The following is a 55,696-nucleotide window of genomic DNA, read 5'->3' on the forward strand; positions in this document are numbered from 1 at the left end:
ATGGAAGAGGGCGAAGTTCCGCGACCACCGCCCAAGCCATCCCCCACGCCGGACGAACAGAGCGTCGCCAAGGCCAATGAGGCCATCGCGATCCGCCCCAAACGGGGTCGCCTGACACTGCTTTCCAGGCGCATCTACAACGCGCTGCTCTATCACTCGCAGCGCCAGGGCGTCGACGAACCGGTCTACAAGCTGGCCCTGAGCGAGCTGATCGGCGATGCCCGTTTCAACTCCAACAACACCGAACTGCTCAAGTCTCACCTGCGAGACATGCAGGCCACCACCATCGAATGGTCGACCAGCGGCACCGGCCTCAAGCGCTGGGTGTCGTCGCAGCTGCTCGGTACGGTCACCATCGAGGAACAGGGCCGGGGCCGGCCCTGCACCATCACCTGGCGCTATCCGGAAGAGATCCGCGAGCGGCTGGTCAGGCCCCATCAGTACACGCGCGTCCTGCTGGAGATCAGCGGCCAGATGCGAAGCTACCCCGCGGCCGTGCTCTATGAGATCGGCGCGCGCTATCTCACGTCGCCGAGCCGTCTGTCGATGCGCGAGGACGTGCTGTGGTGGGCGGCAGTGCTCACCGGGCGCAGCGACATCACCGAGGTCGACTATCGCTTCCTCAAGCGCGACGTGATCAGCAAGGCGCTGGCCGAGATCGAGGCACTGTGCGAGGACTTCAGCCTCGAGCTCATCGAGCACAAGCGAGGACGCCGCATCGAGGAAATCCAGTTCAGGGTGGTGCCCAAGCTGCAGCAGCGCCTGGGCGCCGCCGACGATCCCGCGCGCAATGTCTTCGACCTGGAGCTGGTTGGCAAGCTGATCGCGCTGGGCCTCAAGCAGGACGAGGCCCAGGACCTGTATGCGACCACCGACGAGGGGCAACTGCGCGGCGCGATCGAGCATGTCGAGCAGCGACTGCGCAGCCAGACGCTGCCGGCACTCAAGTCGGCCGCGGCCTATTTCAAGGATGCGCTGAAGAAGGGCTACGCCGGCGTGAAGGAGGAAGAAACCGCCGTGCCCCCGTCGTTGCCTTCGCCGTCCCGGGCAAAGCAGGCCGCCGCACCCGCCGGCGAGGACCGCATGCACCGCATACGCGAGCTGTGGGAAAACGACCGCATGCAGAAAGCCAAGTCCCTTTACCTGGAAATGCCCGAGGCGATGCAGGCCGAGATGCGCTCACGCTTCGAGTCCGAGCGGCTCGCGCAGATCGCCGCCCCGATCGCCCGCGCATGGCGCCGTGACGGCCCCGCCAGCCGCATCGCGGCCACCACCTTCCATCGCTGGCTGGCACAGGTCACCTGGCCCGAGGCGCCTTCTGACCGGGTGCTGCTCGATTTCGCGCTGGCTCAGGGCGTTGCGGGCATGTAGGCGTTTCGGCCCGGACGCCCATGTTCGCGCCGCGCAAGATTGGAAATTGTCCGACACGCCATGAACGGGCGAGATCTTAGATTTGCTCGCCCGCATCGCACGGTGCGGGCCTTGCTGTAAACCTCAACCCGGCCCGCAAGGCCGGGTCTTTTTTGCCACCAGCGGACGTTGCATCTTTTCCTCTTGAAATTTGCGACGCAGGGTCCTATGTTGGCTGTCGTCAAAAGATTGGTCGACCGAAAAGGAGGTACTGAAATGACCATGAACTTGCTCAGGCAGATTGCCGGCTCCCGTTTGCCGATCTCGTTCTATCGAGCCGAAGACATCGACCGGGTCAAGGTGCTCCGAGCCGCCGGGCTCGTCGTTGCACTGGTTCCATCGCCCGCGAATCCCCTGGCCCTGTCGGGCGCCGCCGCTGCAGCCCAGGTGCTGGCTGTGACGCAGAAGGGGCGGGAAGAACTCGCGAGGTTCAACTATCCGGAATCGCGCCCGCCGCGCTGGCGAATGCGCATGCCGAGAATCAAGACGGCCACGCCTGTGCATTCGGGCGGATCTGCGCCAGTCCACCGAGAGCCCGCGCGGCCGCAATAGCAAGCCCGCGAGCCAGACGCAGAAGCCGTCTGACTTCATTTTTTGTTCGCCATTTCTCCGACCGAGTCCCGCGGCGCATGCCCGGCGCTCCGGTCGGCCTTGCAAGGAGGTTTTGCCATGTATCGATCCCTGTTTCCTCGCGACATCTTCGCGGAGATGGATCGCCTGCAGCGCGATGTGCAGCAGGCCTTCGACCTGTCTCCCACCATCCGCGGCGTCGCGCGCAACGGATTTCCCGCACTCAACGTCGGAAGCACGCCGCAGGCGCTGGAGATCTTTGCCTTCGCGCCGGGTGTGGATCCCTCGACCCTCGAGGTGAATCTGGAGCGCGGCCTGCTGACGATCTCGGGCGAGCGCAAGAACGCGCTGCCGGGTGCGCTGGACAAGTCCGCGACCGTGCACATCAACGAGCGCTTCGAAGGGACGTTCCGCCGGGCGATGACCCTGCCCGACGACGCGGACCCCGACGCGGTCGAAGCCAGGCTTCGCAACGGGGTGTTGCACATCAGCGTGAAGCGCCGCGCATCCGCCCAGCCGCGCCGAATCGAAATCCAGTGACAAAGGAGCACACCATGAGCAACAGCATCCAGGCCCCCGCGAACGCTGCCGCCGGCGAGCACGCGCAGAGGGAGCATTCCAGCTACAGCGATGCAGCCCTCACACCGCCCGTCGACGTGGTGGAGGACGCCAACGGCATCACGCTCTACGCCGACCTTCCCGGGGTCAGCCGCGACAAGCTGAACCTCCATGTCGAGGCGTCGACGCTGACCATCGACGCCGAGTCCGATCTGAAGGTGCCGCAAGACCTGCAGACCAGCCACACGGAGGTCGGCCTCGGCCGCTTCCGGCGTGTGTTCACCTTGAGCAAGGAGCTGGACACGCAAGGTGTCACAGCAGAGCTTGCGCAAGGCGTTCTGAAACTGCGCATTCCCAAGGCCGCCCATGCACAGCCGCGCCGCGTGCAGGTCCAGGTGAAATAGAACCTGCGGAAGGTGCCTGCCGCCGGGCGGCGGCGGCAGGCGCCCGGGCGTTCCGGCGCACAGTCTTGAAGTACGATGCTCCTCCACGCGAATGCATGGCGGCGGCTTGTTCCAGCGCCTCGGCGCGCCATGTCGAGCACCCCGGACATTCCTGTTCTTCGCCGCTGAGTTCTCTTGGACATTCCTCTGACGTCGCCTTCGCAGCCTGATCCCGCATCCCCGGGATCCGACGGGGATCAACCCGATCACGACTCCCGCTTGTTCATCGGCTCGATGGCAAAGGGCATGCGCGTGCTCGAGCTCTTCAACGAGCACGTCACGCCACTGTCGATCGGCGACATTGCCGACCATACCCAGATGGGCCGCAGCGCCGCCCAACGCTACGTCTACACACTGCACCAACTCGGCTACCTCAACAAGGACACCGAGTCGAAGCGGTACTTTCCCGCGTTGAAGTTGCTCAGCCTGGTGCGCGGCATGCAGCGCCACCATTCGCAGCGCGAGCTTGCATATCCTTTGCTGCAGCGCCTGGCCGCGCAAACCCTGGAAACCGTGTCGTGGGTCGAACTCGACGGCGATGATGTCGTGGTGCTGCAGAACATTCCCGGTGCGCACATCACGGCCATCAATCTGCCGGTCGGCAGCCGCTTTCCTGCGCTCACTTCGTCGTCCGGGCAGGTGCTGCTGTCGCACGCGCCGCAGGCGCAACTGGCCGTCATGCTCGACGCACTGGCGCCGGCGGTGCGTTCGCGCTTCGGCACGCGCAGCAACGCCGAGGTGCTGGCGATCTTCCACGAGGCGGCCGAGAACGGGTACTCCTTCACCGAGAAGAATTTTTCGGAAGACGGCGTGTCGGTGTCCGTCCCCGTGACCGACGCGGGCCGCATCGTCGCGGCCATCAATGTGTCGACCGTGCACACGCGCTTCGATCTCGCGAAGGCGCGCGAAGTGATCCTGCCCCAGCTCCAGCAGACGGCGCGCGAAGCGTCGATCTGACGTTCCCCTTCCTTCTTCTTGCCGCCTGGCGCGGCGACGCGCGCCAGCCTGCCGGACGCGTGGCTGCGCACAGTCGTGCTCAGGATTTTTCTTGACAAGTGCGTGACAAAGCCAGATCCTTATGTAATCGCAAAGCGATTTATATAATCGAATTGCAATTAAATTGATCTTCGGCTGCGGCCATGGATACCAGGATGTCTGCGCAAAACGAACTTCTTCCGCATGTGGCGATGAGCGAGGTCTGCGACGAAACCATCGGCGCGCTGCTGGCGCGGCGCGCGCGCAACCATCCGGACGAGATCTATTGCACCTTCGAGGACGAGCAGATCAGCTTTCGCGAGCTCGACCGGCGCGTCAACCAGGTTGCGGCCATGCTCAGGCGCAGGGGCCTGGCATGTGGCGACCGGGTGGCGGTCATGCTCGCGAGTCATCCAGACCACCTCTGCCTGATCTTTGCGCTGGCCCGCCTGGGCATGGTGCGGGTGCCGATCAACATCCATCTGATCGGCGCGCCGCTGGAGCACCTGCTCACGGAGCTCGACCCTCGCGCCCTGGTGGTCGACACGGCCTGCGAGGCCGCGCTGCGGGGCATTGCCGCACCGCTGCCGCAGCTGATCTGGCGCAACGGCGTGGACCGCGAGTTCGACGAGTACGCCACCCTGGCCGAAGACGACGCGGCACCGGCCGTTGCGGCCGACGACGTCATCGCGCTGAGCCCGAGCTCGGGCACCACGGGCGCGCCCAAGGGCGTGCTGAAAACCGACCGCCACCTGCGCGCCGGGCCGATGGCGGTGCTTCGCCTGACCGAAGCCGGTCCCGGCGATGTCTTCCTGTTCTGGGAGGCCTTGCACCACGGCGCCGGCGTGGCCGTCGCCATCGCGGCCCTGATCGGGCGCTTCCAGCTGGCGATGCTGGAGCGGTTCAGCGCATCGCGCTTCTGGGACGACGCGCGGCGGCACGGGGCCACGCACATCCACTACCTGGGCAGCGTGCTGCCCATGTTGATGAAGCAGCCCGCGCGCGCCGACGACCGGCAGCACGGCGTTCGCATCGCCTGGGGCGGGGGCTGTCCCGCCCACGTCTGGGCCGAATTTGCGGAGCGCTTCGGCGTCACGATGCGCGAGGGCTACGGCCTGTCCGAGATGATCACCTTCGTGACGGCGAACCTGGACGGCACGCCGGGCTCGATCGGCAAGCCGCTCTCGTACTACGACATCTTGCTGCTCGACGACGACGCAGCGCCGGTGCCGCCCGGCGAAAAGGGCGAAGTCGCGGTGCGCGCACGGGATGCGCGGCTGGGCTTTCTCGGCTACTTCAGGAACCCCGAGGCGGACGCCGCGGCGCGCCGCGGCGATCTCTTCATGACCGGCGACCTCGCGCACGCGGACGCCAACGGCAACCTCTTCTACGCCGGGCGCAAGAAGGACATGCTGCGCAGGCGAGGCATCAACATTTCCGCCTGGGACGTGGAGCGCGTCTTCGCGCAGCACGAAGCCGTCGCCGAAGTGGCGCTGGTGGGCGTGCCCAGCGACCTGGGCGAGGACGAGCTCAAGCTCTTCGTGCGGCTGCGCGATGGCGTGCGCATCGCGCCGCTGGAGCTGATCCGCTGGTCGAGCCTGCGCCTGCCGTACTTCCAGGTGCCACGCTACATCGAGTTCATCGACGCCTTTCCCAAGACGCCCACGCAGCGCATCCAGAAGAAGGATCTCTCGCGCCAGGTGGCGGGCGTGTGGGATGTCGCCGCCACCGACTTTCGCATTGCCAAACACTGAAGCCCTTGCGTTGCATCGGCCGCCGAGTCTCCATCGCCTTGCCCTTTTTCATTCGAGAGGAAGAACATGATTCGCGCAGATCTGAGTTCCTGGTGCAGAGCCGTTGCGGCGGGCACGGCCTTGCTGCTGGGCGCCGGCGCCCAGGCGGGATTTCCCGAGAAGCCGCTGACCCTGGTCGTGGGTTTTTCGGCGGGCGGCGGCGTCGATGTGGTCGGGCGCACCATCGCGCAGGGCCTGTCGCTCCAACTGAAGCAATCGGTGCTCGTCGACAACAAGACCGGCGCCTCCGGTGCGATCGCCGCGCAGTTCGTCAAGCGCGCCGCGCCCGACGGCTACACGCTGCTCATGGCGCCCACGACCTCGTATGTCATGTCGGAGAAGATGGTGGGTGCCGAAGCCACGGGGTACGAGATCGCCAAGGACTTCAAGCCGGTGGCCACCGTCGGCGAACTGCCGCTGGTGATGCTGGTGTCCAAACAGAGCGGCATCACCACGTACGCCGAACTGGCCGCGCAGGCACGCAAGGCGCCCGGAAAGCTCGCCTACGGCTCGTCGGGCAACGGCTCGACCGAACATATCGTCACCGAGTGGTTCAGGCAGCAGGCCGGCATCGACCTGCTGCACGTGCCGTATCGGGGCTCCGCGCCCGCGATGGCCGACCTGTTCGCCGGCGAGATCCAGATCATGCTGACCACCTCGCCGACGGCGCTGACCAACCTCGCCACCGGGCGTGTGGCGGCCGTGGGCGTCGCCAGCGCCAAGCGGCTGGCCGTGATGCCCGACGTGCCGACGTTCGCCGAACAGGGACTGCCTCAGTTCCTGGCCGCGTCGGTGTACGCCGTGCTGGCGCCCAAGGGCACGCCCGACGATGTGGTCGCGGCGCTGAACACCGCACTCAACCAGGTGCTGAACGACGACGCGACGCAGCGCCGCTTCGCGCAGCTGGGCGTGCAGGTGGTGCACAGCACGCCGGCGCAGGCACGCGAACTGTTGCAGCAGGAGTCGACCAAGTGGGAGCGCGTGGTGCAGCCCATCCGCGCGGCTTCACGCTGAGCCCGAGACAACAACGAGACAACCCATGACCGACACTGTTTCCGCACCGCCCTGCGTCACGCTCGCCATCGACAACGCGACGGCGACGATCACGCTCGACCGGCCGCAGGCGATGAACGCGTTCAATCGCGAACAGCGCGAACGCTTTCGCGCCGCGCTCGTGGCGGCAGATGCCGACGAGGCCGTGCGGGCAATCGTCGTCACCGGCCGCGGCAAGGCCTTCTGCGCGGGCCAGGACCAATACGAAAGCGCCGCCATGGACGCGGCAGGATCCGCGGCGCGCATCGACAGCTATCTCGAGCTGTACGAGATCTTCCGTGCGTTGAGAAAACCCGTGATCGCGCGCATCAACGGCGTGGCAGCCGGCGCGGGCCTGCAGATCGCGCTCATGTCCGACCTGCGCATCGCATCGACGCAGGCGCGCTTCGGCATGACCGAGTTCAAGGTGGGCTCGGCGGCGATCGTGGGCAGCGCGCTGCTGTGGCCGGTCATCGGCGAGGCGGCGATGAAGCGGCTGGTGCTGCTGGCCGAAATCGTGCCGGCGCAGCAGTCGCTGGCGCTCGGCCTGGTCCACGAGGTGGTCGAGGACGAAGGGCTGGACGCGCGCGTCCAGGAGATCTGCGCACTGGTCGCGACCTGGTCACCCACCTCGGTGGCCATCACCAAGTCATGGTGGAAGGAGATGAGCGACGAACTGTTCGCCAAGGCGTGCGAGGCGGCCCGGCGCGGGCACGCCACCAACTTCGCCTCCGGTGCGTACTCCGAGGGGGCCAGGAAGTTCACTGCACGCTCGCGTTCCTAGAAGGCCAGGGGCGGTCGAGCGCGCCGAAGGGCTAGGATGCGGACTGATCTGCGAGACCATCATGCACGCCCGTGTCGACGAAGAAATCACTTTCCGCAAGCTTGAGACGCTGATCGCGTTCATGGAAACCGGCAATCTCGCGCGCGCGGCCGAGCGGCTCGAGGTCAGCACGGTGAGCGTGCACCGCGCCTTGCACTCTCTGGAAGTCGGCGTGCGCTGCGCGCTGTTTCGCCATGAGGGCCGCAACCTCCATCCCACCGAGGCCGCGCACGCGCTGGCCGAAGTGGCGCGCGAGGTGCTGCACACCATGTCCGCGGGCATCCGTTCCACGCGCGAGGTCGCCGGCTACTCGGCCGACCGCATCCGGATCGGGTCGCTCTACTCGCTGACAATCCGCACCGTGCCCGCCGTGCTCGTGCACATGAAGGTGCGCAAGCCCAGCCTCGAGACCGAGCTCGTGCTGGGCTCCAACGCGGATCTGCTGCAGAAAATCAGGGACGGCGCCGTCGATGCGGCGCTGATGGCCGTCCCGGAAGGGGCCGCCGACATCGTTTCGGAGCCTCTGTTCGAAGACGACATCTACTTCGCGGCACCCGCGGGCTCGCGCTACGCGGCACTCGACCGCGTCGACCTGAGCGCGTGCTCGGACGAGAACTTCGTGAGCCTCAAGGAAGGCTTCGCCACCTACAACGGCTTCGTCGAAGCCTTTCGCGTGGCGAACTTCACGCCCAACGTCGTGATGAAGACCGGCGACATCTTCTCGCTGATGAACCTGGTGAGCGGCGGCATCGGCTGCACGCTGCTGCCCGGTCGCGTGCGCGACGTGTTCTCGCAGAAGGTCCAGCTGATTCCGCTGGCGCCCAGGTACCTGATGCGCCAGACCCTGGGGCTGAGCTTCCTGCGCACGCGCGAGCGCGACCCGAACCTGCTGGCATTGCTCGCGGTGTGCAGGTCCGCCAAGGCCGAGCTGGCCTGAGCGCGCGTCGGCACCCCTGATCGTTTCGCTGAGGGTAACTGTCGCCGACTGCCGTTAATTGATCGCGGATGGGCGAGCCGATACCGTACGTCTCCAGGAACAGCGCCCTTCGCGCGCCGTCATTGCGGAGACAAGACCATGATCATCTACGGCACCGCGCTGCTGGCCTTGTGCCATCTGCTGGGCATTTTCCTGGGCGACCTGCTGGGGCAGGCGCTGGGCGTGAAGACCAACGTCGGGGGCGTGGGCATCGCCATGCTGCTGCTCATCACGGCGCGCATCTACATGCACAAGAAGGGCATCCTGCCCAAGCTGACCGAACTCGGCGTGGAGTACTGGGGCGCCATGTACATCCCGGTGGTGGTGGCGATGGCCGCGCAGCAGGACATGGTCTCCGCGCTGCGCGGCGGCCCCGTCGCGCTGCTGTCGGCGCTGGCGGCGGTGGCGGTCTGCGCGGTGGTGATCTCGCTGATCAATCGCACGGAGCGTCCGGCCCCCGGCGCGCTGGCCGAGCCGGTGCGCAACGACAACCCGCTTCTCAACGAGACGGAATGACCGCCATGCTGGAAATCCTCGAGAGAGCCGCCCTGCAGAACGGGCTGGTCAGTGCCTTCATGGTGGTGGGGTTGATCGTGCTGCTCTCGGGCCAGATCTCGCGCCGCCTGACCTTCGGACGCGTGCACGGATCGGCCATCGCCATCGTGATCGGCCTGGTCCTGGCCTATTGGGGCGGCACGCGCACCGGAGGCCACAAGGGCCTGGCCGACATGTCGCTGTTCGGCGGCATCGGCCTGATGGGCGGGGCCATGCTGCGCGATTTCGCGATCGTCGCCACGGCCTTCGAAGTGCAGGTCACCGAAGCGCGCCAGGCCGGACTCATCGGCGTGGTCTCGCTGCTGCTCGGAACGCTCCTTCCCTTCGTGGTGGGCGCGGCGATCGCCTGGAGCTTCGGCTACTCCGACGCGGTCAGCATGACGACGATCGGCGCCGGCGCGGTCACCTACATCGTGGGCCCGGTCACGGGGGCGGCCATCGGCGCCAGCCCCGACGTGATGGCGTTGAGCATCGCGACCGGCCTGGTCAAGGCCATCCTCGTGATGGTCGGCACGCCGATGGCCGCGCGCTTCCTGCGCCTGAAGACACCGCGCTCGGCGATGGTCTTCGGCGGCCTGGCGGGCACCGTGAGCGGCGTGTCGGCCGGCCTCGCGGCCACCGACCGCAAGCTGGTGCCCTATGGCGCGCTGGTCGCCACTTTCCATACCGGACTGGGCTGCCTCCTGGGCCCGTCCGTGCTGTTTTTCGCCGTCAAGGCGGTGGTGGGTTGAGGAATGGACGAATGGATCGCATGAACTGGAACACCCGTACCGAAAACCGCGCGGATCGGCTGGCCCGCGCCGCGCAGGCGCTGGGCTCGCAATGCCGGGGCAAGGTGGTGGCCACCGAAGCCGTCGGCACGCTGCTGGAAGCCGTGCTGGAGCCCGGCGACCGCGTCTGCCTGGAAGGCAACAACCAGAAGCAGGCCGACTTCCTGGCCAGGGCGCTGGTGCAGGTCGACACGGCGCGGGTGCACAGCCTGCACATGGTGCAGTCGGTGCTCGCGCTGCCCGAGCACCTGGACCTGTTCGAAAACGGCGTGGCGAGCCGGCTGGACTTCAGCTTCTCGGGTCCTCAGGGCGCGCGGCTGGCCAAGCTGGTGTCGGCCGGGCGCATCGAGATCGGCGCGATCCACACCTACCTGGAACTGTTCGCACGCTACTTCGTCGACCTCACGCCGCGCGTGGCGCTGGTGGCGGCCCATGCCGCGGACGCCCAGGGCAACCTCTACACCGGCCCCAACACCGAAGACACGCCCGCCATCGTCGAGGCGACGGCGTTCTCCGGCGGCATCGTGATCGCGCAGTTCAATGAACTGGTGGACGGGCGCACCACCACGCTGCCGCGCATCGACATTCCGTCGGACTGGGTGAGCTTCGTGGTGAAGGCGCCGCGGCCCAATTTCATCGAGCCCCTGTTCACGCGCGACCCCGCGCAGATCAGCGAGATCCAGGTGCTGATGGCCATGATGGCGATCAAGGGCATCTACGCCGAATACGGCGTGCAGCGCCTGAACCACGGCATCGGCTTCGACACCGCGGCCATCGAACTGCTGCTGCCGACCTACGCCGAGTCGCTCGGCCTCAAGGGCAAGATCTGCAGGCACTGGGCGCTCAACCCGCATCCGGCGCTGATCCCGGCCATCGAGGCGGGTTGGGTCGAGTCGGTGCATTCCTTCGGGTCCGAGCTGGGCATGGAGGACTACATCCGCGCGCGCTCCGACGTGTTCTTCACCGGCCCCGACGGGTCGCTGCGCAGCAACCGCGCGTTCTGCCAGGCGGCAGGGCACTACGCCTGCGATCTCTTCATCGGGTCGACGCTGCAGATCGACCTGGACGGCAACAGTTCAACGGCGACACTGGGACGCATCGCGGGCTTCGGCGGTGCGCCCAACATGGGCGCCGATGCGCGCGGCCGGCGCCACACCAGTCCTGCCTGGCTCAAGGCCGGGCAGCAGGCGCGCGAGGGCCGCGGCGGCGCGGCCGGCACGCCGCGCGGCCAGAAGCTCGTCGTGCAGATGGTCGAGACCTTCCGGGAGCACATGCAGCCCGCCTTCGTCGACAGGCTGGACGCATGGCAGCTGGCGGAGCAGTCGGGCATGGAGCTGCCGCCGATCATGATCTATGGCGACGACGTGAGCCACATCCTCACCGAGGAAGGCATCGCCAACCTGCTGCTGTGCCGCAACGATGCCGAGCGCGAACAGGCAATCCGCGGCGTGGCGGGCTACACCGCGGTCGGGCTCGGGCGCGACAGGCGCGCGGTGGAGAACCTGCGCGACCGCGGCGTGATTCAACGCCCGCAGGACCTGGGCATCGACCCGCGCGACGCGACGCGCAACCTGCTGGCCGCGCGCAGCATGCGCGACATCGTGCGCGCCTCGGGCGGCCTGTACCAGCCGCCCGGACGATTCAGGAACTGGTAGGAAACAACGACCATGAGCAATTCCGCGGGACTCGAAATCCTGGACTTCTCCTTCCCCGGCCGGCGCATCGCCGACGCCTTCCCGCCCGTGCTGGTCGGCGTGGTCGGCTCGGGCAACCTCGAGGTGATGCTCGAGAGCGCTGCCGGCGATGACTGCACCGTGCGCATCGAGACCTCGGCGCGCGGCTTCGGGCCCATCTGGCGGGCCGTGCTGGCGGACTTCCACGAGCGGCATCCGTTCGGCGGCATCCGCATCTCGATCAACGACATGGGCGCGACCCCCGCGGTGGTGAGCCTGCGGCTCGGCCAGGCCGTGGCCGAACTGCCGGGAGCATCGTCATGAACCTCAGCTATGCCGAATGCACGGCGCGCGAGCGCCTGGCCCACCTGCTGGACGCCGGCAGCTTCCACGAATGGCTGCCGCCGGCCGAGCGGGTGACCAGCCCGCACCTGGCCCAGCTCGGCGTGCCCAGCGCCTTCGACGATGGCGTCGCGATCGGCCGCGCCACCCTGGCGGGCCGCACGGTCTTCGTTGCCGCGCAGGAAGGCGCCTTCATGGGCGGTGGCGTCGGCGAAGTGCATGGCGCCAAGCTCGTGGGCCTGCTGCAGCGCGCGCTGCGCGACCGGCCGGCGGCGGTGCTGCTGCTGGCGGAGTCGGGCGGGGTGCGGCTGCATGAAGCCAACGCCGGACTGATTGCCGTGTCGGAAGTGATGCGCGCCGTGCTCGACGTGCGCGCGGCAGGCATTCCCGTGATCACCCTGATCGGCGGTGCCAACGGCTGTTTCGGCGGCATGGGAATCGTCGCGCGCTGCACCGACCACATCGTGATGAGCGACAGCGGCCGGCTGGCCATGTCCGGCCCCGAGGTGATCGAGGCTTCCTTCGGCGTGGAGGAATTCGATTCGCGCGACCGCGCGCTCGTGTGGCGCACCACGGGCGGAAAGCACCGCTGGCTGACCGGCGACTGCGATGCGCTCGTGGAAGACGACGTGCAGGCGTTCCGCGCCGCAGCCATTGCCGCGCTCGGGGCCGCAAATCCGGTCACGCCGGCATTGCTGGAGGCCGAACACGCGCTGCTGAGTGCGCGCCTGCGCGACATGCCGCCGCCGAGCGACGATTCGGATGACGCGACGGCGCTCTGGCAGCGCCTGGGCATCGCCGATGCGCAGCGCATCCCCGACATGGACGTGGCCGCCGTGCATGCGCTGCGCGCGGCTGCAGAGGTACCGAGATGAAATGGAACACATTGGTGACGCAGCTTTTCGGCCCCTACCACGGCATGCGGGAGGCCGACGATTTCCTCCAGGGCGAGGTGGTGTTCGACGGCCGGCCGCTCACCGTGATCGGGACGGCGAACCATGCACCGATCGGCGTGCGGCTCGCGCTGGCGCAAGCCCGCGTGGTCCTGGACACCATCGCGCAGCAGCCGGGCCGGCCCATCCTGCTGCTCATCGACACCCAGGGCCAGCAACTGCGCCGGCGAGACGAGCTGCTCGGCATCAATCGCGCGATGGCACACCTGGGCATGAGCATCGACCTCGCCCGGCGAAGCGGGCATCGGGTGATCGGGCTGGTGTACGACCAGGCGTTGTCGGGCGGCTTCATCACCTCGGGCCTGATCGCCGATGCGTGCGACGCACTGCCCGAAGCGGAAATCCGTGTCATGCGCATCCCGGCGATGGCGCGCGTGACCAAGCTGCCGGAGGCCATGCTGACTGAGCTGTCCGAGTCGAATCCCGTGTTTGCACCCGGTGTCGGCAACTATGTGGCCATGGGCGGCGTGCGCGCCCTCTGGGAGGGCGACCTGCAGGCCGCATTGCGTGCCGCGCTGTCCCAGCCGGCAGGCGAAGACCGGCGCGCCCGCAATGGCGCCTTGCGCGGCGGACGCAAGCTCGCCGCCGATGTGGCGCAACGCGTGCTCGATGCCGCCTGAGGTGCCGGCATGATGCTGCTGCGCCGCCACCGGCTCGCCTACCTTTGCGCGCAGGGCTGGTCCCAGGTGCTGGACCACCCGTGGGACGACGAGGGCAGGGCGTGCATCGCCCACTGGGCCGGCGAAGGCCTTCCGCTCGTCGTGACGCGCCAGCCCGCATCCACGGCCACGCAAGGGGAGGGTGTCTCTCTCGGCCTGCCCGCGCCGGCCCGATGGGGTCGCCGTCGGCTCGCCTTGCAGGTGCCGCGCGCGGCCATCCTGTGCTTCGATGAGTTTCCGCGTGCGACCGAGGTGCTGCATCTGCTGCCGCGCGATGCGCGCGCGGCCTGGCGCCGGCTGATGAACGCATTGGAAATCGAGCGCGTGCAGGCGCGTGTCTATGGCAGCTACGGCTGGCAACAGATCACCGGCCTGAAGTACGTGCACCCGGGCTCCGACCTGGACCTGTGGATGGCTGTGGACGACGCGCGCCACGCGGACGCCGTGGCTACCTGCCTGCAGGCGCTGATCGTCGGGCGGTCGCGGCTCGACGGCGAGCTTGTCTTTCCCGATGGCAGCGCGGTCAACTGGCGCGAGTGGAGCGCCTGGCGGGCCGGGCATGCGCGCAGCGTGCTCGTCAAGCATGTGCGGGGCGCCCGGCTCGAGAGCAGGGCCTTCGTGCCCGAAGACGCTCAAGGCATGGGGTTGGCCGCGTGAGCACCGCATGGCCTATTGGTCAAGTTGCCGCGGCGCTCCCTTCGCTGCCCCCGGCACATGCCATCGGGCGTGCCGCCACGCTGGCGCTGTACGACGAACTGGCGTTGGCACCGAAGCCGGGACTGGTGTCCTTCGCCGACAGCGGCAGCCATGACGACATGGACGCCCACACCTTCATGCGAAGCCTCCTTGCGCTGCGCCACTACTTCGTGCAGATCGCGCTGCTGGGGGAGGCGCATGCGCCGTTCGACGCGCTGCAGGCATGCGGCATCGCCGCGGAAGCCCGGATGTTGAAGGCCACGGGTGGCGTGAACACGCACCGCGGCGCTGTCTTCACCCTGGGCCTGCTGTGTGCCGCGGCCGGCGCGGCGCGGCGCGATGGCGAGCCGGCGTGTCCGGCCGCACTGCAAAGCACGCTGCGCAGGCATTGGGGCGATGCGCTGCAGGCACGCAGTGGCCGCATTTCGCCGCTGCCGGGAGGCATCGCGGCCCACCGGCATGGATTGCGCAGCGCATCGCAAGAGGCGGCGCTCGGATTTCCGGTGCTGTTCGAGACGGCCGTGCCGGCGCTTTTTGATGCCCTGCGGCGCGGCCTGGGGCCGCAGCCGGCGAGGGTCGACACCCTGTTCGCCGTGATGGCCGTGCTGGACGACAGCAACCTGGCGCACCGCGGCGGCCTCGAGGGCCTGCGCCACGCACAGCAGGCAGCGCGCGGCTTTCTGGCGCAGGGCGGGGCCGCAAGGCCCGCAGGCCTGGACGCCGCGCAGGCGATTCACCGCGACTTCGTCGCGCGTCGTCTCTCGCCCGGCGGCGCTGCCGACATGCTGGCCGCGGCCTGCTGGATGCAGCGCATCTGCGGTGTGGCGGCATGAGTTTCGCCATCGTCGTGTCGGGCCAGGGCATGCAGCATGCCGAGATGCTGCCTTGGCTCGCGGAGGACGACATCGTGCGCGCCATGCAACGGATGCTCGGCATTGACGACTGGCGAGCGTGCGCAAGAGACCCTGTCTGGGCCGGGCGAAATGCGAATGCCCAGGTTCTGCTGACGGGCCTGGCGCTGGCCGCATGGGCACAGCTTGCGCCGCATCTTCCGGCCCCTGCCGCGGTGGCCGGCTACAGCGTCGGCGAGCTTGCGGCGTTCGCGGTGGCCGGCGTTTTCGATGCGGACACCGCCCTCGGATTGGCACGCCACCGCGCGGCGCTGATGGACCGTGCTGCCGGAGCGAATGCCACCGGCCTGATGGGCGTGAGCGGGGTGAGCCAATCCCTGCTCGAACGCATGTGCGAAGAATTCGGCCTCGTCGTCGCCATACGCAATGGCATCGACAGCGTGGTGCTCGGAGGGCTGCAGGCGATGCTGCCTCGCGCGGTCGAGGCAGCGGAACGTCAGGGCGCGCACGCCGTGCTTCTCAATGTGCAGGTGGCCTCCCATACCCCATGGATGGCGGAAGCGGCGCGCGGCTTTGCGGCCCATGTTGAGCCGCTGTCGTTTCGTGCGGCAGGCATGCCTTTGTTCAGCGATGCGGAGGGCCGCGTCGTGCAGCCGCCGCAACTCAAGCATGCGCTGGCCATGCAGATCGATCATCCGGTGCGGTGGGACGAATGCATGGAAGGCATCGCCGGTCGCCGGGTGGCCTGCGTGCTCGAGATCGGTCCGGGGCAGGCACTGGCGCGCCTGTGGAACAGCCGGTATGCCGACACGCCGGCGCGCTCCGTGGACGAGTTTCGCAGCGCGGAAGCCATCGTGCGGCATGTCAGGAAACTTCTGCCGACCGGGCCGTGAGCTGAAGGTGCCGGAGACGTTCGGCGCAGCCGCTTCGCGCAGGGGCCGGCCCTACCAAGCCGGCGCGCGGCGGCCTTCTTCGGCCAGGAATTCCACCAGCGTCGGCAGCGAGGTGCCCGTCGGCCGGTTGGCCTGGATCCGCATCACATAGCCCCATGAGCCCGGCATGCGCAGGCCCGGCGTCAGCGCCACCAGGCGGCCGCGGGCCAGTTCCTCGTCGATCAGCGGTGCCCGGCCCAGCGCGATACCCACGCCCGCGGCGGCCGCTGCCACCACGGTGCTCAGGCCGCTGAGCACCAGCGGGTCCTGGCCGGCGCTCTCCGGCAGCCCCAGCCGCGGGCGCCAGGTGCGCCAGTCTGTCTCCGGGCTGGCGATGTGCTTTTCCTCCAGCCAGCGGTGGCGCGTGAACACGAGCGGGTCGTCGCGCTCGTGCGGGGGGACCAATGCCGGGCTGCAGACCGGCACCACGGTCTCGGTCATCAGCGGGATGTCGCCGGGCGCGGCCGGGTGCGGCCCCAGGGCGCGCACGTGCAGGAAGGCCAGGTCGATGTCCTGCGCCTTCCATGCGGGGTCCTGGCTGGCGTGAAGGAACACCTGGATGTCGATGTCGGGATGCAACTCGACGAAGCGCCCGATCCGCGGCGCCAGCCACAGGGCGGCCAGCGATGGGTTGGCCGACACGTTCAGGTTGTTGCGCCGCTTGCCCAGGGCGCCGGCCCGTGCGTTGCGGCAGGCCGTCTCGAGCAGGGTCAACGCCTGTTGCACCGACACCAGCAGCGCCGCGCCGGCCTCGGTGGTCTGCGCCCGGCGCACCGTGCCGCCCCGGCGCAGCAGACTCACACCCAGGTCGGCCTCCAGCGCGCGCAACTGGTGGCTGACGGCGCTCTTGGTGACGTGGAGTTCGGACGCGGCGCGGCTCAGGCTGCCCAGGCGGGCAACAGCTTCGAACGCGCGCAAGGTGGCCAGGGGTGGCATAGGCACGGGCAGGTGGGCGAACAGACCGGCAAAGGGTGCAATTTATCTCAACCCAGGAGTGAATAACTATCGCTTTCGCCCGGATGCCTGATACGTGACCATGGCGGCTTCTCAAAAGGCATCCATATGTATTTCGACAGCAGGCTATGGCAGCTGACCGCAGGGCTGCGCATGCGCATGGCGGGGGGCATTTTTCTGGGGCTGCTGGCGCTGGCGGCCGGCATCGCCCGTTATGTGTTCCTCGGACAGTTGCTGGCGCGCGTGTTCGACGGCGCCCCCGCCGCAGAATGGATCGCGCCGGCCGCCTGTGCCGGCGCCATGGTGCTGCTGCGCGCCCTGTTCGATCACTTGCGCACCGTGCAGGCCAACCGTTCGTCGGCCGACGTGCAGCAGGCGCTGCGCGCCCGGCTGTACGACCGCATCGTCGCGCTGGGACCGGCCTGGTTCGCCAACCAGCGCACCGGCGGCGTGATGCTGACGGTGGTGGACGGCGTGGAGCAGCTGCAGACCTTTTTCGGCCAGTACCTGCCGCAGGTCGTCATCGCGGCGGCGGCGCCCTTCGCCATCTTCGCGGTCATCGCCTTCTGGGACGTGCCGACCGCGCTGGTGTTCCTGGTTGCGGCGCTGTTCGCGCTGTTCGGCCCGATGGCCGTGCACATGCTGGACCGTCGCGCCAGCCTGGCGCGTACCCGGTCGCTGAATGAGTTCGGCGAGGAATTCCTCGACGCGGTGCAGGGCCTGCCGACCCTGAAGTCCTACGGCCAGGGCAAGGCCTGGGGCGAGCGCCTGGCCGCCCGCGCGCGCAAGCTGTCCGACAACACATTCTGGGTGCTGTCGGTCAGCCTGCTGACGCGCGGCATCAGCGACCTGGGCGTGGCGCTGGGTGCCGCGCTGGCGCTCGCGGTGGGCGCCTGGCGCGTGAGCGCCGGCGACATGAGCGTGGAAGCCCTGCTGATCGTGCTGATGGCCGGCACCGAGATCTTCCGTCCGCTGCGCGACCTGCGTTCCGTCCTGCACCGGGGCATGCTGGGGCAATCCGCCGCCGCGAGCATCCACGCCCTGATGGACGCCCGGCCGTTGACCGCCGCACCCGATGCGCAGGCGGCCGACAGCGCGCCGGCACGCCTGGACCCCACCATCGAATTCGACGGCGTGTCGTTCTCCTACTCGCCGCAGCGCCCCGCCCACCAGGGCCTGTCGCTGCGCATCGCGGCCGGCGAGCGGGTCGGCATCGTGGGCCCCAGCGGCGCGGGCAAGTCCACCATCGTGCGCCTGCTGCTGCGCGAGTGCGTGCCGCAGGCCGGCACCATTCGCGTGGGCGGCCACGACGTCAACCGCCTCGACACGCAGACGCTGCTGAGCCACATGGCGCTGGTCAGCCAGGACATCACGCTGTTCCACGGCACCATCGACGACAACCTGCGGCTGGGGCGGCCCGATGCCACCCGCGAGCAGGTGCGCGCCGCGGCGCGCGCCGCCAACATCGACGACTTCATCATGGCGCTGCCGCAGGGCTACGCCACCCCCATCGGCGAACGCGGCCTGCAGCTCTCGGGCGGCCAGCGCCAGCGCGTGGCGATCGCCCGCGCCCTGCTGCGCGATGCGCCCATCCTGATCCTGGACGAAGCGCTGTCGTCGGTGGACACCGAGAACGAGGCCCTGATCCAGCAGGCGCTCGACCGCCTGATGGCCGGGCGCACCACGCTGATCCTGGCGCATCGCCTGGCCAGCGTCATCGGCGCGGACCGTTGCCTGGTGCTGGACCAGGGGCGCGTGGTCGAGCAGGGCCCGCACGCCGAGCTGATGCGCCAGCGGGGCCTCTACCACCGCCTGATGCACGAGCAGGCCGTGAATGCCGTGGCTGGTGCCGCCGTGCCCACCGCGGCACCGTCCACCTCGCCGCGCGCCGCCGGTGAGGGTGACGGCGACGGCGGGCAGGGCGCCGCCCTGCGTTCGCTGGACACCGACGCCGGCCAGGTCGGCTGGTACGCCACGCTGGCCACCTTGCTGTCGGTGGTGCGGCCCTGGCGCGGCACCCTGGTCGCCACGATCCTGCTGGGCGTGGCGCGCGTGGCGGCCTTCATCGGCGTCGGCGTGCTCAGCGCGCTGGTGGTGGCGGCCATTCGCGAGGGGCGCGGCACCTCGGCGCTGATCACCGGCCTGCTGATCGCCGCGCCGCTGGCTGCGCTGTTCCACTGGCTCGAATCCTGGCTGGCGCACGCCATGGCCTACCAGCTGCTGGCCGACATGCGCGTCAAGCTCTACGACAAGCTGGAGCGGCTGGCCCCCGCCTACCTGCTGCAGCGCCGCTCGGGCGACCTGGTCGCATTGGCCACGCACGACGTGGAAATGGTCGAGTACTTCTACGCCCACACCATCGCCCCGGCCATCGTCTCGGTCCTGGTGCCGCTGACGGTGCTGGGCTTCCTGGCGGTGTACAGCTGGCCCGTGGCCCTGGCGCTGATGCCGTTCCTGGCCTATGCGCTGGTGTCGCCCATCCAGGGCCGGCGCAAGATCGACGCGCTGGGCGACCGTGCCCGCCACGCACTGGGCGAAATGAGCGCCCACACCACCGACACCATCCAGGGCCTGGCCGACCTGACCGCCTTCCAGGCCACCGGTCGCCGCCGCGCGCAGTTCCTCGAGGTCGCGGACAGGTGCCGGGCCCGGCGCCTGGACATGCTGCGCGACCTGTCGCGCCAGACCGCCTGGTTCGAAGTCGCAATGGGGCTGGGCGGCCTGGCCGTGGCCGTGGTCGGCGCGCTGCAGGTGGCCGCCGGTACCTTGTCCGCCGGCATGCTGCCGCTGCTCGTGCTGATCGCGCTGGCGACCTTCCTGCCGGTGTCCGAGATCTCGCAGGTCAGCCGCCAGCTGGCCGACACCATCGCGGCCACGCGCCGCCTGCATGTGGTCAACAACGAACCCGAGCCGGTCACGGACGGTCCGCTGCCGCCGCCGGAGGCGTCGCACGGGCTGTCGCTGGCCTTCGAGCAGGTCTGCTTCGCCTATCCCGGCAAGACGCGGGACACCCTGCGCGACCTGAGCTTCACCGTTGCGGCCGGGGCCACCGTGGCCGTGGTCGGCGCCTCGGGCGCCGGCAAGAGCACCGTGGCCAGCCTGCTGCTGCGGTTCTGGGACCCGCGCCAGGGCACCGTCAGGCTCGACGGCGTGGACGTGCGCCAGTTGCGGCTGGACGGCCTGCGCGAACGCGTCGCGCTGGTCACGCAGGACACCTATCTGTTCAACGACACGCTCGAAGGCAACATCCGCATGGCCCGGCCCGACGCCAGCCGCGAAGAACTGGCCCAGGCGCTGGAACAGGCGGCCCTGGGCGCCTTCGTGCAGAACCTGCCCGACGGCCTGGCCACCCGCGTCGGCGAGCGCGGCATGCAGTTGTCCGGCGGCCAGCGCCAGCGCATCTCGATCGCCCGCGCCTTCCTGAAGAACGCGCCGGTGCTGATCCTGGACGAGGCCACCTCGCACCTGGACACGCTCTCGGAAATGCAGGTGCGCGGCGCGCTGGATGTGCTGATGCGGCACCGGACCACGCTGGTGATCGCCCACCGCCTGTCCACCATCCGCGACGCCGACCTGATCCTGGTGCTGGAAAACGGCGCCCTGGCCGAAGCCGGCACGCACGACCAGCTCTTGCGCAGGCAGGGCGTCTACGCAAAGCTGGCCAGCCACCAGGGCGCAGGCCCGATCGAACCCCGGCTCCAGCAGGCTTGATCGGCCAGGCTCATGAACGTGGGAGCGCTCGCCGGGGCCTGCCTCCCAGCGGCAGACGCGCGGTAACGGCAGGAAACGCCGCCGCAGACCGCGTGCGGATCGGGTAGCGTCCGGGGTGTTCCACCGGTTGGCGAACTTGCGCGGCGATTCCCGGTCTGCCAAGCACCCCCGAATCGCCACATCCGCCAGAATCGCCGTTCAGCTCCTACACGCACATGCAATTCAAGACTCCTTCCGTCCTCCCGCTCGCCTTCGCAATCGCCACGAGCGCCCTGATTTCCGCCGCACCCGCTGTCGCGGCCTCCCATGCCGCCAAGCCGGCAGCCCAGAAGAAGCCCGCTGCCGCCGCGCCCGCCGCCGCACCGGCGGCCGGGCAAACGGCCGTTGCCGGCGGCCCGCCGGCACTGCCGGCCAAGGCGTGGTTGCTGATGGACTTCGATTCCGGCGAGGTGCTTGCCTCGGCCAACCCCGACGAGCCGCTGCCGCCGGCGTCGCTGACCAAGATGATGACCAGCTTCCTGGTCGAGCAGGCCCTTCGGTCGGGCAAGCTCAAGAAGGACGATCTGGTGTCGGTCAGCCAGAACGCCTGGTGCCGTGGTTCGAGCACCGAGTCCTGCATGTACCTGCCGCTCAACAGCCAGGCCACCGTGATCGACATCCTGCGCGGCATCATCGTCCAGTCGGGCAATGACGCGTCCAAGGCGATCGCCGAGCACATGGCCGGCACCGAGGAGGGCTTCGCCAAACTCATGAATGCCGAAGCCCAGCGCCTCGGCATGACGCACACGCATTTCGTGAACTCCACGGGCCTGCCCGATCCCGATCACAAGTCGTCCGCGCGCGACCTCGCAATCCTGGCGCGCGCGATCATCCGCGACAGCTCGGAGTACTACCCGATCTACGCGGAGCGCGAGTTCAAGTACAACGGCATCAAGCAGGGCAATCGCAATGCGCTGCTCTACACCGACCCCACGGTCGACGGCCTGAAGACCGGGCACACCCAGGAGGCGGGCTTCTGTCTCGTGACTTCCTCCAAGCGCAACGGCATGCGCCTGATCACCGTGATCCTCAACACCAACAGCGCGCAGGCACGTGCCGACGAAACCCGCGCGCTCCTCGGATGGGGATACGGCAATTTCGAGAAGGCCACCCCTATTCAGCCCAATACCGTCGTCACGACGACCAACATCCGCTTCGGCAAGGCCGATACGGTTGCCGCGGGCCTGGGAGCGCCCTGGACGGTGACGGTGCCGCGCGGCCAGAAAGTGAGCACCTCCGTGCAGATCAATCCGAAGCTGGAGGCTCCGGTGGCCAAGGGCGCGGTGATCGGCAAGGTCGTTGCGGAGTCGAACGGCAAAGCGGTGGGCGAGGCACCGCTGGTCGCGCAGGCTGACGTGGAGCGCGCGGGCTTCATGCTGCGCACGTGGCAGCGTGTGGCCGGGTTGTTCGGCAAGTGACGTTGGATGCTGCGTGCCGTCGAATTCGGCACGCACCGCATCCGCTGCGCCAAAGCGCTGCTGCGGTTTTCAGCGTTTCGGCGAAGGCTGTTCCGCTGAAGAAGGCCCCTGGCCGAGCTGTTCTGCGAGCCCGACGATGATGCCCTCGGGCCCACGAACATAGGCAAGCCGGTATGACCCCTCGTACTGCATCCGCCCGATGAGTTCCGCGCCTTGGGCCTGCATCCGCGCAACGATGCGGTCGAGGTCATCGACGGCAAACATGATGCGGCGCAGACCCAGAGTGTTGACCGGTGCGTCCACCGGCCCGAACCTGACCGCGTCCGGCGTGTGGAACTTGTCCAATTCAATTCGCTGCCCATCCGGGGTCCGCAGCATCGCGAGGGTGGCTCGGACGTCTCCAAGCCCTATGAGGCTTCCGACAGCGGGCCCTTCGACCGTCGTTTGGCCCTCGAGCTCGAGGCCCAACTCGATAAAGAACGCCTTCACCGCTTCGAGATCGTCGACAACGATCAGGATGTTGTCCATGCGTTTGACTGCCATGTCCTTCGGCTCCTCGTTGATTGCAGGCCGAACAATAGATCAGCTCCGCGCCGACCGCTTCGAAGCCTCGCTTCGCGCCAGCCAAAGTCCGCTCGCAATGATCAGCGCGCCGCCGCCGAGCGTCCATGCATCGGGCGCGGCCTGCCAGAACAGCCAATCCAGCATCAACCCCCAGGCGAGGGCGCTGTATTCGAAGGGCGCGATGGCCGCGGCCTGGCCGTGGCGGAATGCCTCGGCGATGGCCAACTGGCCCAGAAAGCCGCTGATGGCCAAACCCGCAAGCACCCATGTGTGCTCGGCCTGGATGGGCACCCATTGCGGTGCCGATAAAAGGCTGCCGCCCACGGCCATGCCGGCCGTGGCCCAGAAGACCAGCGCGGCGCTCGACTCGGTGCGGCTGACGAGCCGGCCCAGCATGTTCGACAGCGCATAGCAGACAGCGGCCACCAGCACCGCCACAGCGCCCGTCGAGAGAAAGGCGCCCTGCTCGGGCCGCAGTGCGATCACGACACCGATGAAGCCCAGCCCGATGGCGATCCAGTGCCGCGGCTGTACCGACTCGCCCAGCATCGGCACGGCGATGAGCACCATCAGCAGCGGCGCGATGAATGTGAGCGTGTAGGCCTCGGCCAGGCCCAGCGTCTTCAGCCCGTGGACGAAGAGCACGAGCATCGCCATGTTCAGCGTGGTGCGCAGCAGGTGCAGGCGCCAGCGCAGCCGGCGGTTGAAGACGCCGGCCGCCTCGCGCCGCCAGCCGATGTACAGGCACACCAGGGGCAGGGCCGTGAGACCGCGCAATGCCATCACCTGCACGGCAGGGTAGTGGCCGGCGAGGTTCTTGAGCAGCGCGTCCATGCAGGCAAAGAAGGCGCAAGCCAGCAGCATCGCGGCGATGCCGCGCAGGGTTCCGGTCGGGTACATGGGTGAGTAGTCTTGCGGCAGCGGCGTCAGGCGCGCAGGTCCAGCCCTTTCCACGCCTCGAACACTTCCAATTGCTTTTGCAGCCAGTCCACAGGCACCGAGTTCGTTCCCCAGTGGTTGAGCCGCCCGGCCGCCTCGCCAAGGTTCCACAGGTGGCGAAACTGCATGAACAGCGGCAATGCCGCCAAGTCGCTGTCGCTCACTTCGCCGCCGCCCGCGCGGTATCCGCGCAGGTAGTGCATCCAGCGCTCGCGCAGCACGTCGTCAGGTGCCTTGAGATTCTTGCGAAACAGATACGACCAGGGCAGCACGCCGAGGTCGTAGGCCAGGAACCCCGGGCCGGCATCGTCGAAATCGAAGAACACCGTCCTCCGGATGCCGTCCGCGTCCGTGTTCACATGGTTGTTGAAGCCATGCGTGTCGCCGTGGCAGACGACGCGCGTCAGCCCGGGCTCGATCGCGGCCAGTTCCTCGAGCAGGCGGTGCACCAGGAGGCTGTACGCCTCCAGCAGCTGCGCGCTGATCTCCGGATACGACTGCAGGTAGCCCAGGGTCCGGCCGGCCAGGTGGTGGCCGTCCAGCGTGTAGCGACTGGGTGGGCCGGCATAGTCGCGTGCCGCCCCGTGGATGTGGGCCAGCGTGCGGCCGGTCAGTTCGATCTCTTCCAGCGTATCGGGAATCGTGCCTTCGGCATTTCGGAACAGGGCCAGCGCACGCGCTCCTTCGGGGAACTGCAGCGGGATGCAAGCGCGCCCGTCCGCCGCCGGCACCGCTGCGGCAACTCCCACCCCTTTGGACTCCAGGTGTGCCAGCAGCGAAATTTCGAAATGCGCATTGAAGCCGCCGCGCGGCCTGATCGAGTACAGGCGCGCCACGTAACGGACGCCGTCGGCCGAAAGCAGCGCGTAGTTGTCATTCAGGCCGCGGCGAATCAGGTGGCACTGCCGCACCGGGATGCCATGGTGGTGCGATACCCAGTGTGCGACGGACGATGGGGCTGCGGTCGTGTGGGTCGGAACGAGAGCGGGGTCGTGGGGGCAGGCATCGTGCATGAGTCATTTTCCGCCAACGGCACGCCCGCCCGGGCGGCGGGTATGGACGAGGCGCTAGCCGGCGTGCTGCTTGAGCACGCGCGGGTCGATCGGGGGCGCCTGCCATAGCTGCACGAGATAGTGGTCCTGCCCCTCCAGCCCATCCTCCGACAGGGAGTTCAGGCCGGAGCACGAGAGCCTGACCCGGTATGTCCCGGGCTCGATATCGAGCCGGGCCGCGTCCGGAAAATAGTCCGTGCAGCCCGCCACGACCAGCGGACCGGTCGCTATCACCAACGAACCTTCGGCCACGTGATCGAATGGGGCGAGGTCGCCCACAGGCTCGGAGCCCAGGAGCTCGAGCGTCACCGGCACATCCATGTTGCGGACGGTGCCAAGGCCGACCGTGCCCGGGGAGACGGCGAGCATGCGCTCCACGGCCGTGGCATCCCAGGCATCCGACAGATCGCTTTCCGCTGTCTCGTCCTGGAGGTAGAACTGAAAGTAGTCCGCAAAGATTTCGAGCTGGTGGGATTGCATGCCGTTGCTCCAGAGTTGCCGGGGGCGACGTGCGCTTGTCGGACGTCGCAGTCGGGTCGAACCGCATTTTCCCATTCATGATTTCGGTGCCCCGTCGGGTCTGGGTGGCAATGGGGCCCGAGCGGGGAGAATCAGATGTGCCCGCACGTGTCCTTCCGCTAACTCCGACTTCCCCTGCCCCCGTGGCGTCCACCGGACTCCAGGGCTTCATCCTCACCCGCCACTGGCGAGACACCCCAGGCGGCACGGAAATCGAGTACTGGCTGGCAACGGATGCAGGGCCGAGGAAAGTGGTCCTGAGCTCCCAGACTTCCGTCGCGTTCGTCGAGACGCGGCACAGGGCCGCGGTGGAAGCGCAGCTTGCGGCCTTGCCGGGACTGCAGCTGCGTGAGCTGGAGCTGAAGACCTTCGATCAGAAACCTGTCTTCGGCGTCTATGCGAAGCACTTCCGCCAGCTGGGCCGGCTGGCGCGTGCCCTGCAGGCGCAGGGCGTTCCCGTGCTCGAAGCCGACGTGCGCCCGCACGACCGCTACCTGATGGAGCGTTTCATCACCGCCGGCGTGCTGGTGGAGGAGGGCCGGGCAGACCGCGCCACCATTTACGACGGCAGGCTCAAGCCCGCGCCCGGATTCCGGCCGGTGCTGAAGATGGTGTCGCTGGACATCGAGACGAGCCAGGACGAGGCGCTCTATTCCATCGCGCTGGATGGCCCGCAACACCGCGTGGTCTTCATGCTGGGCGAGCCGCCGCCGCAGCAGCAGTCGGGCGAGCCCATGGACTTCGCGCTCGTCTATTGCCCGACCCGCAAGGCCATGCTGGAGAAGTTCAACGACTGGCTCGAGAGGAACGACCCGGACGTCGTGATCGGCTGGAACGTCATTCAGTTCGACCTGCGGGTGCTCCAGAAGACCGCCAACGACTGCGGCACGCAACTCCTGCTGGGGCGCGAGCGCCGGCCCATCGACTGGCGGACCCATCCGGGCAAGCAGGGCTACCTGTTCGCGCCCACCCCCGGGCGGGTGGTCATCGATGGCATCGACGCGCTGAAGGCGGCGATGTGGAGTTTTCCCTCCTTCAGCCTCGAGACCGTCTCGCAGGCGCTGCTGGGAGAGGGCAAGGCCATCGGCGACGAGTACGACAAGATGGCGGAGATCGAGCGGCGCTATCAGCAAGACAAGCCCGCGCTCGCGCGCTACAACATCCGGGACTGCGAGCTGGTCCTGCGCATCTTCGACAAGGCGAAGCTGCTGCAGTTCGTGATGGAGCGGGCCCACACCACGGGCCTTCAGGCCGATCACTTCGGCGGCTCCATTGCCGCGTTCAGCCACCACTACCTCCCGCGGATGCACCGCCTGGGCTATGTGGCACCGAACGTGGGCGAGATCCCGAGCAAGGCTTTCCCCGGTGGCTACGTGATGGACTCCAAGCCCGGCTTCTACGACTCCGTCGTGGTCCTGGACTACAAGAGCCTCTACCCCTCGATCATCCGGACCTTCCTTGTCGATCCCGTAGGGCTGGTGGAAGGCGCCAACGCCGGCGACCCGGCCATGGTCGTCAAGGGTCCGCAGGCGACCACCTTCTCGCGCGAGAGGCACTGCCTGCCGGAAATCGTGACCACGCTCTGGCGTGCGCGCGACGAGGCCAAGCGCGCGAGGAACGAGCCCTTGTCCCAGGCGCTGAAGCTGCTCATGAACTCCTTCGCAGGTGTGCTTGGCGCGGCCGACTGCCGCTTCTTCAATCCCAAGCTGGTTTCCGCCGTCACCCTTCGCGGCCACGAGATGATGAAGCTCACGCGCGACTTCGTGGAGCGCCGGGGTTACGAGGCCATCTACGGCGACACCGACTCCATCTTCATCTGGCTCAGGCGCACCCACACCAACGAGGAAGCGCATGCGGTCGCGGCAAGCCTGGCGCGCGACATCAACGACTGGTGGACGCGCACCCTTCGCGAGGAGCAGGGGCTGGAGAACTTTCTCGAAATCGAATTCGACACCCACTACCGGAAGTTCTTCATGCCCACCATTCGCGGCTCGGAGGTGGGCAGCAAGAAGCGTTATGCCGGCCTCGGCGTGGACGCCAACGGCAAGGAGGAAATGGTCTACCGCGGCCTGGAGATGGCCCGCAGCGACTGGACGCCGCTGGCGCGCCAGTTCCAGGAGGGCCTGCTGTCGCGCATCTTCCAGGGCGAGCCCTACAAGGCGTTCGTGGTCGGGTACGCGCAGTCGATGCTTGCCGGCGAAAAGGACGACCTGCTCATCTACAGGAAGCGCCTGCGCCATCGCCTGGACGCCTATCTGGTCAACGTGCCGCCACAGGTTCGCGCCGCTCGCACGGCCGACGAATACAACGCCCGCATAGGAAGGCCCAGGCAGTACCAGAACGGCGGCTGGATTCGCTATGTCATGACCCGCAACGGGCCTGAACCGCTGGAAACGCGCCATTCCCGCATCGACTACGAACACTACCTGGGCAAGCAGCTCCAGCCGATCGCCGACGCCATTCTCCAGCCCTTGGGAGAGAGTTTCACGGCCCTGACGAGCCTGCAGCAAGGCTTGTTCTGATGTGTTCAGCGCCCAGGGCGGGTGGCTCAGGCCACCACTGGCGATGCGGCGACCAGATGCTCGGTCAGGAACCACACCTGCAGTTCGTTGGTGCGCAGCACATTGCTCACGAACACATCGTTGCTGCCGGCATCGCCCGACTTGTCGACCTTCTCTGCCGCTTCGCGCGCGCTCACGATGATCTGCTCGTGCGCCTCGGCGAGCCGGCGCAGTTGCACCGCCGCGGGTTCGCGCCCGCGTGGCGGCCGCGCGATCCTGGTGGTCTCCGCGATGTCGGGAGCCATGGCGAGCGCCACGCCGCCCAGCAGCTGGATCCGTTCGGCCACGATGTCCACCAGCAGCACCTGTCCTTCGTAGTGCTGGTCGTACATCAGGTGCAACTGGTTGAAGGTCGGGCCTACCACCTGCCAATGGTGCTTCTTGTACATGTCGCGCAGGGTGATCGTGTCGGCCAGGCACTGGTTCAGCAGCGCCACGCTTTCCTTGCAGACCTTTTCGGAAAGACCGTTGGGCAGCTTGACGATCTCGCCGTAGCGTTGCGTCTCGTGGCTTTTCTGGTCGAGGTCGGGCTTGACCTCCTGCTTCGAGCGGGCCGATGAAGTGCTCGCGGCCGGCTTGGGGTGCTTCGAGGTTGCCATGTGTCCGTGCTCCTGCGCTGGTTGAATCGATGGCAACTTCTAGCACCCGCCAGGCGCGCTGAACGTAGGCCATCCGCGCAGACGGGGCGTCGCGCAAACGAAGTTCGGTTTCGACGCGGGGCACCTCGTCGCTCTCAATGTGCGCTACCGCACAGACGGGCTTTTGCCGGGGACCAGAAACTGCGGCCACTCATGAAGCCCGTGCGCCCTGTCATCCTGGCCTTGAATGGCGGCTCCTCCAGTATCCGGTTCGGCGTGTACCGGATGGGCGGCAGGCCGGAGTGCCAGCTCCAGGGCAAGCTGGACCGCATCGGCCTGGGCGGTTCCAGCCTGCGCTTTGCGGGGGTGGATGGGGTGGCGCACGAAGTTCCGTTCAAGGCCGTCAAGGACTACCGCTCGGCCACCCAGGCCGTGCTCGAATGGCTGAGCGCGCGCAAAGTCTTCGAGACGCTGGCCGCCGTCGGGTATCGCCTGGTGCACGGCATGGGCCACACCGACCCCGAACTCGTCACGCGCGAGCTGCTCGATGACCTGCGCCGAATCCAGTGGGTCGACCCCGACCACCTTCCGGACGAGATCGAGTTGATCGAGGCCGTGCGCAAGCATGTGCCGTTGCTACCGCATGTGGCTTGCTTCGACACGGCCTTCCACAGCCGCATGCCGCTGGTGGCCAGGATGCTGGCCATTCCCCGGCGCCTGGGCGAGAAGGGCGTGCGCCGCTACGGTTTTCATGGCCTGTCGTATGCGTATCTGATGCTGGCGCTGGCGCGCGCCGGCGGCCCGGCGGCAGCGAAGGGGCGGGTGGTCCTCGCGCACCTGGGCGGCGGCGCCAGTCTGGCGGCCGTGAAGGGCGGCGTCGGCATCGACACCAGCATGGGTTTCACGCCCGCCAGCGGCATGCCCATGGGCACGCGCTCCGGTGACGTGGACCCCGGCCTGGCGCTCTACCTCGAAAGAACCGAGCACATGACGCCCGTGCAGTTCGATGTCATGGCCAACGATGCGTCGGGACTGCTCGGGATCTCGGAGACCAGCTCCGACATTCGCGACCTGCTTTCGCGCGAAGCGGTCGATGCCAGGGCCGCGGATGCGGTGGCCCTGTTCTGCTATCAGGCCAAGAAGTGGGTCGGTGCCTATGCGGCCGCGCTAGGCGGGCTCGACACGCTGGTGTTCGCCGGCGGCATAGGCGAGAACTGCGCGGTGGTGCGGGCGCGCATCTGCGAGGGGCTCGAGTTTCTTGGCGTGCGCCTCGATGCGTCGCGCAACGCTGCCAACGCCGACGTGATTTCGGTCGCCAGGAGCCGGGTCACCGTGCGCGTCATCCGCACCAACGAAGAGTGGATGGTCGCGAGGCTGACTGCCGCACGAGTGTCCGCAGACTGCCCGCCGAAGAGCGAGACGACGGAGTGACCGGGATCCGCGCCGTGCGGCGGCGCACGTCGTCGGTCTCGATCAAGTGGAGCTTCCGGTGTCCTGCCGCAGCAGCTTTCTTTCGAGCTGGAGTTCCAGCGCCTCGACCATGCTGTAGGCCTCCAGGTACTTCTCCTCGGGGCCGGCGATGCGCCAGGCGTCGCGCTTCTGTTCTTCCCGGGAGATGCGCAGTTCGAGTGCGGCGATGTCTTCTGCGAATGTCATGGGGGAGGCCTCGTGCGGATCGGCCTCTACGATGCGCCGCAAAGGAATGTGCGTCAGTTCGCTGGCGCACGAAGACGCCTTGGCAGTCTCAGAGCGCCGAGGATTCCTCGCCGCCTTCTTCCGCCTCCGCCAGATCCTCGAGAGCCTGCATCTCGCTCGCCGACAGAGGCTTGCCGATCGGTGCCGCGGCCTTCCCGATCCGGACCGCGGCCATGTCGGCCTCGTTCGGGTATTGCCCGGAAATCCAGTAGTCGAACACCCGGCGCACGATGGGCGCCGCGTGGGCCGCGCCGAAGCCCGCGTTCTCGACGATGGCCGCCACCGCAATGGTCGGCGCTTCCGCCGGCGCAAAGGCCATGTAGAGCGCGTGATCGCGTTGTCGCTCTTCGAGCGCCTTGCCGCTGGCGCGCGCCTTCGGCCCGAGGCTCACCGCCTGCGCCGTGCCCGTCTTGCCCGCCGAGGTGTAAGCCGCTCCGGCGAACACGCGGGTACCCGTGCCGCCCTTCGTGACGGCAACCATGGCGTTGCGCACCACGTCGACGTGCTTTTGCGCGTAGCCCAGATCCCGGGCCTGCGGCTGCACTTGCTCCACGATCTCCTCGGTGACCGTGTCCTTGATGGCGCGCACCAGGTGTGGCCGATAGTGCATGCCACCGTTTGCCAGCGTGGCGTTGGCGGATGCGAGCTGCAGCATCGTGAAGCTGTTGTAGCCCTGTCCGATGCCCAGCGAGATGGTTTCGCCGGCGTGCCAGGTCTTCATGTCGGGGCGCCGATACGCGGCACGCTTCCACGCCCTGCTCGGCAGCACGCCACGTGACTCGCCAAGCAGGTCGATGCCGGTGAACTGGCCGAAGCCCAGTGGCGCCATGAACTCGTGAATCAGGTCGACACCCATCTCGTTGGCCAGCGAGTAGAAGTAGGTGTTGCTCGAAAACTGGATGGCGCGGTGCATATCTACGCCCCCCAGCCCGCCCCGGTGGCTCAAGAAGGTGCGCCCGCCGAAGCTGTAGGAGCCAGGGTCGTTCTCGACCTTGTCCGCGGCACGCGTACCGGTCTCCAGTGCCGCCAGCGCCATGAAGGGCTTGTAGGTGGAGCCCGGCGGGTAGGTGCCGCGCAGGGCACGGTTGAGCAGCGGCTTGTCGATGGACTCGATGAGCGCCGTCCAGCTTTCGTGGTCGATACCCTCGACGAAGAGATTGGGGTCGAAGGTGGGCTTGCTCACGAAGGCGAGGATCTCACCGGTCTTGGGGTCGATGGCCACCAGCGCGCCGCGGCGGTCGCCGTACATGTCCTCCACCAGCTTCTGCAGCTTGATGTCCAGCGACAGCATGACGGTGTTGCCCGGCGTGGCGGGATGGCGGGCGAGACGGCGCACCGCGCGGCCGCCGGCGGAGGTTTCCATCTGCTCGACGCCGGTCTGGCCGTGCAGTGTTTTCTCGTAGCTCTGCTCGATGCCGAGCTTGCCGATGTAGTCGGTGCCCCGGTAGTTGGCCTGTTCTTCCTCGTCCCAGTCCTCCATCGCGGTCTTCTCGCGCTGGTTGATGCGGCCGATGTAGCCGATGACGTGCGATGCCACTTCGCCATGCGGGTAGGTGCGAAACAGACGCGCCTTGATCTCGATGCCCGGGAAGCGGTAGCGCTGGGCCGCGAAGCGCGCGACTTCCTCGTCGCTCAGGCGGGTGCGAATGGGGATGGAATCGAAGCTGCGCGAGTCTTCGCGCAGTCGCTTGAAGCGGCGCCGGTCGCTCGGCGTGATCTCGACGATGGCCTCCAACTCGTCCAGTGCCGAGCTGAGGTCACCCACTTTCGAGGGCGTGATCTCCAGGGTGTAGGCCGCATGGTTCGAAGCCAGCACGATGCCATTGCGATCGAGGATCTGACCCCGGTTGGGCACCACCGGCACGACGGCGGTGCGGTTGCTTTCCGCCCGGTCGGCCAGCTCTTCGTGGCGCACGACCTGCAGGAAAGCCAGGCGCGCGCCGATCAGTCCGAAACCGAACAGCACCACACAGCCGACCACCACCACACGGCGGCGAAAACGGGAAAGCTCGGCGGCGGCATTGCGGATTTCATTCATCTGGGAAGAGAAAAACTGGGTAAGAGGCCCCAGCTATCCGGAGGTTCCGCATGTGCAGGTCTGCAGGAGCAATTTCACTCGCTCTTCGCAAGACAGGTTCCGAAAGACACGATTCACTGCATGCGTCGAACCTCAGGTCGCCGACCTGGCAACTTGCTCCGCTTCGATCACTGGACCTGCGCGTCCTCAACAGTCGTGGCCAACTCGCGCAGTCGTTGCAGGCAGTTTCCTTCGGGATAGCCGAGCACCTTCCATCGCGGCACAGCCAGCGGCAGCTGCTCGATCAAATGGGCGGCATGCTCCACGAAATGCGGCCACGCGACGATCGTCGGTGCTACGCCCTCGGCTTCGACGAGGAACACCAGGTCGGCTGCCGGCAGCCAGGTGTCCACGCCCTTGGGCAGCACGGCAAAGCTGACGAGCGAACCGTCGGCCTCGCGCTGAAGCAGGTTGTGCTTGGCGACGAAGACGTCGATACCCGCCTCCTCATTGGCTTTCTCCAGGGCCTCTCGCTGGTCGTTGTAGTCGACCGCCGTTTCCTCGCGCTGCAGCCTCGCCAGCAGGGCGCCGGCTTGTGCAGGCGGTGTCCATAGTGACCAGGTCTTGTCGCACAGCCTGAACATCTCGGCGCTGAGCGGGCGCGACTCCTCGCGCAGTACCCGGCTCGCCGTGGCGACCATGTTCTCGAGCGCGGCCGCGTCGCCAGCCCCACACACCAGCAGACGGTCGCGGTTCGGCACCATCGCGACAGGATCGCCGTTGAGTGGCAGTTGCCAAGCCAGTTCGTGCAGGAAGATGCGGGCGGCGTCGTAGTGGTCGCCGTAGTTGAAGGCGTGAAGCCCGGGTCCGATCTCGATGGAAGCCGGAGCCGCCTTGTGGCGCAGGTTGTCCACCGCGATCTCGAAGGCCTGCTCGAAGCCGATGCCCCAGCGCTCCAGATCGTCAAGGCTTACCTGCGCGATAGCATGGTCGCTGTCGATGGCGACGGCTGCGCCCAGGGTGGGGGAGAAGGGCGCCCACACCATGGTGTCCTCGAGCTTTTTCGAAAGGTTGCCGCGCGAGATCCGAGACAGGTCGACGCTTCCAAGGCGCCGCAAGATCGGCAGCAGACGCGGCCTGGCCTCGTCGAAGGTGGCAGGCTTGTCGCTGCCAATGCTCGCCACCGCGAGTGCGAAGCGCTTGATGTGCTCTCTGCGCTCGGCTGGCCGCGCCTGGCAGCAGTCGGTGTAAAGGTTGCTCAGATAGATCACGCCGCCGTCCGCTCGGCGGATCAGTAACTGCTCGAGATCGAGGACGAACTGCTCGCCGGGAAGACGTTCCTGGAGCTCCCTCAGCAGCAGCTTGGCGACCTTCTCGGTGCCGGGTTTGCGGTCGAAAAGACCGCGGATGAATGACAGCATGTTCCCTCCGCCGGCCAGTATAGGTAGCGGTAATGGCATGCAGAAGAGTTCTTCACGGCTGCACGCATGTCGCGCCGAGGCGAGGACGCACCCAGGTCGAGGCCCAGAAGACGAGTGCGAGCACGCTCACGGATGCGCCCAGCATGCACACGCCAGGCCATCCGAGGTGCGCGTACACCGTCGTCGATGCAATGGCGCCCGCACCGCTGCCCACTGCATAGAACAGCATGTAGCACCCGATGAGGCGGCCATGCGATTCGGCCGGCCCTCTGAGAATCATCGCCTGGTTGGTGACATGCAGGGCCTGGCAGCCCACGTCGAGCATCAGGATGCCGACCGCCAACCACCACAGCGACGACTCCGTGAAGCCGAGAGGTATCCATGCCAGAAGCAGAAGGACCAGCGCGGCCACGCTCGTGCGCTGGCCCCACCCCTGGTCGGCCCAACGTCCTGCCCGCCCCGCGAAGAACGCGCCGGCAGCACCGAGCAACCCGAACGCCCCGACGGCTGAATGCGACAGCGACAGGGGTGGCGCGGTAAGCGGCAATGCGAGCGCACTCCAGAAGATGCTGAAGACGGCGAACATCAGCAATGCCAGGGTGCCGCGCGTTCGAAGCACCCGGTCCGTCAGCAGGAGGCCCAGCGTCGAGCGGACGAGCTGGAGGTATGGCAGACGCGAGGCTGTGGCTGGCTGTGCGGGAAGCTGCCGCCAGACAAGCGCCCCGAGCGCAACCATGACCGCTGCAGAACCGACGTACACGCCGCGCCAGCCGAGCAGGTCGGCAACGACACCCGACCAGACCCTTGCGAGCAGGAGTCCGACGACCACTCCGGCCTGCGCAGCTCCGACGACGCGCCCACGTTCATGCGAAGCCGCGGCGCTCGCCGCGTAGGCAATCATTCCCTGCGTCATGGCCGTGCCCAAAAGGCCGACCGCCAGCATGCCTGCCATCAGGGCGACGGCGCTTCGAGCCATGGCCACGCCGCCCAGGGCGAGGATGAGGCCCATCAACTGAAGGCGGGCGAGCCGTCGGCGGTCGTACTGGTCGCCCAGAGGAACAAGCAGCAGCAAGGCCAGCACCGACCCGGCCTGGGTGGCCGTCACGACACCGCCGATAGCGGCAGGCGCGACGCCGAAGTCCACCGCCAGGCTGTCGAGCAGAGGCTGTGCGAAGTACACGTTCGCGACGCTGACGCCGCTCGTGCAGGCAAACAGGGCGACCAGCCTCTTCGGCATGGTCGGTGGATTGCTCGCGGTTTCCATGGGAACTCATCTCCATCTGGTTTCATTTTAAAACTAGATGGAGCATAGCTTGTTGGTTTTAAAATGCAACCAGCAGGCGGCGCTTTAGCTGCCCGGAGGTGTCGATGGCTGAACGGAAGCGAATGAACACGGCGAGTTGTCCGGTGGCGCGAGCGCTCGACGTCATCGGCGACCGTTGGTCGCTGCTGATCGTGCGAGACGCGTTCGACGGGGTCAGCCGATTCGGCGACTTTCAGGCGAGCCTGGGGGTCGCCCGAAACATCCTGGCAAGCAGGCTCAAGGCGCTTGTGGAGGAAGGGGTGCTGGAGGCTCAGCCGGCCTCGGACGGCACGGCTTACCAGCAATATGTTCTGACGCCGAAGGGGCAGGGGCTATTCCCCGTGGTCGTCGGCTTGCGGCAATGGGGCGAGGACAACCTCTTTCGCCGTGGCGAGCACCATTCACGGCTCGTCGGAAGAAAGAGCGGCAAACCGGTTGCACCCCTGAAGGTCTCCGGTGCCGATGGGCGCGCTTTGGCTTTCGGCGATGTGGTGGTGGTCGAAAAGTAGGCCCCTATCCACCGTGGTGCTGGCTCTTCGCGAACCGCGGCAGCAGGCCGGAGCGCGGCAGGTCGCGCATGAACGGCGGCACCGACAGCGCCAGCAGCAGTGCCGCGAGCGGCACCACGCACACGAACCCCACGTACTTGAAGCCGAGCGCACCCACGACACCGCCGAGCACGAACATGCCGATCAGCCCGGCGGCCCTGCGCATGCGGGTGCGGTCGTGGCGGACGGCGGGAGCAGGGGAGGCCGGGGCCTGCGCCGACTTCCTGTTCCAGTAGAGCAACTTGCCGATCTCCATCCCCAGGTCGGTGATGTTCCCGGTCATGTGCGTGGTCCGAATGCTGCCGCCCGAGGTCTTGGAGGCGATCGCGTTCTGCAGACCCATGATGAAGGACAGCAGCAGCACCGTGAGCGGCACGGCGAACGGCGTGGCCCAGGTGAGTGTCACGGCACCCATCAGGCCGAACGGAAACATGAGCGCTGCCTCGAGCAGCAGCGGCAGCGCATAGACGCTGTGCAGGCGATGCTGCCGGCCCCAGTTGACCAGCACCGCGCACACGGCCGCGCCCGAGGTGAACGCCAGCACGGCCCCGAGCGCGTTCAGCAGCAGCCTGGTGTTGCCCAGCACCAGGCCGTCGGCCAGCTGGGACGCGAACCCCGTCATGTGCGAGGTGTACATGTGCAGGACCAGGAAGCCGCCCGCATTCACCGCGCCGGCATTGAAGGCCAGCAGCAGGCCCAGCACCCTGTTCGTCGAGGGCGCACGGTGTCGGCTGGTCAGAAAGCGCAGTCTGCGCATGGGTGGGCTGTCCGTTGAGGCGTCGACCCATTCTCGCGCACAAGCCGTGCGCGGAACCGTTTGTCAGCCTGGGCCGCGGCGGATCAGGCATCCAAGCTGTACGGATAGCGCTGCGACAGGCCCTCGGACAGCCGGTTCATTTCACGGGTAATTTTCTCAACGTTCGCGAGGCCTGAAGCGCCTTGCTCCACGTGCTCCACCTGCGCCATCAGGTCGGCCAACTGGAGCCATTGGTTGAAGTCCAGGCACATTTCGATCGACAGCGCGTCGGTGCCCTGGTCGTGGTCGAGAAAGGCCACCTGATCGCCGTGTTCGGTTGGGCCTAGCAGCCACGCGTCTCCCGTGCCGGAGGTGCCGAAGACCCACCACTGCGTGCCCAGCGCGATCAAGGGATGGTCCCTGTCGGCTGTCTCGCGCAGCAGTTGTGCCAGGTTCAGCAGCATGAAGTCGCCGGCGATCTCCTGCCCGCCGATTTCATCGACCAGCGAGAGGAAGCCTGCAGGCAGGCTCGCCACGAGCGCCTCGCGCGCGGTCACGGAAATAGCCGTGGCCTCGCGACGCCGCGTGCCCAGTTCCGCCACGATCTGCCCCACGGGGCGAAGTGCCAGCATGCTTCCAGAGCCTCCATAGTCATCCCATAAGCCGCTGATGATGCCGTCATTTGCGGTCGGTCCCCGAGGCCACATAAGCAAGCGCGTTGGCCTGCGGCTCGAAGATCGGGTGCGGGCGAGCCGGTAGCGTATTTGCCGTCGGCCGGAATGGTCCTCGGGCAGGCGCCGGGCTCGGCCTACACGCCGCGTCATCCCGCCTGCTACAACTGGTTTCAACGCCGTCCGACAGCGCGGACTTCGGGCCAGTCGCATCCTCTGCGCCATCAACAGGAGCCATGAGAGAGAAGACGATGTCGAAAAAGCGTGACCGCAAACCCACTGTCCGCTCGCTGCGTGGCGAGTTCTGGCTTCTCGTCGCCGTATTCACCTGTCTCGCCACGCTGGCGCTGCTGCAGGTTGCCGTGGAGCGCGAGCGATCGCTGATCAAGGGGGGCGGCAACGCCGAAGCCATGCTGCTGTCGAGCTCGCCGGGCTTCTACGCGCGCTAGCATCCCGCGGCGGCCGCCCGCTCACCAGGCAAGGGCTGCTTCACTTCAACGCGGAGATCTCCCGGCTCTTGATCAACCGGGAGCGCAGCACGTTGCGGCTGATGCCCAGCAGTTTGGCCGCCTGCACCTGGTTGCGGTGGCAGAACTCGAAAGCGGTGCGCATCACCGTCTCTTCGATCTTCTCGAACATCAGCTCGTCGGGCTCGTTGAAGAGTTCGCGCAGCACGCCCTCCAGCGCCTGCTGGGGCGTGGTTGCGGCGGGGGGCTCGCTCTCCGGCGCGCGTCGCTGGATGTTGAGCGACGACAGGTGCAGGTGCTCCTCGCCGAGCACGTTGTGCTGGCAGATCAGCAGCGCATGGTGGATGACGTTCTCCAGCTCGCGGATGTTGCCCGGCCAGCTGTGCTCGCCGAGCTTGCGCTCGGCACCGGCGTCGAGCCGCACGGCCCCATAGCCCAGCCGCTGGCGGTATTCCTCGATGAAGTGGCGCGCCAGCGGCAGGATGTCGCCGGGGCGCTCGCGCAGCGTGGGCAGCGCCAGGTGCACCACGTGCAGCCGGTAGAAGAGGTCTTCGCGGAAATGGCCGGCGGCCACCGCGTCCTGCAGCCGCACGTTGGTGGCCGCGACCACCCGCACGTCGATGGGAACGCTCTTGCGCGAGCCCAGCCGCACCACCTCGCGTTCCTGCAGCACGCGCAGCAGCTTCACCTGGATGGACAGCGGAAGGTCGCCGATCTCGTCGAGGAACAGCGTGCCGCCGTTGGCGGCCTCGAACCAGCCGGTCTTGGCGGAGAACGCGCCGGTGAAGGCCCCCTTCTCGTGGCCGAAGAGCTCGCTTTCGACCAGGCTCTCGGAGAACGCGCCGCAGTTCACCGCCACGAAAGGCTTGCCGCTGCGCCGGCTCAGGTCGTGCACATGGCGCGCGATCAACTCCTTGCCGGTGCCGGTCTCCCCGATGATGAGCACGTTGGCGTCGCTGGGCGCCACCATGCGGATGCGCTCGAGCAGCGCGACCGAGCGCGGGTCCTGGAACACCTGCGCGGTGGCGCGGATCGAGGTGGTGAGCTTGCGCGGGTTGGGCAGCGTCAGCAGCGTGGGCGCGTCCCAATCCGGCTCGGAAGCATCGGCCGGCGGCAGCACGTCGAGGGGGCGGGTGAAGGCGTTCATGAGTAGAAGGTCGGTACGGGATAGTGCTGCTGGAGGGCCCATTCGCCGAGCTCGCGCACCTTGTAGGCCACGGGGTCGTGCAGGCTCTGGGTGCGCAGGTTGCGCCAGTGGCGGTCCAGGCGCAGGCCGCCGTGCGTGGCGCGCGCGCCGGCCACGTCGAACATGCGCGTACAGATGTCCAGCCCGGTGCTGGTGGCCGCCACCTTGGCCGTGGCCACGGCCACGGCGACCTCTCCGCGTTCGTCTTCGCTCAATGCCGCGCCGCGCCGCCAGGCGGCGTCAAGCCGGTCGGCCGCGCGGTCGGCCAGCACACGCACGCTTTCCAGGCCGACCCAGAACTCGCCGTACTGGCTCAGCACGTACGGGTCGTCCTGCATCTGCGCCACCTTGGACGCATGCCAGGGCCGCGACTCGTGCAGCGTGTAGTGGCGCGCATCGTGGAACGCGGCCTCCGCGATGCCCAGGTAGATGTTGGCCAGCACCAGCTGCGAGATCAGCGGGCGCAGGCAGGCGAAGGGCGTGGACAGCGGGCCGGGATCGGCCAGCACCTCGTGCTGCTCCACGCGCACCTTCTCGAAGGTGACGCTGCCGCTGTCGGTCTGGCGCTGGCCGATGTTGTTCCAGTCGGGCGCCACGAAGATGCCCGATCGGCCCGTGGGCACGGCCGCGACGATGAAGGCGCCGTTGCCTTCCTCGCGTGCCGAGGCGATGAGCATCTCGGAGTCCAGCGCGCCCGAGCAGAAGCTCTTCTGCCCGGTGAACTCCCGCCAGCCCGGGTGCACGCTGGAGACGGTGCGGTCGTCCAGCGGATTGAGCGCGTTGCCCCAGAACCAGCGGCGCCGCGCGGTCTGCTCGAACCAGGGCTGCCACTGCGCGGGCTGCGCGAACAGTCGCACCGTGGCGAGCATCAGGTGATGGAAGCCGAAGACGTGCGCGACGGAGCTGTCGGCCTGTGCCAGCAGCCGCACCACGTCGAGCGTCTCGCGCCAGTCGGCGCCCCCGCCGCCGAACTCGGCGGGAATGCTCAGCGCCAGCAGCCCGCTGGCACGCAGCGCATCGCGCTCGGCCTTGGGGGTGCCGCCGCGCTCGTCGCGTTCCACTGCGGTTGCGGCAAGCCGCCGCGTCAGTTCCTGCGCGACGTCGCGCGTGGTGGCGGCAGGCGGGGGGGACAGGACGGAACTCACAGGACTCACACAGGGCCTCGCTGATGGACATTCGCGCGCAGCAAGTGCTGCGCCAGCAGCATGTTGACGGCGCGCCATCGCCGATCCAACGATGCGATCGGCATATCGATGCTCGATTTGCTTCCATGGCAGCAGCGCGGGCGATCTCGTGCGCGGCATGCAGCACGGTTGATGATGGGCTGCTGCTGGAGCAGCAGAAATCGCATGCGACGCGCCGTTCGCATGGGCAAATCCACTGGCACGCTAACTGCTGAATCGTGCGTCCGACGACAGGCAATTGCCAAGGGCGCTCCATGCAACTTTTCTGGTTTCTTCCCACGCACGGCGACAGCCGCTATCTGGGCACCTCGCGCGGCGCGCGCACCGTGAGCCACCGCTATCTGCGCCAGGTGGCGCAGGCCGCCGACGAACTGGGCTACGAGGGCGTGCTGATTCCCACCGGCCGTTCGTGCGAGGACTCGTGGGTGGTCGCGTCGTCGCTCGCGGCGCAGACCGAGCGCCTCAAGTTCCTGGTCGCGATCCGCCCCGGCATCATCTCGCCGACGGTGTCGGCGCGGCAGGCCGCCACGCTCGACCGGTTCAGCGACGGGCGCCTGCTGATCAACGTGGTCACCGGCGGCGACCCCGACGAGCAGCACGGCGATGGCAGCTTCCTCACGCATGCCGAGCGCTACGAGGTGACCGACGAGTTCCTGCGCATCTGGCGTGGCGTGGCGGGCGGGGAGACGGTCAACTTCTCGGGCAAGCACCTGCGCGTGGAGAATGCGAAGACCTTGTACCCGCCGGTGCAGAAGCCGTATCCGCCGCTGTGGTTCGGCGGATCTTCCGAGGCGGCCATCGCGCTGGCGGGCGAACAGGTGGATGTGTATCTCACCTGGGGCGAGCCGCCCGCCGACGTGGCCGACAAGATCGCGAAGGCGCGCGCCGCCGCGGCGAAGCACGGCCGCACGCTGCGCTTCGGCATCCGGCTGCATGTGATCGTGCGCGAGACCAGCGAGGCGGCCTGGCGCGCCGCGGACGAACTCATTTCCTACGTGACCGACGACACCATCGCCGCCGCTCAGAAAGCCTTCTCGCGCTTCGATTCCGTGGGCCAGCAGCGCATGGCCGCATTGCACGGCGGGCGGCGCGACAGGCTGGAGGTGTCGCCCAACCTCTGGGCCGGCGTGGGGCTGGTGCGCGGCGGCGCGGGCACGGCGCTGGTGGGCAGCCCCGAGGAGGTGGCGGCGCGCATCAAGGAATACGCGGCACTCGGCGTGGAGACTTTCATCTTCTCGGGCTATCCGCATCTGGAGGAGGCGTATCGCGTGGCCGAGTTGCTGTTTCCGCTGCTGCCGCTCGACCATGTGCGCCCGGCGGGGCAAGCCAACATCACCGGCCCTTTCGGCGAGGTCATCGCCAACGACATCGTTCCGCCCTCTTCGCAAGTCGCGCAGCCGGCGTCGCGCGACAGGGTCGCCGCATGAAGCACTTCGGCGCGGAGGCCGGCGACGAGGCCGTGCCGTGGCAGGCGGCGGCGCAGCGCGTGACGCAGGCCCTGGCGGAAACCGCCGTCGAACGCGACCGGCGCGGCGGCACGCCGAAGGCCGAGCGCGACCTGTTGCGCGACAGCGGCCTGCTGATGCTGAGCGTCCCGCGCGAGCTTGGCGGCCTGGGCGCGAACTGGCGCCAGACGCTTGACGTGGTGCGCGGCCTGGCGCGCGTGGACAGTTCGGTGGCCCACCTGTTCGCCTTTCACCACCTGCTGCTGGCGACCGTGCAGCTGTTCGGGCAGCCTGCCCAGTGGCGCCCGTGGATCGAGCAGACGCGCGCGCAGCACTGGTTCTGGGGCAACGCACTGAACCCGCTGGACAAGTCCACGCGCGCGCAAGCGGACGGCCCTGACCATGTGTTTTCCGGGCGCAAGAGCTTCTGCTCCGGCGCCAGCGATTCCGACATGCTGGTGGCCTCGGCGCTGGACGCCGACGACCGCCTGCTGATCGGCGTGGTGCCCACGCGCCGAGAGGGCATCACCGTGCTCGATGACTGGGACAACATGGGCCAGCGCCAGACCGACAGCGGCAGCGTGCTGTTCGAGGGCGTGCGCGTCCAGGCGCACGAACTGCTGCTCGACCCCGGTCCGCTGTCCACGCCGTTCGCCTGCCTGCGCCCGCTGCTCGCGCAGCTGATCCTCGCGAACATCTACCTGGGTCTGGGCGAAGGCGCCCTGGCGCAAGCGAAGGCCTTCACCCTGGGGCAGGGGCGTCCCTGGCTCTTCTCGGATGCGTCGGCCGCGAACGAAGACCCCTATGTGCTCGCGCACTACGGCGACTTCTGGCTCGCGCTGGAGGGTGCGCGCAGCCTGCTCGACAGCGCCGCCGTCGCCTTCGACCAGGCCTGGCTGCGCGGCACGTCGCTCGACGAACGGGAACGCGGGCAGGTTGCCATCGCCGTGGCCGCGGCCAAGGTCGCGAGCACGCGAGCCGGCCTGGAGGTGGCGCACCGCATGTTCGAGGTGACCGGCGCGCGCGCGACCACCGCCGCGCTGCGGCTGGACCGCTACTGGCGCAACCTGCGCGTGCACACGCTGCACGACCCGGTCGACTACAAGGTGCGCGAGCTCGGCAACTGGGCGCTCAACGACCGGCTGCCGCCGCCGAGCTTCTATTCCTGAGTTCCGTTCCTGAGCCCCGTGCTCCGTCGAAGAAAAAGGGCCTGCGGCGCGATGCCGCAGGCCCTTTTGCATTGCGCGGCGACACCGCGGCCTGCTGCCAGGGAAGCAGTCTCGAAGGTGGATTGCTGCCTGGCGTTCATTCGGTGCGCGCATACCGATGTACCCCGAACGACTAAGCCGCCAAAGCTGCTTCTGCATCAGCAGTCGAGCCGCAGCCTGCTGGCGGCACAGCATGCGCGAATCCAGCCTTTTCCCGCTAACTCATTGATTTGCAAAGGAAAAAAAGGTGGCACGCCATTCGCATATATCCAACGCGCCGCGAATTGCTTGCGGCTTCTGAACTGAGGTCATATCAACATGAGTCGAAAACTGAAAGTCGTTGCCGTGTCCGGCAGCTTGCAACGTCCCTCGCGCACCCTGGTGCTGGTCGATCGGCTGCTGGCCGCGCTCGGCGACGAAGTGGCCATCGATGCCCGCGTGATCTCGCTCGGCGAGATCGGCCCGCAGTTCGCCGGCGTGCTCTATCGCAACCAGCTGCCCGCGGCGGTCGAGGAAAGCATCGCGGCCATCGAGTCGGCCGACCTGCTGCTGGTGGCCAGCCCGGTGTACCGCGGCTCCTACACGGGCCTGTTCAAGCACCTGTTCGACTTCGTGCACCACGAGGCGCTGACCGACAAGCCGGTACTGCTCGCAGCCACGGGTGGCAGCGACCGGCACGCGCTGGTCATCGACCATCAGCTGCGTCCGCTCTTTGCCTTCTTTCAGGCGCGCACGCTGCCGATCGGCGTCTATGCGGTCGAGAAGGACTTCGAAGGCTACGAGATTGCCAGCCCCGCGCTGCGCGAGCGCATCGCGCTGGCGGTGGCGCGCGCCGTGCCGCAACTGCGCGACGCCGCACCGGCGGTGGCCGCACCCAGCCCCGTTTCCCGCAAGCCGGCGCCCGTCGCGCTGCCGGTCTGAAACCCGTTCGTTCGATCCCCAAGGAGCCTCCCATGAGCCAAGCGTCTTCCACTCCCGCCCCCGTCAAGTTCGCCTACTGGGTGCCCAACGTCAGCGGCGGCCTGGTCGTGAGCACCATCGAGCAGCGCACCGACTGGAGCCTCGAGTACAACCAGCGGCTCGCCGTGGCGGCGGAGAAGGCGGGCTTCGAGTACGCGCTGAGCCAGATCCGCTTCACGGCGGGCTACGGCGCGGAATACCAGCATGAGTCGGTGTCGTTCAGCCAGGCGCTGCTGCATGCGACCACCAGGCTGAAGGTGCTGGCGGCGATCCTGCCCGGCCCGTGGAACCCGGCGGTGGTGGCCAAGCAGATCGCCACCATCGACCACATCTCCAACGGCCGCATTGCCATCAACGTGGTGAGCGGCTGGTTCAAGGGCGAGTTCCAGGCCATCGGCGAGCCATGGCTGGAGCACGACGAGCGCTACCGCCGCTCGAACGAATTCATCCGTGCGCTCAAGGGCATCTGGACGCAGGACAACTTCACTTTCAAGGGCGACTTCTATCGCTTCAGCGACTACACGCTGAGCCCGAAGCCGGTGCAAAAGCCCCACCCCGAGATCTTCCAGGGCGGCAGCTCGCGCGTCGCGCGCGACAACGCGGCCAGCGTGTCGGACTGGTACTTCACCAACGGCAACACGCCCGAGGGCCTGAAGGCGCAGATCGACGACATCCAGGCCAAGGCCGCGCAGAACGGCCACACGGTGCGCATCGGCGTGAATGCCTTCGTCATCGCGCGCGACACCGAGGAAGAAGCCAAGGCCGTGCTGGCCGACATCATCAAGCACGCGCACGTGGAAGCGGTGCACGCCTTCGGCGATGCGGTCAGGCAGGCCGGCAAGGCGTCGCCCGAAGGCGAAGGCAACTGGGCCAAGTCCACCTTCGAAGACCTCGTGCAATACAACGACGGCTTCCGCACCAACCTCATCGGAACGCCGCAGCAGATTGCCGAGCGCATCGTGGCGCTCAAGGCCATCGGCGTCGACCTCATCCTCACGGGCTTCCTGCACTTCATCGAAGAGGTGGAGTATTTCGGCGAGAAGGTGCTGCCGCTGGTGCGCAAGCTCGAAGCGGAGCAGGCCGCTCGCGGAGAAAAGTCGAGCAAGGCGGCACTGGAAGCCGTGGCGTGAGCCTCGTGATGCCCGATCTTTTCTTCGATGCGGGGCCCGTCTCGCTCGGTGTCGATCCGGTGGCCTTCGTGCCGGCGGGTCGTGCGGCTGCGGCGGGGGAAGACACCGCGACCGCGGCCGTGCTGAGGCTGGAGGGCGTCGACCTGTCCTTCGGCGGCGTTACCGCGCTGTCGGGCGTGGATCTGTCGATCGCGAAGGGAGAGATCCGCGCCGTGATCGGGCCCAACGGCGCCGGCAAGAGTTCGCTGGTCAACGTCATCAGCGGGCTGTACCGGCCCGAGCGTGGGCGCGTATGGATCGGCGCACGCGGCTTCGGCCATGTGCCGACGGCGCGGCTGGCGCGGCTGGGCATCGCCCGCACCTTCCAGAATCTTGCGCTGTTCAAGGGCCTGAGCGTTCGCGACAACATCGTGCTCGGCCGCGTCGATGCGGCGCGCTCCACCTTCATCGAGCAACTGATCGGACTGGGCCGCGCACGTCGCGAACGCGAAGATGCGCGCGCCAGAGCCGACGCGATCATCGGCTTTCTCGGGCTGGGCGCCGTGCGCGAGCGGCTGGCCGGCACGCTGGCCTATGGCCTGCAGAAGCGCGTCGAACTGGCGCGCGCGCTGGTCGCTTCGCCCCGACTCTTGCTGCTCGACGAGCCGATGGCCGGCATGACCGTCACCGAGAAGCGCGAGATGGCGCATTTCGTGCGCGCCGCGCGCGACGAGTTCGGCACCAGCATCCTGCTGATCGAGCACGACATCGGCGTGGTGCTCGGCCTGTCGGACCGCGTGGCCGTGCTCGACCACGGCCGCAAGATCGCCGACGGCACGCCGGCGCAGGTGCGCAACGACCCGGCCGTGATCGACGCCTACCTGGGCGTGGCCCACGACACGCACGAGGAGCAGGCCTGATGGACGCCAGCGACCTGAGCTTCTTCGCCGAAGTGCTCATCGGCGGCCTGCTCTCTGGCGTGATGTATTCGCTGGTGGCCATCGGCTTCGTGCTGATCTACAAGACATCGGGCGTGCTCAACTTCGCGCAGGGCGCGCAGCTGCTGTTCGCCGCGCTCACTTTCGTGAGCCTGGTCGAGCGCGGCGTGCCCTTCGCGCTCGCCCTGGTGCTGACCTTCGCGCTGATGGTGCTGCTGGGCCTGACCATCGAGCGCACCGTGCTGCGCCCGCTGGTGAACCAGCCGCCGATCACGCTGTTCATGGCGACGCTGGGCCTGTCGTATGTGATCGAGGGCGTGGCGCAGCTGGTGTGGGGCACGCAGGTGCACGCGCTGGAGCTGGGCATCGCGGACGAGCCGCTGCAGTTCCTGGGCATCATGGTCTCGACCTTCGACCTGTTCGCTGCCGCGACGGCCGGCGTGATGGTCGCGCTGCTGTCGGCCTTCTTCCGCTACACCCGCGTGGGGCTGGCGTTCCGCGCGGTGGCGGACGACACCTACGCGGCCATCGCGGTGGGCCTGCGCCTGCCGCGCATCTGGGCGACGGTGTGGGCCGCGGCCGGCGTCATCGCGCTGGTGGCCGGGCTGCTGTGGGGTGCCCGCCTGGGCGTGCAGTTCTCGCTCTCGCTCGTGGTGCTGAAGGCGCTGCCGGTGCTGGTGCTGGGCGGCTTCGATTCGATCCTCGGCGCGATCGTCGGCGGGCTGGTGATCGGCGCGCTGGAGAAGCTGGCCGAGGTTTACATCGGGCCGTTCGTGGGTGGCGGCATCGAGAGCTGGTTCGCCTATGTCGCGGCGCTGGCCTTCCTGCTGATCCGCCCGAGCGGGCTGTTCGGGCAGAAACTGGTGGAGCGTGCCTGAGCCATGCGTACCGTTTCCTTGCCTCCATGGACCTGGCTGCTGGCGGTGCTGGTCATCGCCTTCGGCGTGGTGCCTTTCGTCGCGTCCGGCTATGTGTTCGACGCGCTGTTGATTCCGTTCCTGGCGCTGTCGCTCGCGGCTGTAGGCCTCAACCTGCTGACCGGCTACGCGGGCCAGCTGTCGCTGGGCACCGCGGCCTTCATGGCGGTGGGCGCCTTCGCCGCCTACAACTTCAACCTGCGCGTGGAGGGGCTGCCGCTGCTCGTGAGCATCGGCCTCGCGGGGCTGGCCGCCACGGCCGTCGGCCTGGTGTTCGGCCTGCCGAGCCTGCGGCTGCGCGGTTTCTACCTTGCGGTGTCGACGCTGGCCGCGCAGTTCTTCGTGCAATGGGCGCTCACCAAGTTCGGCTGGTTCAGCAACGACAGCGCTTCCGGCGTGATCGATGCGCCGGCGCTCGAAGTGGCGGGCATCGTGTTCGACACGCCGGTGGGCCGCTACATCTTCTCGCTGAGCATCGTCACGGTGCTCACGCTGCTGGCATGGCGCCTCGTGCGCACGCAGGCCGGCCACCACTTCATCGCGGTGCGCGACAACGAGCTGGCTGCGCGCGTCATCGGAGTGCCGGTGCTGCGCACCAAGCTGCTGGCCTTTGCTGCGTCTTCGTTCATCGTCGGCGTCGCGGGCGTGCTGTGGGGCTTCGTTTACCTGCGCACGGTGGAGCCGGCGGGCTTCAACCTCGACCGCTCGTTCCAGATCCTGTTCATCGTGATCATCGGCGGCTTGGCGACCATCCGCGGCGCGTTCTTCGGCGCGGCGCTGATCGTGGTGTTCCCGCTGCTGCTCTCGCGCGCGGGCAGTTTCCTGTTCGGCGGGCACTTCGACTCGGGCGTGCTCGACATGAGCCAGCGCATCGTGCTGGGCGCCTTGATCATTTTCTTCCTGGCCGTGGAGCCACGGGGGCTGGTCGCCCTCTGGGACCGCGCGCGCAGGCGGTTCTCGCCGGCCTGAGCCCGGAACACTTTTCCTTTCCCCATCGCATCCCGAGAGTCTTCATCACCATGTCCTTCATCAAGCACCTGAAAACCGCGGCCCTGGCCGTCACCCTGGCCGCAAGCGGCCTGCAGCTGGCGCATGCCGATGCCAACGAACAGTTCTTCCCGCTGCAGAGCTACCGCGTCGGCCCCTACGCGGCCGGCGGCACCGGCTTCTTCGGCGGCTTCATCGACTATCTCAACCTCGTCAACACGCGCGACGGCGGCGTGGGCGGCGTCAAGCTGACCTGGGAGGAGGGCGAGACGCAGTACGAGGTGGAACGCGGCGTGGAGGTGTACGAGCGCCTCAAGCAGCGCCCCGGCATCGCGACCTGGAACCCGCTGTCGGTCGGCATCGCCTATGCGCTGATCGACCGCGTGACGGCCGACAAGGTGCCGCTGCTCACCATCAACCACGGGCGCACCGACACCACCGACGGGCGCGTGTTCAAGTACATCTTTCCGCTGCTGCTCAATCCGTACAGCGAAACCTCGGGCATCGTGAACTACATCGCGGGCAAGGAAGGCGGCGCCGACAAGCTCAAGGGCAAGAAGATCGTGGTGCTGTACCACGGCTCGCCCTACGGCAAGGAGACCATCCCGATCTATGAACTGCTGGCCAGGAAGTACGGCTTCACGCTGCAGCAGATCGAGGTGCCGCACCCGGGCAACGAGCAGCAGTCGCAGTGGCTCGCCATCCGCCGCGCGAAGCCCGACTACGTGGTGCTGCGCGGCTGGGGCGTGATGAACCCGGTGGCACTCAAGACCGCGCAGAAGACGGGCTTTCCGGTCGATCACATCGTGGGCAACGTCTGGTCGAACTCCGAGGAAGACGTGATCCCCGCGGGCGACGCAGCCAAGGGCTACGTGGCCATCACCACCGTGGCAGCGGGCGCGCAGTACCCGGTGCTGCAGGAGATCACCAAGACCGTGTACGGCGCGGGCAAGGGCAACCTGCAGGATCCGAAGCGCATCGGCAGCGTCTATCACAACCTGGGCGTGCTCAACGGCATCCTGAACGTGGAGGCCATCCGCATCGCGCAGGCCAGGTTCGGCAAGCGCACGCTCACCGGCGACGAAGTCCGCTGGGGCCTGGAGAACCTGAAGATCGACGAGGCGCGCGCCGCCGCGCTGGGCGCCAAGGGCCTGTTCCATTCGATCAACGTCACCTGGGACAACCACGAGGGCGACGGCCGCGTGGCCTTCCAGCAGTGGGACGGCAGCAAGTGGAACGTGGTCTCGGACTGGATCGCACCGGACTGGAAACTGCTGCGCCCGATCATCGAGAAGTCTTCGCTGGCCTATGCCAAGGAAAAGAACCTCAAGGTGCGCAAGAGCATCGACGACTGAGCCCCACGCACATTCCTGAAAGGCAAACCGATGTCCGCTGTTCTCCAACCCTCCGCATCCGCACCGGCCGCAGCCAATGACCCGGTGCCCGGCCTGCCGCTGTCCGACACGCCCGCACATGTGATCCGCGACGACGCCGAGGCCATCGCCGTGGCGCATGCGATCGCCGCGAAGCTGCTCGTGGGCGCCTCCGAGCGCGACCGCCTGCGGCGCTGGCCGGTCGAGGAGATCGACGCCTACTCGCAAAGCGGCCTCTGGGCCATCAACGTGCCCCGGGCCTTCGGCGGTGCCGAGGTGTCGTATGCCACGCTGGCCGAGGTGATCGCGATCATCTCGGCGGCCGATCCGTCGCTCGGGCAGATCACGCAGAACCACCTGGGCTTCGTCGCCGCGGTACGCACGGTGTCGGATGCGGCGCAGCAGAAGCTGTTCTTCGCCGACTTCCTGCGCGGCGTGCGTTGGGGCAATGCATTCTCCGAATCGGGCTCCAAGCGCGCGGCCGACTTCGAGACGCGCTTCACCGACGCGGGCGACCACGTGGTGGTGACCGGCAAGAAGTTCTATTCCACCGGCGCGCTGCTCGCGCACTACGTGCCCATCGTGGCCAACGACGAGCAGGGCAACACCTGGTACGTGGTTGCCGAGCGCAACGCGCCGGGCCTCACGGTGATCGACGACTGGTCCGCCTTCGGCCAGCGCACCACGCTCAGCGGCACGGTGCTCATCGACCACGTAAAGGTGCCGAAGACGCACCTGATTCCGGCGTACAAGGGCTATGACGCGCCCTCGGCCGACGGCGCGATCTTCCAGATCATCCAGGCAGCGGTTGACGTGGGCATTGCGCGCGGCACCATCGCGGAGACGGTCGATTTCATCCGCACCAAGACGCGGCCGTGGATCGACAGCCAGCGCGACCATGCATGGGAAGACCCGTACTCGATCCAGGCGGTCGGCGACCTGCAGATCCGCCTGCATGCCAGCGAGGCCCTGCTGGAGCGCGCCGGGCGCGCCATCGACCGCGCGGTGGCGGCTCCCGATGCCGACAGCGTGGCGGCGGCACAGGTCGCGACTGCGGAGGCCAAGGTGCTGTCCACGGAGATCGCGATCCTTGCGACCAACAAGCTGTTCGAGCTTGCAGGCACCCGCTCCACGCTGGGCCAGTACAACCTCGACCGGCACTGGCGCAATGCGCGCACGCACACGCTGCACGATCCGGTGCGCTGGAAGTACGCGATCGTGGGGAACTACTTCCTCAACGGCGTGAAGCCGCCGTTCCATGCCTGGAGCTGAAGTGGACGCCGCCCTGTTGCGCATCGAGGCTGTCGAAGCGGCGTACCAGCGCTCCATCGTGGCGCTGCACGGCGTGAGCCTGTCGGTGCGCCCGGGCGAGATCCATGCGCTGCTGGGTGCCAACGGGGCGGGCAAGTCGACGACGCTGAAGGCGGTGTCGAACCTGCTGCCGGCCGAGCGCGGACAGGTCACCGCCGGGCGCATCGTGTTCGACGGGCACGACGTGGGCCGCACCGCCACGGCCGACCTCGTTCGGCTGGGCCTGGTGCAGGTGCTCGAAGGCCGCCACTGCTTCCGCTCGCTCACGGTGGAGGAGAACCTGCTGACCGGCGCGCTCGGGCGCAGCGCACGGCGCGCCGAAGCCGCCGACGACCTGGCGCGCGTCTACGAGATCTTTCCGCGCCTGAAGGCGAAGCGCCGCGTGCTCGCCGGACTGAGCTCCGGCGGCGAACAGCAGATGACCGCCATCGGCCGCGCGCTGATGTCGAGGCCCCGGCTGCTGGTGCTCGACGAGCCGTCGATGGGGTTGGCGCCGCTCGTGGTGCGCGACATCTTCGAGCAGCTGCGCAGGCTCAACCGCGAGCAGGGCCTGTCGATCCTGGTGGCCGAGCAGAACTCGACCGTGGCGCTGCAGTACGCCGATCGCGCCACCGTGCTCGACGCGGGGCTGGCCGTGCTCGACGGCGAGGCGCAGGCCTTGCGCCGGCGAGCCGACATCCAGTCCTTCTATTTCGGCGATGGCGTGGCGGGCAACGACGCCGTGGCCGAGGCCGCTGCCTGAGGCAATTCGTCTCTTTTCAACAGCGGAGTCCGTCGAGCCAGCGCTCGAGTATTCGTCCTGGCAGGGCAGGGCAGGGCAGGGCAGGGCAGGGCAGCGCTGGGCAAAGCTGGGGCAAGGCCTGCAAGGTCATCCGCGCCGATGCCCACGATCAGTCTCCTGCCCGCGGCACGCTGCTACAGTTCCTCAGGCTGCAGCCAGGACACCAACAGGCCGCACCCGCCCTCCGACAGCAGAGCCTGAATTCGTGAGCCATGCATCGCAAACCGCATCTGCCCCAAAAACTCTGCCTGTGCTGCGGCCGGCCCTTTGCCTGGCGTAAAAAGTGGGCCGAGGTGTGGGACGAAGTCAAGTACTGCTCCGAGCGCTGCCGCCGCAACCGCGCCAGCCCGCAACCGCAGGGAACGCGGCCATGAGCACGGCAGTTGGCTGGTTTCGCAACGACCTGCGCTTGCACGATCAACCGGCGCATGAACTCGCCGCCACTGGCCATCTGAGCAACCGACTGCGCCAGCGGCTCGCAAGCTGCGCGATTCGCCAGAAAGCCTGCCAACGCCTGTGGGGCACCGCATGAACGGTCCCATCCATACCATGCGCCTGGTGCTGGGCGACCAGCTCAACGCCGGTCACAGCTGGTTCGCCCAACAAGACCCGCAGGTGGTCTACGTGCTGATGGAGGTGCGCCAGGAAACCGACTACGTGCTTCACCATGCCCAGAAAATCCTGGCCATATTTGCCGCCATGCGCGACTTCGCGCACCAGCTGCGCGCCGCCGGGCACCGCGTGCGCTATGTGGCGCTGGACGACGCGAGCAACCGGCAGTCCATTCCTGCCAACCTGGCGGCGCTGGCCGCGCACTACGGTGCCCGGAAGGTCCAGTGGCAACAACCCGACGAATGGCGGCTGGATGCGCAATTGCTGGAATGGGCCGCTACACAGCCCCAGGCCTGGGAAGTGGTCGACAGCGAGCATTTCCTGACACAGCGCGGCGAGCTCGGAGCGCTGATGCGCGGCCGCAAGCAATGGCTCATGGAGCACTTCTACCGCCATATGCGGCGTCGCTGGCAGGTGCTGCTGGATGCTGGCGGCGAACCCGAAGGCGGGCAATGGAACTTTGACCACGACAACCGCAAGCGCTGGCCCGGCACGCCGCCCGAGCCTGCCGATTGGCGCCCCCAGCACGACCACAGCGTCCTGTGGGACACGGTTCAACGCGCGGGTGTCGCGAGTTTTGGCGACCCGCAGGCCACTGTCCTGCGCTGGCCCCTGAACCGCGGCGAAGCCCTGGCCTGCCTGGACGCCTTCATAGCCACGGCACTGCCGCATTTCGGGGAATACGAGGACGCTCTCGCCAGCAGCGCACCGCGCCTGTTTCATTCGCTGCTGTCGTTCGCACTGAACGTGAAGATGCTGCATCCGCTGGAAGTGGTGCGGCGCGCCGAGAGCGCCTGGCGCGCTGGCCAGGCGCCGTTGGCGGCCGTGGAGGGGTTCGTGCGCCAGATTCTGGGTTGGCGCGAATACGTGCGCGGCATCTACTGGGCACACATGCCGGGGTACGAGGAGCACAACGCACTGGCGCATCGCGCACCGCTGCCGCAGTGGTTCTGGAGCGGCGACACGCGCATGCGCTGCCTGCACCTGGCCATTACCCAGTCGCTGCAGACCGCCCATGCCCACCATATCCAGCGGCTGATGGTGATCGGCAATTTCGCGCTGCTCGCCGGATTGGAGCCGCAGGCGCTCCACCGCTGGTACCTGGGCATCTACATCGACGCCTTCGAGTGGGTGGAGCTGCCCAACACGCTGGGCATGAGCCAGCGCGCCGATGGCGGCCTGATCGCCACCAAGCCCTATGTGAGCAGCGCCGCCTACTTGCAGCGCATGGGCGACTACTGCAAGGGTTGCGCTTACGACCCGGCCCAGAAAACCGGCGAACGTGCCTGCCCCTTCAACGCGCTGTACTGGGACTTTTTTGAGCGCCACGCCCCCACGCTGGAAGGCAACCCGCGCCTTGCCCTCGTCTACCGCCAACTGCAAAAGATGCCCGACACGCAGCGCGAGGCCTTGCGCACGCAGGCTGGACACCTGCGCGAGCGGCTGGATGCGTTGTAGCTACCGAACGATGTACATCCTGTCTACCGGGGTGGCTCATTGAGCGGCCGGCAGACTTCCAGCACCAGCCCGCGTAGCCACCGATGCGCAGGATCCCGGTCAAGACGCGGATGCCACATCTGCGAGACGGTGATCTGCTGCGTGGGCACCGGCAGCGGGAACGAGCACAGCGTGCCCCGCGTCCTCAGGTGTTCAAAGTACGAAGACGGTATCAATGCAACCAGTTCGGTCTCGGCCGCGATCGACAGGGCTGTGCTGAAGCTGGGTACCACGACCACGGTATTGCGCACCAGGCCCATCGCTGCAAGCGCGTTATCCACCGGTCCCTCGGTCCGGCCGTGGCGCGAAGTGACCACGTGGTCGCAGGCGGCGTAGCGCTCGGCAGTGATCCCGGGTTCGGCGAGCAGAGGGTGGCCTTGGCGCACTACCGCGACGAATCGGTCGCGAAAGAGCGCCTGCACGCGTACCTCCGGGCCCGAGTCGCCGAGAACGCCGACATCCAGATCGAGCAGCCCCTCGCGTAGCGGGCGAACGTCCTTGTCGGGCTTGGGCGCGAAGCGCAGGCGAACGCCGGGCGCTTCGTGTGCGGCGCGAGCCACCAACCGATGCGCGAAGGCCTCGATGAAGCCGTCGTTGGCCCGTATGGTGAACAAGTGCTGGAGCGTGCGGGGGTCCATGCTCGCGCCGGCGGTCTGAAGCACCGCGCGCGACTCCTGCACCAGGTCCATGACGCGGTCGCGAAGTGCCAACGCATGCGGCGTGAGCACCATTGCGCGACCCGCACGTACGAGGAGTTGGTCCCCGGTCGATTCCCGCAACCTGGCGAGTGCGCGGCTCATTGCCGACTCGCTCAGGCCCAGGCGCTCGGCGGCTTTCGCGACGCTGCCCTCGGAAAGAAGTGCGTTCAACGCAAACAGCAGGTTCAGGTCGGCTTCTGTCGGCATGCCCGAACCTAGCACGGCTGCGAGGATTTCGACAGGCGCCCCATGCAGGGACAAGTTGCGCGCCGCGCGCTGTGCAAGCCGTGCGTGCAGTCCTAAGCTGGCCTGGCGCAATAGAGCGTGACTCTTCCAATTGTCCAATCATGTTGTCATCCACGCTTCGACCGAACCCTTCCCCCACCATCGCCCGCGCCGTCGAAGGCCGGGAGGCGAACGACCTGAACGCAGTGCACGACGCCGATGGGCTGCCTCTGCCGCGGCGCTACGCAGCCGTCGCCGCGATCCTGGGCGCGGGTGTGCTGGTGGTGCTCGATGGCGCAATCGCCAACATCGCGCTGCCAGGCATTGCGCAGCAATTGCAGGCGACACCCGCCGATGCCGTCTGGATCATCACGGCCTACCAGCTGGCCGTGGTCATGTTCCTGTTGCCGGCTTCCGCCGTCGGCGAGAGGTTCGGATATCGGCGGGTCTTTGCCGGTGGTGTGGCGCTGTTCACCGTGGCGTCGGTGTTGTGCGCGGTAGCCCCGTCGTTGCCCTGGCTCGTGGCCGCGAGGTGCCTCCAGGGCCTGGGCAGTGCGGCCGTGATGCCCCTTGGGCTGGCGCTCTTGCGCTTCACCTATCCGCGTCGATTGCTGGCGCGCTCGATCGCCTGGAATGCACTCGCAGTCGCGGCCGCTTCCGCATCGGGGCCCACCCTGGGCGCTTTCATACTCTCCGCGGCAAGCTGGCCTTGGCTCTTTGCCGTGAATCTGCCGATCGGCCTCCTCGTGCTCGTAGCCTGCGCGGGGTTGCCGAGCCCGCCGCGCTCGGTGCGCCGCATCGACGTGTGGAGCATTGCGCTCAACGCGTTCATGTTCGCCTCTTTCGTGCTGGGGAGTGACCGGCTGGTGGTGCATCCGTTGCACGGCGGCGCGTTGCTCGCCATGTCGGCCCTTTGCATGGTCCTGCTGGTACGGCGCGAGATGCCAAAGGCGGCGCCGTTGGTTCCGTTCGACCTGCTGCGCGTGCATTCCTTTCGGATCTCGGTTATTGCCTCCGTATGCTGCTTTACAGGCCAGATGGCCAGCCTTGTGGCGCTGCCGTTCTATATCCAGCACGAGTTGGGCCTGAGCGCGGTGACCGCCGGCCTCTTGATGACCCCGTGGCCCTTGGCGGTGATGCTGGCCGCACCGCTGTCGGCACGCCTGGCCCAACGCGTGCCGAGTGCATGGCTGTGCGCGGCCGGAAGCGCGTGCTTCGCGAGCGGCCTGGCCCTGTGTGCCCTGTGGCCGCTGCACGCAGACCCGGTTCTGCCGATCGCCGTGTTCACGGGCCTCGCCGGCCTGGGCTTCGGCTTCTTTCAGACACCGAACAACCAGAACATGCTGCTCTCGGCACCCAAGGAACGCAGCGGCGCGGCCGGTGGCGCGCAAGGCACTGCCCGACTCACGGGGTTGACACTTGGCAGCCTCTTGATGAGTTTGATGTTCGGGCTGCTGCCGTCTCACAGCGCAGTGCACTGGGGCCTGGCGATGGCGGCTTTGGCTGCGTTGACGGGGAGTGTGGCGAGCTTGCTCAGAAGCCCCGCAAGGGGCTCGCACCAAGTATCAAGACGGCCACTCGTGGCCGTAGAGCCAATTCAGTTGGATAAGGCCGCGGTGGCCGACGAGTAACGAGCACTCGATGAGTCAAATGTCCGACGGTTGGCATGACCAATCAGACAGAGCCGCGGACAAAGCCGAAACTGGCCTACAGATGGATGCCTCCGCCGCGTACGCCGCGAGCTTCAGAAACAGCTAGCGTGAGTGGGGTTCAAAACCATCAAACACAAGACAAGGACCTGTGATGAAGACCTCGTTTGCTCTACTCGCGGCGACTACCGCCGTCGCATTTCTCACCATGGCCGGCGCCGCAGACGCAAAGGGCTGCATCAAGGGGGCCGTGGTGGGCGGCGTGGGCGGGCACGTCGCAGGGCATCACGGCCTGCTCGGCGCCGCTGGCGGCTGCGTGGTTGGGCGGCATATGGCCAACAAGAAGGAAAAAGAAGCCGAAGCGGCGGCGGCTGCTCAGAGGGCCTCGGCAGACTCATCGCCCAATACGCAC

55 protein-coding genes (1 of these 55 cut by a window edge) are annotated in these 55,696 nt (G+C 67.7%); 40 read left to right on the top strand and 15 right to left on the bottom strand.

Annotated features, from left to right (window positions below; genetic code table 11):
* The 18 genes from ACWV14_RS32025 to ACWV14_RS32110 all read left to right on the top strand — a co-directional run.
* Nucleotides 1-1,371, top strand: a 1,371-nt coding sequence (locus ACWV14_RS32025; protein WP_454907857.1) for a RepB family plasmid replication initiator protein, incomplete at its 5' end; no start/stop codon positions are given.
* 255 nt (nt 1,372-1,626) lie between these two features.
* Complete coding sequence (locus ACWV14_RS32030; RefSeq protein ID WP_234383127.1) at nt 1,627-1,962, top strand: hypothetical protein; 336 nt, start codon at nt 1,627-1,629, stop codon at nt 1,960-1,962.
* A gap of 117 nt (nt 1,963-2,079) precedes the next feature.
* Nucleotides 2,080-2,520, top strand: a complete 441-nt coding sequence (locus ACWV14_RS32035) for an Hsp20/alpha crystallin family protein (protein WP_454907858.1) — start codon at nt 2,080-2,082, stop codon at nt 2,518-2,520.
* A gap of 14 nt (nt 2,521-2,534) precedes the next feature.
* The gene (locus ACWV14_RS32040; protein ID WP_454907859.1) at nt 2,535-2,942 is read left to right on the top strand and encodes an Hsp20/alpha crystallin family protein; all 408 of its coding nucleotides are present in this window, start codon (nt 2,535-2,537) and stop codon (nt 2,940-2,942) included.
* A 258-nt stretch (nt 2,943-3,200) separates the two neighbouring features.
* Nucleotides 3,201-3,938 (top strand): IclR family transcriptional regulator, encoded by a 738-nt coding sequence (locus ACWV14_RS32045; protein ID WP_454907860.1) that lies wholly within the window; start codon nt 3,201-3,203, stop codon nt 3,936-3,938.
* Between the two features lie 194 nt (nt 3,939-4,132).
* On the top strand, nt 4,133-5,710 hold the full coding sequence (locus ACWV14_RS32050; protein ID WP_454907861.1) for an AMP-binding protein: 1,578 nt from the start codon (nt 4,133-4,135) through the stop codon (nt 5,708-5,710).
* A gap of 66 nt (nt 5,711-5,776) precedes the next feature.
* Entirely contained in the window at nt 5,777-6,763 is a 987-nt protein-coding gene (locus tag ACWV14_RS32055) for a Bug family tripartite tricarboxylate transporter substrate binding protein (protein ID WP_454907862.1), read from the top strand.
* A gap of 25 nt (nt 6,764-6,788) precedes the next feature.
* Entirely contained in the window at nt 6,789-7,565 is a 777-nt protein-coding gene (locus ACWV14_RS32060) for an enoyl-CoA hydratase/isomerase family protein (protein WP_454907863.1), read from the top strand.
* A gap of 61 nt (nt 7,566-7,626) precedes the next feature.
* A complete protein-coding gene (locus ACWV14_RS32065; RefSeq protein ID WP_454907864.1) occupies nt 7,627-8,541 on the top strand; it encodes a LysR family transcriptional regulator in 915 nt (304 codons plus the stop codon).
* Between the two features lie 138 nt (nt 8,542-8,679).
* A complete protein-coding gene (gene madL / locus ACWV14_RS32070; protein ID WP_454907865.1) occupies nt 8,680-9,096 on the top strand; it encodes a malonate transporter subunit MadL in 417 nt (138 codons plus the stop codon).
* A gap of 5 nt (nt 9,097-9,101) precedes the next feature.
* Nucleotides 9,102-9,866: a malonate transporter subunit MadM gene (gene madM, locus ACWV14_RS32075; protein ID WP_454908810.1), complete on the top strand. Its 765-nt coding sequence runs from the start codon at nt 9,102-9,104 to the stop codon at nt 9,864-9,866.
* An 11-nt stretch (nt 9,867-9,877) separates the two neighbouring features.
* Nucleotides 9,878-11,560 (top strand): malonate decarboxylase subunit alpha, encoded by a 1,683-nt coding sequence (gene mdcA, locus ACWV14_RS32080; RefSeq protein WP_454907866.1) that lies wholly within the window; start codon nt 9,878-9,880, stop codon nt 11,558-11,560.
* Nucleotides 11,561-11,572: 12 nt separating this feature from the next.
* The gene (gene mdcC / locus ACWV14_RS32085; RefSeq protein WP_454907867.1) at nt 11,573-11,902 is read left to right on the top strand and encodes a malonate decarboxylase acyl carrier protein; all 330 of its coding nucleotides are present in this window, start codon (nt 11,573-11,575) and stop codon (nt 11,900-11,902) included.
* Nucleotides 11,899-12,795, top strand: a complete 897-nt coding sequence (locus ACWV14_RS32090; RefSeq protein WP_454907868.1) for a biotin-independent malonate decarboxylase subunit beta — start codon at nt 11,899-11,901, stop codon at nt 12,793-12,795. Before mdcC ends, ACWV14_RS32090 begins: the two co-directional genes overlap by 4 nt.
* Entirely contained in the window at nt 12,792-13,493 is a 702-nt protein-coding gene (locus tag ACWV14_RS32095; RefSeq protein ID WP_454907869.1) for a biotin-independent malonate decarboxylase subunit gamma, read from the top strand. The genes ACWV14_RS32090 and ACWV14_RS32095 overlap by 4 nt, the downstream gene beginning before the upstream one ends.
* 9 nt (nt 13,494-13,502) lie before the next feature.
* Complete coding sequence (gene mdcG / locus ACWV14_RS32100) at nt 13,503-14,189, top strand: malonate decarboxylase holo-[acyl-carrier-protein] synthase (RefSeq protein ID WP_454907870.1); 687 nt, start codon at nt 13,503-13,505, stop codon at nt 14,187-14,189.
* Nucleotides 14,186-15,061 (top strand): triphosphoribosyl-dephospho-CoA synthase MdcB, encoded by an 876-nt coding sequence (gene mdcB, locus ACWV14_RS32105; protein ID WP_454907871.1) that lies wholly within the window; start codon nt 14,186-14,188, stop codon nt 15,059-15,061. The genes mdcG and mdcB overlap by 4 nt, the downstream gene beginning before the upstream one ends.
* Nucleotides 15,062-15,090: 29 nt before the next feature.
* Nucleotides 15,091-15,972, top strand: coding sequence for an acyltransferase domain-containing protein (locus ACWV14_RS32110; protein WP_454907872.1), 882 nt, complete (start codon nt 15,091-15,093; stop codon nt 15,970-15,972).
* 51 nt (nt 15,973-16,023) lie between these two features.
* On the opposite strand, the gene ACWV14_RS32115 is transcribed toward ACWV14_RS32110, so the two are convergent.
* Nucleotides 16,024-16,947, bottom strand: a complete 924-nt coding sequence (locus ACWV14_RS32115; protein WP_454908811.1) for a LysR substrate-binding domain-containing protein — start codon at nt 16,945-16,947, stop codon at nt 16,024-16,026.
* Nucleotides 16,948-17,073: 126 nt separating this feature from the next.
* Between ACWV14_RS32115 and ACWV14_RS32120 the strand changes: the two genes are divergently transcribed.
* Both ACWV14_RS32120 and ACWV14_RS32125 read left to right on the top strand, forming a co-directional pair.
* Complete coding sequence (locus ACWV14_RS32120) at nt 17,074-20,676, top strand: ABC transporter ATP-binding protein/permease (protein WP_454907873.1); 3,603 nt, start codon at nt 17,074-17,076, stop codon at nt 20,674-20,676.
* Nucleotides 20,677-20,891: 215 nt separating this feature from the next.
* Nucleotides 20,892-22,133: a D-alanyl-D-alanine carboxypeptidase family protein gene (locus ACWV14_RS32125; protein ID WP_454907874.1), complete on the top strand. Its 1,242-nt coding sequence runs from the start codon at nt 20,892-20,894 to the stop codon at nt 22,131-22,133.
* 69 nt (nt 22,134-22,202) lie between these two features.
* Here ACWV14_RS32125 and ACWV14_RS32130 read toward each other — a convergent pair whose 3' ends face one another.
* The 4 genes from ACWV14_RS32130 to ACWV14_RS32145 are packed head-to-tail and all read right to left on the bottom strand — an operon-like array spanning nt 22,203 to nt 25,168.
* Nucleotides 22,203-22,676 (bottom strand): VOC family protein, encoded by a 474-nt coding sequence (locus ACWV14_RS32130; protein ID WP_454907875.1) that lies wholly within the window; start codon nt 22,674-22,676, stop codon nt 22,203-22,205.
* 39 nt (nt 22,677-22,715) lie between these two features.
* The gene (locus ACWV14_RS32135; protein WP_454907876.1) at nt 22,716-23,597 is read right to left on the bottom strand and encodes a DMT family transporter; all 882 of its coding nucleotides are present in this window, start codon (nt 23,595-23,597) and stop codon (nt 22,716-22,718) included.
* Nucleotides 23,598-23,623: 26 nt separating this feature from the next.
* On the bottom strand, nt 23,624-24,649 hold the full coding sequence (locus tag ACWV14_RS32140) for a phosphotransferase enzyme family protein (protein WP_454907877.1): 1,026 nt from the start codon (nt 24,647-24,649) through the stop codon (nt 23,624-23,626).
* A gap of 54 nt (nt 24,650-24,703) precedes the next feature.
* Nucleotides 24,704-25,168 (bottom strand): hypothetical protein, encoded by a 465-nt coding sequence (locus tag ACWV14_RS32145; protein ID WP_454907878.1) that lies wholly within the window; start codon nt 25,166-25,168, stop codon nt 24,704-24,706.
* A gap of 182 nt (nt 25,169-25,350) precedes the next feature.
* On the opposite strand from ACWV14_RS32145, the gene ACWV14_RS32150 reads away from it, so the two are divergent.
* Nucleotides 25,351-27,729, top strand: a complete 2,379-nt coding sequence (locus ACWV14_RS32150) for a DNA polymerase II (RefSeq protein ID WP_454907879.1) — start codon at nt 25,351-25,353, stop codon at nt 27,727-27,729.
* 26 nt (nt 27,730-27,755) lie between these two features.
* On the opposite strand, the gene ACWV14_RS32155 is transcribed toward ACWV14_RS32150, so the two are convergent.
* The gene (locus tag ACWV14_RS32155) at nt 27,756-28,367 is read right to left on the bottom strand and encodes a Dps family protein (protein ID WP_454907880.1); all 612 of its coding nucleotides are present in this window, start codon (nt 28,365-28,367) and stop codon (nt 27,756-27,758) included.
* Nucleotides 28,368-28,559: 192 nt separating this feature from the next.
* Between ACWV14_RS32155 and ACWV14_RS32160 the strand changes: the two genes are divergently transcribed.
* Entirely contained in the window at nt 28,560-29,777 is a 1,218-nt protein-coding gene (locus tag ACWV14_RS32160) for an acetate/propionate family kinase (protein ID WP_454907881.1), read from the top strand.
* Between the two features lie 42 nt (nt 29,778-29,819).
* Here ACWV14_RS32160 and ACWV14_RS32165 read toward each other — a convergent pair whose 3' ends face one another.
* The 4 genes from ACWV14_RS32165 to ACWV14_RS32180 all read right to left on the bottom strand — a co-directional run bounded on the left by ACWV14_RS32165 (nt 29,820) and on the right by ACWV14_RS32180 (nt 34,743).
* On the bottom strand, nt 29,820-30,002 hold the full coding sequence (locus ACWV14_RS32165; RefSeq protein ID WP_454907882.1) for a hypothetical protein: 183 nt from the start codon (nt 30,000-30,002) through the stop codon (nt 29,820-29,822).
* 88 nt (nt 30,003-30,090) lie between these two features.
* Complete coding sequence (gene mrdA, locus ACWV14_RS32170; protein WP_454907883.1) at nt 30,091-32,079, bottom strand: penicillin-binding protein 2; 1,989 nt, start codon at nt 32,077-32,079, stop codon at nt 30,091-30,093.
* A 167-nt stretch (nt 32,080-32,246) separates the two neighbouring features.
* Entirely contained in the window at nt 32,247-33,479 is a 1,233-nt protein-coding gene (locus tag ACWV14_RS32175) for a hypothetical protein (RefSeq protein WP_454907884.1), read from the bottom strand.
* Nucleotides 33,480-33,531: 52 nt separating this feature from the next.
* Nucleotides 33,532-34,743 (bottom strand): MFS transporter, encoded by a 1,212-nt coding sequence (locus ACWV14_RS32180; protein WP_454907885.1) that lies wholly within the window; start codon nt 34,741-34,743, stop codon nt 33,532-33,534.
* Between the two features lie 104 nt (nt 34,744-34,847).
* Between ACWV14_RS32180 and ACWV14_RS32185 the strand changes: the two genes are divergently transcribed.
* A complete protein-coding gene (locus ACWV14_RS32185; RefSeq protein ID WP_454907886.1) occupies nt 34,848-35,291 on the top strand; it encodes a winged helix-turn-helix transcriptional regulator in 444 nt (147 codons plus the stop codon).
* Between the two features lie 4 nt (nt 35,292-35,295).
* Here the strand turns inward: ACWV14_RS32185 and ACWV14_RS32190 are convergent, their stop codons facing one another.
* Nucleotides 35,296-36,087, bottom strand: a complete 792-nt coding sequence (locus ACWV14_RS32190) for a YoaK family protein (protein ID WP_454907887.1) — start codon at nt 36,085-36,087, stop codon at nt 35,296-35,298.
* A gap of 83 nt (nt 36,088-36,170) precedes the next feature.
* Nucleotides 36,171-36,698 carry a hypothetical protein gene (locus ACWV14_RS32195; RefSeq protein ID WP_454907888.1) on the bottom strand — a complete coding sequence of 176 codons (528 nt, stop codon included), beginning with the start codon at nt 36,696-36,698 and terminating at the stop codon, nt 36,171-36,173.
* A 290-nt stretch (nt 36,699-36,988) separates the two neighbouring features.
* Between ACWV14_RS32195 and ACWV14_RS32200 the strand changes: the two genes are divergently transcribed.
* Nucleotides 36,989-37,186: a hypothetical protein gene (locus tag ACWV14_RS32200; RefSeq protein WP_454907889.1), complete on the top strand. Its 198-nt coding sequence runs from the start codon at nt 36,989-36,991 to the stop codon at nt 37,184-37,186.
* Nucleotides 37,187-37,226: 40 nt separating this feature from the next.
* Here the strand turns inward: ACWV14_RS32200 and ACWV14_RS32205 are convergent, their stop codons facing one another.
* Nucleotides 37,227-38,351 carry a sigma-54 interaction domain-containing protein gene (locus ACWV14_RS32205; protein WP_454907890.1) on the bottom strand — a complete coding sequence of 375 codons (1,125 nt, stop codon included), beginning with the start codon at nt 38,349-38,351 and terminating at the stop codon, nt 37,227-37,229.
* The gene (locus tag ACWV14_RS32210; RefSeq protein WP_454908812.1) at nt 38,348-39,523 is read right to left on the bottom strand and encodes an acyl-CoA dehydrogenase family protein; all 1,176 of its coding nucleotides are present in this window, start codon (nt 39,521-39,523) and stop codon (nt 38,348-38,350) included. Before ACWV14_RS32210 ends, ACWV14_RS32205 begins: the two co-directional genes overlap by 4 nt.
* A gap of 35 nt (nt 39,524-39,558) precedes the next feature.
* Between ACWV14_RS32210 and ACWV14_RS32215 the strand changes: the two genes are divergently transcribed.
* The 14 genes from ACWV14_RS32215 (at nt 39,559) to ACWV14_RS32280 (ending at nt 52,673) form a co-directional block, all read left to right on the top strand.
* Nucleotides 39,559-39,789: a hypothetical protein gene (locus ACWV14_RS32215; protein WP_454907891.1), complete on the top strand. Its 231-nt coding sequence runs from the start codon at nt 39,559-39,561 to the stop codon at nt 39,787-39,789.
* A gap of 39 nt (nt 39,790-39,828) precedes the next feature.
* The gene (gene ssuD / locus ACWV14_RS32220; RefSeq protein WP_454907892.1) at nt 39,829-41,001 is read left to right on the top strand and encodes an FMNH2-dependent alkanesulfonate monooxygenase; all 1,173 of its coding nucleotides are present in this window, start codon (nt 39,829-39,831) and stop codon (nt 40,999-41,001) included.
* The gene (locus ACWV14_RS32225; protein WP_454907893.1) at nt 40,998-42,188 is read left to right on the top strand and encodes an acyl-CoA dehydrogenase family protein; all 1,191 of its coding nucleotides are present in this window, start codon (nt 40,998-41,000) and stop codon (nt 42,186-42,188) included. The genes ssuD and ACWV14_RS32225 overlap by 4 nt, the downstream gene beginning before the upstream one ends.
* A 357-nt stretch (nt 42,189-42,545) precedes the next feature.
* A complete protein-coding gene (msuE, locus tag ACWV14_RS32230) occupies nt 42,546-43,148 on the top strand; it encodes an FMN reductase (protein WP_454907894.1) in 603 nt (200 codons plus the stop codon).
* 32 nt (nt 43,149-43,180) lie between these two features.
* Nucleotides 43,181-44,317: a dimethylsulfone monooxygenase SfnG gene (gene sfnG / locus ACWV14_RS32235; RefSeq protein WP_454907895.1), complete on the top strand. Its 1,137-nt coding sequence runs from the start codon at nt 43,181-43,183 to the stop codon at nt 44,315-44,317.
* Nucleotides 44,318-44,325: 8 nt separating this feature from the next.
* The gene (locus ACWV14_RS32240) at nt 44,326-45,216 is read left to right on the top strand and encodes an ABC transporter ATP-binding protein (RefSeq protein WP_454908813.1); all 891 of its coding nucleotides are present in this window, start codon (nt 44,326-44,328) and stop codon (nt 45,214-45,216) included.
* 14 nt (nt 45,217-45,230) lie between these two features.
* Nucleotides 45,231-46,112: a branched-chain amino acid ABC transporter permease gene (locus tag ACWV14_RS32245; RefSeq protein ID WP_394478185.1), complete on the top strand. Its 882-nt coding sequence runs from the start codon at nt 45,231-45,233 to the stop codon at nt 46,110-46,112.
* A 3-nt stretch (nt 46,113-46,115) separates the two neighbouring features.
* Nucleotides 46,116-47,120 carry a branched-chain amino acid ABC transporter permease gene (locus ACWV14_RS32250; RefSeq protein WP_454907896.1) on the top strand — a complete coding sequence of 335 codons (1,005 nt, stop codon included), beginning with the start codon at nt 46,116-46,118 and terminating at the stop codon, nt 47,118-47,120.
* Between the two features lie 50 nt (nt 47,121-47,170).
* A complete protein-coding gene (locus ACWV14_RS32255; protein ID WP_454907897.1) occupies nt 47,171-48,493 on the top strand; it encodes an ABC transporter substrate-binding protein in 1,323 nt (440 codons plus the stop codon).
* Between the two features lie 30 nt (nt 48,494-48,523).
* Nucleotides 48,524-49,783, top strand: coding sequence for an SfnB family sulfur acquisition oxidoreductase (locus ACWV14_RS32260; RefSeq protein ID WP_454907898.1), 1,260 nt, complete (start codon nt 48,524-48,526; stop codon nt 49,781-49,783).
* Nucleotides 49,770-50,564, top strand: coding sequence for an ABC transporter ATP-binding protein (locus ACWV14_RS32265; RefSeq protein ID WP_454907899.1), 795 nt, complete (start codon nt 49,770-49,772; stop codon nt 50,562-50,564). Before ACWV14_RS32260 ends, ACWV14_RS32265 begins: the two co-directional genes overlap by 14 nt.
* Nucleotides 50,565-50,815: 251 nt before the next feature.
* The gene (locus ACWV14_RS32270) at nt 50,816-50,977 is read left to right on the top strand and encodes a DUF2256 domain-containing protein (protein ID WP_454907900.1); all 162 of its coding nucleotides are present in this window, start codon (nt 50,816-50,818) and stop codon (nt 50,975-50,977) included.
* Nucleotides 50,974-51,135 carry a hypothetical protein gene (locus ACWV14_RS32275; protein ID WP_454907901.1) on the top strand — a complete coding sequence of 54 codons (162 nt, stop codon included), beginning with the start codon at nt 50,974-50,976 and terminating at the stop codon, nt 51,133-51,135. The genes ACWV14_RS32270 and ACWV14_RS32275 overlap by 4 nt, the downstream gene beginning before the upstream one ends.
* Entirely contained in the window at nt 51,132-52,673 is a 1,542-nt protein-coding gene (locus ACWV14_RS32280; protein WP_454907902.1) for a cryptochrome/photolyase family protein, read from the top strand. Before ACWV14_RS32275 ends, ACWV14_RS32280 begins: the two co-directional genes overlap by 4 nt.
* A gap of 23 nt (nt 52,674-52,696) precedes the next feature.
* Here ACWV14_RS32280 and ACWV14_RS32285 read toward each other — a convergent pair whose 3' ends face one another.
* Nucleotides 52,697-53,617 (bottom strand): LysR family transcriptional regulator, encoded by a 921-nt coding sequence (locus ACWV14_RS32285; RefSeq protein ID WP_454907903.1) that lies wholly within the window; start codon nt 53,615-53,617, stop codon nt 52,697-52,699.
* Between the two features lie 140 nt (nt 53,618-53,757).
* Here ACWV14_RS32285 and ACWV14_RS32290 point away from each other — a divergent pair, with 140 nt between their 5' ends.
* Entirely contained in the window at nt 53,758-55,266 is a 1,509-nt protein-coding gene (locus ACWV14_RS32290) for an MFS transporter (protein WP_454907904.1), read from the top strand.
* Nucleotides 55,267-55,438: 172 nt separating this feature from the next.
* On the top strand, nt 55,439-55,696 hold the 5' portion of the coding sequence (locus ACWV14_RS32295) for a hypothetical protein (RefSeq protein WP_454907905.1). The gene runs 12 nt beyond the window's last position; 258 of the gene's 270 nt are visible here — the first part of the coding sequence; the start codon lies at nt 55,439-55,441; its stop codon lies beyond the right edge, outside the window.

The sequence above is a fragment of the Variovorax durovernensis genome (assembly GCF_977011995.1).

Bases quoted from the DNA above. Each gene is read 5' to 3' on its own strand.
- ACWV14_RS32030 (WP_234383127.1), top strand. From the start codon at position 1,627: ATGACCATGAACTTGCTCAGGCAGATTGCCGGCTCCCGTTTGCCGATC.
- ACWV14_RS32035 (WP_454907858.1), top strand. From the start codon at position 2,080: ATGTATCGATCCCTGTTTCCTCGCGACATCTTCGCGGAGATGGATCGC.
- ACWV14_RS32040 (WP_454907859.1), top strand. From the start codon at position 2,535: ATGAGCAACAGCATCCAGGCCCCCGCGAACGCTGCCGCCGGCGAGCAC.
- ACWV14_RS32050 (WP_454907861.1), top strand. From the start codon at position 4,133: ATGTCTGCGCAAAACGAACTTCTTCCGCATGTGGCGATGAGCGAGGTC.
- ACWV14_RS32055 (WP_454907862.1), top strand. From the start codon at position 5,777: ATGATTCGCGCAGATCTGAGTTCCTGGTGCAGAGCCGTTGCGGCGGGC.
- ACWV14_RS32060 (WP_454907863.1), top strand. From the start codon at position 6,789: ATGACCGACACTGTTTCCGCACCGCCCTGCGTCACGCTCGCCATCGAC.
- ACWV14_RS32065 (WP_454907864.1), top strand. From the start codon at position 7,627: ATGCACGCCCGTGTCGACGAAGAAATCACTTTCCGCAAGCTTGAGACG.
- madL (WP_454907865.1), top strand. From the start codon at position 8,680: ATGATCATCTACGGCACCGCGCTGCTGGCCTTGTGCCATCTGCTGGGC.
- madM (WP_454908810.1), top strand. From the start codon at position 9,102: ATGCTGGAAATCCTCGAGAGAGCCGCCCTGCAGAACGGGCTGGTCAGT.
- mdcA (WP_454907866.1), top strand. From the start codon at position 9,878: ATGGATCGCATGAACTGGAACACCCGTACCGAAAACCGCGCGGATCGG.
- mdcC (WP_454907867.1), top strand. From the start codon at position 11,573: ATGAGCAATTCCGCGGGACTCGAAATCCTGGACTTCTCCTTCCCCGGC.
- ACWV14_RS32090 (WP_454907868.1), top strand. From the start codon at position 11,899: ATGAACCTCAGCTATGCCGAATGCACGGCGCGCGAGCGCCTGGCCCAC.
- ACWV14_RS32095 (WP_454907869.1), top strand. From the start codon at position 12,792: ATGAAATGGAACACATTGGTGACGCAGCTTTTCGGCCCCTACCACGGC.
- mdcG (WP_454907870.1), top strand. From the start codon at position 13,503: ATGATGCTGCTGCGCCGCCACCGGCTCGCCTACCTTTGCGCGCAGGGC.
- ACWV14_RS32110 (WP_454907872.1), top strand. From the start codon at position 15,091: ATGCAGCATGCCGAGATGCTGCCTTGGCTCGCGGAGGACGACATCGTG.
- ACWV14_RS32115 (WP_454908811.1), bottom strand. From the start codon at position 16,947: ATGCCACCCCTGGCCACCTTGCGCGCGTTCGAAGCTGTTGCCCGCCTG.
- ACWV14_RS32120 (WP_454907873.1), top strand. From the start codon at position 17,074: ATGTATTTCGACAGCAGGCTATGGCAGCTGACCGCAGGGCTGCGCATG.
- ACWV14_RS32125 (WP_454907874.1), top strand. From the start codon at position 20,892: ATGCAATTCAAGACTCCTTCCGTCCTCCCGCTCGCCTTCGCAATCGCC.
- ACWV14_RS32130 (WP_454907875.1), bottom strand. From the start codon at position 22,676: ATGGCAGTCAAACGCATGGACAACATCCTGATCGTTGTCGACGATCTC.
- ACWV14_RS32135 (WP_454907876.1), bottom strand. From the start codon at position 23,597: ATGTACCCGACCGGAACCCTGCGCGGCATCGCCGCGATGCTGCTGGCT.
- ACWV14_RS32140 (WP_454907877.1), bottom strand. From the start codon at position 24,649: ATGCACGATGCCTGCCCCCACGACCCCGCTCTCGTTCCGACCCACACG.
- ACWV14_RS32145 (WP_454907878.1), bottom strand. From the start codon at position 25,168: ATGCAATCCCACCAGCTCGAAATCTTTGCGGACTACTTTCAGTTCTAC.
- ACWV14_RS32155 (WP_454907880.1), bottom strand. From the start codon at position 28,367: ATGGCAACCTCGAAGCACCCCAAGCCGGCCGCGAGCACTTCATCGGCC.
- ACWV14_RS32160 (WP_454907881.1), top strand. From the start codon at position 28,560: ATGAAGCCCGTGCGCCCTGTCATCCTGGCCTTGAATGGCGGCTCCTCC.
- ACWV14_RS32165 (WP_454907882.1), bottom strand. From the start codon at position 30,002: ATGACATTCGCAGAAGACATCGCCGCACTCGAACTGCGCATCTCCCGG.
- mrdA (WP_454907883.1), bottom strand. From the start codon at position 32,079: ATGAATGAAATCCGCAATGCCGCCGCCGAGCTTTCCCGTTTTCGCCGC.
- ACWV14_RS32175 (WP_454907884.1), bottom strand. From the start codon at position 33,479: ATGCTGTCATTCATCCGCGGTCTTTTCGACCGCAAACCCGGCACCGAG.
- ACWV14_RS32180 (WP_454907885.1), bottom strand. From the start codon at position 34,743: ATGGAAACCGCGAGCAATCCACCGACCATGCCGAAGAGGCTGGTCGCC.
- ACWV14_RS32185 (WP_454907886.1), top strand. From the start codon at position 34,848: ATGGCTGAACGGAAGCGAATGAACACGGCGAGTTGTCCGGTGGCGCGA.
- ACWV14_RS32190 (WP_454907887.1), bottom strand. From the start codon at position 36,087: ATGCGCAGACTGCGCTTTCTGACCAGCCGACACCGTGCGCCCTCGACG.
- ACWV14_RS32195 (WP_454907888.1), bottom strand. From the start codon at position 36,698: ATGCTGGCACTTCGCCCCGTGGGGCAGATCGTGGCGGAACTGGGCACG.
- ACWV14_RS32200 (WP_454907889.1), top strand. From the start codon at position 36,989: ATGTCGAAAAAGCGTGACCGCAAACCCACTGTCCGCTCGCTGCGTGGC.
- ACWV14_RS32205 (WP_454907890.1), bottom strand. From the start codon at position 38,351: ATGAACGCCTTCACCCGCCCCCTCGACGTGCTGCCGCCGGCCGATGCT.
- ACWV14_RS32215 (WP_454907891.1), top strand. From the start codon at position 39,559: ATGGACATTCGCGCGCAGCAAGTGCTGCGCCAGCAGCATGTTGACGGC.
- ssuD (WP_454907892.1), top strand. From the start codon at position 39,829: ATGCAACTTTTCTGGTTTCTTCCCACGCACGGCGACAGCCGCTATCTG.
- ACWV14_RS32225 (WP_454907893.1), top strand. From the start codon at position 40,998: ATGAAGCACTTCGGCGCGGAGGCCGGCGACGAGGCCGTGCCGTGGCAG.
- msuE (WP_454907894.1), top strand. From the start codon at position 42,546: ATGAGTCGAAAACTGAAAGTCGTTGCCGTGTCCGGCAGCTTGCAACGT.
- sfnG (WP_454907895.1), top strand. From the start codon at position 43,181: ATGAGCCAAGCGTCTTCCACTCCCGCCCCCGTCAAGTTCGCCTACTGG.
- ACWV14_RS32240 (WP_454908813.1), top strand. From the start codon at position 44,326: ATGCCCGATCTTTTCTTCGATGCGGGGCCCGTCTCGCTCGGTGTCGAT.
- ACWV14_RS32250 (WP_454907896.1), top strand. From the start codon at position 46,116: ATGCGTACCGTTTCCTTGCCTCCATGGACCTGGCTGCTGGCGGTGCTG.
- ACWV14_RS32255 (WP_454907897.1), top strand. From the start codon at position 47,171: ATGTCCTTCATCAAGCACCTGAAAACCGCGGCCCTGGCCGTCACCCTG.
- ACWV14_RS32260 (WP_454907898.1), top strand. From the start codon at position 48,524: ATGTCCGCTGTTCTCCAACCCTCCGCATCCGCACCGGCCGCAGCCAAT.
- ACWV14_RS32265 (WP_454907899.1), top strand. From the start codon at position 49,770: ATGCCTGGAGCTGAAGTGGACGCCGCCCTGTTGCGCATCGAGGCTGTC.
- ACWV14_RS32270 (WP_454907900.1), top strand. From the start codon at position 50,816: ATGCATCGCAAACCGCATCTGCCCCAAAAACTCTGCCTGTGCTGCGGC.
- ACWV14_RS32275 (WP_454907901.1), top strand. From the start codon at position 50,974: ATGAGCACGGCAGTTGGCTGGTTTCGCAACGACCTGCGCTTGCACGAT.
- ACWV14_RS32280 (WP_454907902.1), top strand. From the start codon at position 51,132: ATGAACGGTCCCATCCATACCATGCGCCTGGTGCTGGGCGACCAGCTC.
- ACWV14_RS32285 (WP_454907903.1), bottom strand. From the start codon at position 53,617: ATGCCGACAGAAGCCGACCTGAACCTGCTGTTTGCGTTGAACGCACTT.
- ACWV14_RS32290 (WP_454907904.1), top strand. From the start codon at position 53,758: ATGTTGTCATCCACGCTTCGACCGAACCCTTCCCCCACCATCGCCCGC.